53 protein-coding genes and 4 pseudogenes (1 of these 57 running past the window's edge) are annotated in these 56391 nt (G+C 59.6%); 10 read left to right on the top strand and 47 right to left on the bottom strand.

Annotation, left to right across the window (positions count from 1 at the left end):
• Window positions 1-1944, top strand: the 3' portion of a protein-coding gene (locus tag ACIP1G_RS12890; RefSeq protein ID WP_400737364.1) for an acetyl/propionyl/methylcrotonyl-CoA carboxylase subunit alpha. It extends 9 nt beyond the left edge of the window; only the last 1944 of its 1953 coding nucleotides appear in the window; the start codon falls outside the window, past its left edge; it ends in the stop codon at window positions 1942-1944.
• 566 nt (window positions 1945-2510) lie between these two features.
• Here the strand turns inward: ACIP1G_RS12890 and ACIP1G_RS12885 are convergent.
• The gene (locus tag ACIP1G_RS12885) at window positions 2511-3164 is read right to left on the bottom strand and encodes a LexA family protein (protein ID WP_400737362.1); all 654 of its coding nucleotides are present in this window, start codon (window positions 3162-3164) and stop codon (window positions 2511-2513) included.
• A 130-nt stretch (window positions 3165-3294) separates the two neighbouring features.
• On the opposite strand from ACIP1G_RS12885, the gene ACIP1G_RS12880 reads away from it, so the two are divergent.
• From ACIP1G_RS12880 to ACIP1G_RS12870, 3 genes and pseudogenes are all read left to right on the top strand, one after another.
• The gene (locus ACIP1G_RS12880; RefSeq protein ID WP_400737361.1) at window positions 3295-3606 is read left to right on the top strand and encodes a DUF6124 family protein; all 312 of its coding nucleotides are present in this window, start codon (window positions 3295-3297) and stop codon (window positions 3604-3606) included.
• Window positions 3607-4045: 439 nt separating this feature from the next.
• Entirely contained in the window at window positions 4046-4561 is a 516-nt protein-coding gene (locus ACIP1G_RS12875; protein ID WP_400737359.1) for a DUF4880 domain-containing protein, read from the top strand.
• Between the two features lie 104 nt (window positions 4562-4665).
• Window positions 4666-5013, top strand: a pseudogene (locus ACIP1G_RS12870) (transposase); the annotation flags it as partial.
• 299 nt (window positions 5014-5312) lie between these two features.
• Here ACIP1G_RS12870 and ACIP1G_RS12865 read toward each other — a convergent pair.
• Window positions 5313-6281: pseudogene (locus tag ACIP1G_RS12865) on the bottom strand (IS110 family transposase); the annotation flags it as partial.
• A 74-nt stretch (window positions 6282-6355) separates the two neighbouring features.
• Here ACIP1G_RS12865 and ACIP1G_RS12860 point away from each other — a divergent pair.
• Window positions 6356-6499: pseudogene (locus ACIP1G_RS12860) on the top strand (IS5/IS1182 family transposase); the annotation flags it as partial.
• A gap of 264 nt (window positions 6500-6763) precedes the next feature.
• Window positions 6764-8044 (top strand): hypothetical protein, encoded by a 1281-nt coding sequence (locus ACIP1G_RS12855; RefSeq protein WP_400737356.1) that lies wholly within the window; start codon window positions 6764-6766, stop codon window positions 8042-8044.
• A gap of 77 nt (window positions 8045-8121) precedes the next feature.
• On the opposite strand, the gene ACIP1G_RS12850 is transcribed toward ACIP1G_RS12855, so the two are convergent.
• From ACIP1G_RS12850 to ACIP1G_RS12705, 30 genes and pseudogenes are all read right to left on the bottom strand, one after another.
• Complete coding sequence (locus ACIP1G_RS12850; protein WP_400737354.1) at window positions 8122-9477, bottom strand: hypothetical protein; 1356 nt, start codon at window positions 9475-9477, stop codon at window positions 8122-8124.
• Between the two features lie 28 nt (window positions 9478-9505).
• The gene (locus ACIP1G_RS12845; RefSeq protein ID WP_400737352.1) at window positions 9506-9940 is read right to left on the bottom strand and encodes a hypothetical protein; all 435 of its coding nucleotides are present in this window, start codon (window positions 9938-9940) and stop codon (window positions 9506-9508) included.
• Between the two features lie 530 nt (window positions 9941-10470).
• Window positions 10471-10749: pseudogene (locus ACIP1G_RS12840) on the bottom strand (IS5/IS1182 family transposase); the annotation flags it as partial.
• Window positions 10750-10818: 69 nt separating this feature from the next.
• A complete protein-coding gene (locus ACIP1G_RS12835; RefSeq protein ID WP_400737349.1) occupies window positions 10819-11265 on the bottom strand; it encodes a hypothetical protein in 447 nt (148 codons plus the stop codon).
• A complete protein-coding gene (locus tag ACIP1G_RS12830) occupies window positions 11255-11974 on the bottom strand; it encodes an oxygen-regulated invasion protein OrgB (protein WP_400737347.1) in 720 nt (239 codons plus the stop codon). The genes ACIP1G_RS12835 and ACIP1G_RS12830 overlap by 11 nt, the downstream gene beginning before the upstream one ends.
• The gene (locus tag ACIP1G_RS12825; protein WP_400737344.1) at window positions 11946-12518 is read right to left on the bottom strand and encodes a hypothetical protein; all 573 of its coding nucleotides are present in this window, start codon (window positions 12516-12518) and stop codon (window positions 11946-11948) included. Before ACIP1G_RS12825 ends, ACIP1G_RS12830 begins: the two co-directional genes overlap by 29 nt.
• Window positions 12502-13224 carry an EscJ/YscJ/HrcJ family type III secretion inner membrane ring protein gene (locus ACIP1G_RS12820; protein ID WP_400737341.1) on the bottom strand — a complete coding sequence of 241 codons (723 nt, stop codon included), beginning with the start codon at window positions 13222-13224 and terminating at the stop codon, window positions 12502-12504. Before ACIP1G_RS12820 ends, ACIP1G_RS12825 begins: the two co-directional genes overlap by 17 nt.
• The gene (sctI, locus tag ACIP1G_RS12815; protein ID WP_400737339.1) at window positions 13221-13529 is read right to left on the bottom strand and encodes a type III secretion system inner rod subunit SctI; all 309 of its coding nucleotides are present in this window, start codon (window positions 13527-13529) and stop codon (window positions 13221-13223) included. The genes ACIP1G_RS12820 and sctI overlap by 4 nt, the downstream gene beginning before the upstream one ends.
• 66 nt (window positions 13530-13595) lie before the next feature.
• Window positions 13596-13856: an EscF/YscF/HrpA family type III secretion system needle major subunit gene (locus tag ACIP1G_RS12810; RefSeq protein WP_085621878.1), complete on the bottom strand. Its 261-nt coding sequence runs from the start codon at window positions 13854-13856 to the stop codon at window positions 13596-13598.
• A gap of 16 nt (window positions 13857-13872) precedes the next feature.
• Entirely contained in the window at window positions 13873-15039 is a 1167-nt protein-coding gene (locus ACIP1G_RS12805; protein WP_400737335.1) for a PrgH/EprH family type III secretion apparatus protein, read from the bottom strand.
• A gap of 167 nt (window positions 15040-15206) precedes the next feature.
• Window positions 15207-15977, bottom strand: a complete 771-nt coding sequence (locus ACIP1G_RS12800) for a winged helix-turn-helix domain-containing protein (protein ID WP_400737332.1) — start codon at window positions 15975-15977, stop codon at window positions 15207-15209.
• Between the two features lie 411 nt (window positions 15978-16388).
• Window positions 16389-16640 (bottom strand): acyl carrier protein, encoded by a 252-nt coding sequence (locus ACIP1G_RS12795; protein WP_400737329.1) that lies wholly within the window; start codon window positions 16638-16640, stop codon window positions 16389-16391.
• Complete coding sequence (locus ACIP1G_RS12790) at window positions 16637-17980, bottom strand: hypothetical protein (protein ID WP_400737326.1); 1344 nt, start codon at window positions 17978-17980, stop codon at window positions 16637-16639. Before ACIP1G_RS12790 ends, ACIP1G_RS12795 begins: the two co-directional genes overlap by 4 nt.
• A 116-nt stretch (window positions 17981-18096) precedes the next feature.
• On the bottom strand, window positions 18097-19212 hold the full coding sequence (locus ACIP1G_RS12785) for an IpaD/SipD/SspD family type III secretion system needle tip protein (protein WP_400737323.1): 1116 nt from the start codon (window positions 19210-19212) through the stop codon (window positions 18097-18099).
• Window positions 19213-19226: 14 nt separating this feature from the next.
• Window positions 19227-20360 carry an IpaC/SipC family type III secretion system effector gene (locus tag ACIP1G_RS12780; RefSeq protein WP_400737320.1) on the bottom strand — a complete coding sequence of 378 codons (1134 nt, stop codon included), beginning with the start codon at window positions 20358-20360 and terminating at the stop codon, window positions 19227-19229.
• Between the two features lie 24 nt (window positions 20361-20384).
• The gene (gene sctE, locus ACIP1G_RS12775; protein WP_400737318.1) at window positions 20385-22142 is read right to left on the bottom strand and encodes a type III secretion system translocon subunit SctE; all 1758 of its coding nucleotides are present in this window, start codon (window positions 22140-22142) and stop codon (window positions 20385-20387) included.
• 5 nt (window positions 22143-22147) lie between these two features.
• The gene (gene sicA, locus ACIP1G_RS12770) at window positions 22148-22639 is read right to left on the bottom strand and encodes a type III secretion system translocator chaperone SicA (protein WP_400737316.1); all 492 of its coding nucleotides are present in this window, start codon (window positions 22637-22639) and stop codon (window positions 22148-22150) included.
• A 139-nt stretch (window positions 22640-22778) separates the two neighbouring features.
• Entirely contained in the window at window positions 22779-23810 is a 1032-nt protein-coding gene (locus tag ACIP1G_RS12765; RefSeq protein WP_400737314.1) for an EscU/YscU/HrcU family type III secretion system export apparatus switch protein, read from the bottom strand.
• 1 nt (window position 23811) lies between these two features.
• A complete protein-coding gene (gene sctT, locus ACIP1G_RS12760) occupies window positions 23812-24591 on the bottom strand; it encodes a type III secretion system export apparatus subunit SctT (RefSeq protein ID WP_400737311.1) in 780 nt (259 codons plus the stop codon).
• A 6-nt stretch (window positions 24592-24597) separates the two neighbouring features.
• A complete protein-coding gene (locus tag ACIP1G_RS12755) occupies window positions 24598-24852 on the bottom strand; it encodes an EscS/YscS/HrcS family type III secretion system export apparatus protein (protein WP_400737308.1) in 255 nt (84 codons plus the stop codon).
• Between the two features lie 9 nt (window positions 24853-24861).
• Window positions 24862-25524: an EscR/YscR/HrcR family type III secretion system export apparatus protein gene (locus ACIP1G_RS12750; RefSeq protein ID WP_400737305.1), complete on the bottom strand. Its 663-nt coding sequence runs from the start codon at window positions 25522-25524 to the stop codon at window positions 24862-24864.
• Entirely contained in the window at window positions 25517-26425 is a 909-nt protein-coding gene (locus ACIP1G_RS12745) for a FliM/FliN family flagellar motor switch protein (RefSeq protein ID WP_400737302.1), read from the bottom strand. Before ACIP1G_RS12745 ends, ACIP1G_RS12750 begins: the two co-directional genes overlap by 8 nt.
• Window positions 26422-27351: a hypothetical protein gene (locus ACIP1G_RS12740; RefSeq protein WP_400737299.1), complete on the bottom strand. Its 930-nt coding sequence runs from the start codon at window positions 27349-27351 to the stop codon at window positions 26422-26424. The genes ACIP1G_RS12745 and ACIP1G_RS12740 overlap by 4 nt, the downstream gene beginning before the upstream one ends.
• Entirely contained in the window at window positions 27348-27803 is a 456-nt protein-coding gene (locus ACIP1G_RS12735) for a protein SpaM (protein ID WP_400737296.1), read from the bottom strand. Before ACIP1G_RS12735 ends, ACIP1G_RS12740 begins: the two co-directional genes overlap by 4 nt.
• Window positions 27787-29076 carry a type III secretion system ATPase SctN gene (sctN, locus tag ACIP1G_RS12730; RefSeq protein WP_400737294.1) on the bottom strand — a complete coding sequence of 430 codons (1290 nt, stop codon included), beginning with the start codon at window positions 29074-29076 and terminating at the stop codon, window positions 27787-27789. The genes ACIP1G_RS12735 and sctN overlap by 17 nt, the downstream gene beginning before the upstream one ends.
• Window positions 29073-29480 (bottom strand): Invasion protein B family, encoded by a 408-nt coding sequence (locus tag ACIP1G_RS12725; protein WP_400737291.1) that lies wholly within the window; start codon window positions 29478-29480, stop codon window positions 29073-29075. Before ACIP1G_RS12725 ends, sctN begins: the two co-directional genes overlap by 4 nt.
• Window positions 29481-29491: 11 nt before the next feature.
• Window positions 29492-31543 (bottom strand): EscV/YscV/HrcV family type III secretion system export apparatus protein, encoded by a 2052-nt coding sequence (locus tag ACIP1G_RS12720; RefSeq protein ID WP_400737288.1) that lies wholly within the window; start codon window positions 31541-31543, stop codon window positions 29492-29494.
• Between the two features lie 21 nt (window positions 31544-31564).
• On the bottom strand, window positions 31565-32668 hold the full coding sequence (gene sctW / locus ACIP1G_RS12715; RefSeq protein WP_400737285.1) for a type III secretion system gatekeeper subunit SctW: 1104 nt from the start codon (window positions 32666-32668) through the stop codon (window positions 31565-31567).
• Between the two features lies 1 nt (window position 32669).
• On the bottom strand, window positions 32670-34331 hold the full coding sequence (gene sctC / locus ACIP1G_RS12710) for a type III secretion system outer membrane ring subunit SctC (RefSeq protein WP_400737282.1): 1662 nt from the start codon (window positions 34329-34331) through the stop codon (window positions 32670-32672).
• A gap of 4 nt (window positions 34332-34335) precedes the next feature.
• Complete coding sequence (locus ACIP1G_RS12705; RefSeq protein ID WP_400737279.1) at window positions 34336-35211, bottom strand: helix-turn-helix domain-containing protein; 876 nt, start codon at window positions 35209-35211, stop codon at window positions 34336-34338.
• Window positions 35212-35248: 37 nt separating this feature from the next.
• On the opposite strand from ACIP1G_RS12705, the gene ACIP1G_RS12700 reads away from it, so the two are divergent.
• Window positions 35249-35398 carry a chaplin family protein gene (locus tag ACIP1G_RS12700; RefSeq protein ID WP_400737419.1) on the top strand — a complete coding sequence of 50 codons (150 nt, stop codon included), beginning with the start codon at window positions 35249-35251 and terminating at the stop codon, window positions 35396-35398.
• Between the two features lie 2 nt (window positions 35399-35400).
• Here ACIP1G_RS12700 and ACIP1G_RS12695 read toward each other — a convergent pair whose 3' ends face one another.
• The 3 genes from ACIP1G_RS12695 to gabT all read right to left on the bottom strand — a co-directional run bounded on the left by ACIP1G_RS12695 (window position 35401) and on the right by gabT (window position 37976).
• A complete protein-coding gene (locus ACIP1G_RS12695) occupies window positions 35401-35889 on the bottom strand; it encodes an Lrp/AsnC family transcriptional regulator (RefSeq protein WP_400737276.1) in 489 nt (162 codons plus the stop codon).
• Window positions 35890-35937: 48 nt separating this feature from the next.
• Window positions 35938-36594 (bottom strand): HAD family hydrolase, encoded by a 657-nt coding sequence (locus tag ACIP1G_RS12690; RefSeq protein WP_400737274.1) that lies wholly within the window; start codon window positions 36592-36594, stop codon window positions 35938-35940.
• Window positions 36595-36677: 83 nt separating this feature from the next.
• Window positions 36678-37976 carry a 4-aminobutyrate--2-oxoglutarate transaminase gene (gabT, locus tag ACIP1G_RS12685; RefSeq protein ID WP_400737271.1) on the bottom strand — a complete coding sequence of 433 codons (1299 nt, stop codon included), beginning with the start codon at window positions 37974-37976 and terminating at the stop codon, window positions 36678-36680.
• Window positions 37977-38263: 287 nt separating this feature from the next.
• On the opposite strand from gabT, the gene ACIP1G_RS12680 reads away from it, so the two are divergent.
• Window positions 38264-39190: a 2-hydroxyacid dehydrogenase gene (locus ACIP1G_RS12680; protein ID WP_400737269.1), complete on the top strand. Its 927-nt coding sequence runs from the start codon at window positions 38264-38266 to the stop codon at window positions 39188-39190.
• Window positions 39191-39246: 56 nt separating this feature from the next.
• Here ACIP1G_RS12680 and ACIP1G_RS12675 read toward each other — a convergent pair whose 3' ends face one another.
• The 12 genes from ACIP1G_RS12675 to ACIP1G_RS12620 all read right to left on the bottom strand — a co-directional run bounded on the left by ACIP1G_RS12675 (window position 39247) and on the right by ACIP1G_RS12620 (window position 54179).
• Window positions 39247-40704, bottom strand: a complete 1458-nt coding sequence (locus ACIP1G_RS12675) for an NAD-dependent succinate-semialdehyde dehydrogenase (RefSeq protein WP_400737266.1) — start codon at window positions 40702-40704, stop codon at window positions 39247-39249.
• 114 nt (window positions 40705-40818) lie between these two features.
• Window positions 40819-41976 carry an acetylornithine deacetylase gene (gene argE / locus ACIP1G_RS12670; protein WP_400737263.1) on the bottom strand — a complete coding sequence of 386 codons (1158 nt, stop codon included), beginning with the start codon at window positions 41974-41976 and terminating at the stop codon, window positions 40819-40821.
• Window positions 41973-43157 carry an NAD(P)/FAD-dependent oxidoreductase gene (locus ACIP1G_RS12665; RefSeq protein ID WP_400737260.1) on the bottom strand — a complete coding sequence of 395 codons (1185 nt, stop codon included), beginning with the start codon at window positions 43155-43157 and terminating at the stop codon, window positions 41973-41975. Before ACIP1G_RS12665 ends, argE begins: the two co-directional genes overlap by 4 nt.
• Complete coding sequence (locus ACIP1G_RS12660) at window positions 43154-44530, bottom strand: FAD-dependent oxidoreductase (protein ID WP_400737257.1); 1377 nt, start codon at window positions 44528-44530, stop codon at window positions 43154-43156. The genes ACIP1G_RS12665 and ACIP1G_RS12660 overlap by 4 nt, the downstream gene beginning before the upstream one ends.
• Window positions 44512-44820 carry a (2Fe-2S)-binding protein gene (locus ACIP1G_RS12655; RefSeq protein ID WP_400737255.1) on the bottom strand — a complete coding sequence of 103 codons (309 nt, stop codon included), beginning with the start codon at window positions 44818-44820 and terminating at the stop codon, window positions 44512-44514. Before ACIP1G_RS12655 ends, ACIP1G_RS12660 begins: the two co-directional genes overlap by 19 nt.
• Entirely contained in the window at window positions 44817-46658 is a 1842-nt protein-coding gene (locus ACIP1G_RS12650; protein WP_400737252.1) for an ABC transporter ATP-binding protein, read from the bottom strand. Before ACIP1G_RS12650 ends, ACIP1G_RS12655 begins: the two co-directional genes overlap by 4 nt.
• Before the next feature lies 1 nt (window position 46659).
• Entirely contained in the window at window positions 46660-47535 is an 876-nt protein-coding gene (locus ACIP1G_RS12645) for an ABC transporter permease (protein WP_400737249.1), read from the bottom strand.
• A complete protein-coding gene (locus ACIP1G_RS12640) occupies window positions 47532-48488 on the bottom strand; it encodes an ABC transporter permease (RefSeq protein WP_400737246.1) in 957 nt (318 codons plus the stop codon). Before ACIP1G_RS12640 ends, ACIP1G_RS12645 begins: the two co-directional genes overlap by 4 nt.
• Before the next feature lie 32 nt (window positions 48489-48520).
• Complete coding sequence (locus ACIP1G_RS12635) at window positions 48521-50158, bottom strand: ABC transporter substrate-binding protein (protein WP_400737243.1); 1638 nt, start codon at window positions 50156-50158, stop codon at window positions 48521-48523.
• A gap of 105 nt (window positions 50159-50263) precedes the next feature.
• A complete protein-coding gene (locus ACIP1G_RS12630) occupies window positions 50264-51538 on the bottom strand; it encodes an NAD(P)/FAD-dependent oxidoreductase (protein WP_400737240.1) in 1275 nt (424 codons plus the stop codon).
• A gap of 69 nt (window positions 51539-51607) precedes the next feature.
• Window positions 51608-52276 (bottom strand): haloacid dehalogenase type II, encoded by a 669-nt coding sequence (locus ACIP1G_RS12625; RefSeq protein ID WP_400737237.1) that lies wholly within the window; start codon window positions 52274-52276, stop codon window positions 51608-51610.
• Between the two features lie 430 nt (window positions 52277-52706).
• Window positions 52707-54179, bottom strand: coding sequence for an aldehyde dehydrogenase family protein (locus tag ACIP1G_RS12620; protein WP_400737234.1), 1473 nt, complete (start codon window positions 54177-54179; stop codon window positions 52707-52709).
• Window positions 54180-54408: 229 nt separating this feature from the next.
• On the opposite strand from ACIP1G_RS12620, the gene ACIP1G_RS12615 reads away from it, so the two are divergent.
• Together ACIP1G_RS12615 and ACIP1G_RS12610 are read left to right on the top strand one after the other, a co-directional pair.
• Window positions 54409-55266: a GNAT family N-acetyltransferase gene (locus ACIP1G_RS12615; RefSeq protein ID WP_400737231.1), complete on the top strand. Its 858-nt coding sequence runs from the start codon at window positions 54409-54411 to the stop codon at window positions 55264-55266.
• Between the two features lie 21 nt (window positions 55267-55287).
• A complete protein-coding gene (locus tag ACIP1G_RS12610; RefSeq protein WP_400737228.1) occupies window positions 55288-56001 on the top strand; it encodes a cupin domain-containing protein in 714 nt (237 codons plus the stop codon).
• The last annotated feature ends 390 nt before the right edge of the window (window positions 56002-56391 follow it).

Here is a 56391-nt window from a genome sequence, read left to right as displayed (position 1 = left end):
CCCGCTTTGACCACCCTGCTGGTCGCCAACCGCGGCGAAATCGCCTGCCGGGTGATGCGTACCGCCAAGGCCATGGGCCTGACCACCGTGGCCGTGCACAGCGCCCCCGACCGTGACGCCCGCCATAGCCGCGAAGCCGATATCCGCGTGGACCTGGGCGGTACCAAGGCCGCCGAAAGCTACCTGCTGGTCGACAAGCTGCTGGCTGCAGCCAAGGCCAGCGGCGCCCAGGCCATCCACCCGGGTTATGGCTTCCTGTCCGAGAACGCCGGCTTCGCCCGCGCCATCGAACAGGCCGGGCTGATCTTCCTTGGCCCACCGGCCAGCGCCATCGACGCCATGGGCAGCAAGTCGGCGGCCAAGGCGCTGATGGAAGCTGCCGGGGTGCCACTGGTGCCGGGCTACCACGGCGAAGCCCAGGACCTGGACACCTTCCGCGCCGCCGCCGAACGCATCGGCTACCCGGTGCTGCTCAAGGCCAGTGCCGGCGGCGGTGGCAAGGGCATGAAAGTGGTCGAGGAGGAAAGTCAGCTGGCCGACGCCCTGGCCTCGGCCCAGCGTGAGGCACAGTCATCGTTCGGCGATGCGCGCATGCTGGTGGAAAAGTACGTGCTCAAGCCGCGCCACGTGGAGATCCAGGTGTTTGCCGACCAGCACGGCAACTGCCTGTACCTCAACGAGCGTGATTGCTCGATCCAGCGCCGCCACCAGAAAGTGGTCGAAGAAGCCCCTGCCCCCGGCCTGTCGCCAGAACTGCGCCGGGCCATGGGCGAGGCGGCGGTGCGCGCGGCCCAGGCCATCGGCTATGTGGGCGCCGGCACCGTGGAATTCTTGCTCGACGCCCGTGGCGAATTCTTCTTCATGGAGATGAACACCCGCCTGCAGGTGGAGCACCCGGTTACCGAGGCCATCACCGGGCTCGATCTGGTGGCCTGGCAGATTCGCGTGGCCTGTGGTGAAGCGCTGCCGATCACTCAGGAACAGGTGCCGCTGATCGGCCATGCCATCGAGGTGCGCCTGTATGCCGAGGACCCGGCCAACGAATTCCTGCCTGCCACAGGCAAGCTGGCGCTGTACCGTGAGTCTGCGGCTGGCGAAGGCCGGCGGGTGGACAGCGGGGTTAGCGAAGGCGATGTGGTGTCGCCGTTCTACGACCCGATGCTGGGCAAGCTGATTGCCTGGGGCGAAGACCGCGAGCAGGCGCGCCTGCGCTTGCTGGCCATGCTCGATGAGTTCGCGATTGGCGGGTTGAAGACCAACATTGCGTTCCTGCGGCGCATTCTGGCGCACCCGGCGTTTGCGGCGGCTGAGCTGGATACCGGCTTCATACCACGTCATCAGGAGGTTTTGCTGCCTGCGCCACAGGCGTTGCCGGCCAGCTTCTGGGAAGCGGCGGCCGAAGCCTGGCTCCAGGGCCAGGCTGGGCATCAGCGCGAGGACGACCGCAGTTCGCCGTGGGGCGAGCGCAACGGCCTGCGCCTGGGTTTGCCCGCACGCGCCAGCCTGCATCTGGTGAGTGGTGGTCAAGACCAGGCGGTTGCCCTGGAGCGCAGCGCTACTTCTACCTGGCAGTTGCTTGGCGAGCAGTTGGTGCATGACCAGGATGGGGTGCGCACCCAGCACTTGGCAATTCGCCGGGGTGGCACGCTGTACTTGCACTGGGATGGCGAGATGCATGCCATCGAGGCCTTCGACCCGATTGCCGAGGCCGAGGCCAGCCACAGCCATCAGGGCGGGTTGGGTGCGCCCATGAACGGCAGCATCGTGCGCGTACTGGTGGAGCCGGGGCAAGAGGTGGAAGCAGGTACGGCGCTGGTGGTGCTGGAGGCCATGAAGATGGAGCACAGCATTCGCGCGCCGCATGCAGGGACGGTGAAGGTGTTGTTCTGCCAGGAAGGCGATATGGTCAGCGAAGGGACGGTGCTGGTCGAATTGGTGGAGTAAGCCTGTTGGCGCCGCTACGCGACCCTGTGGGAGCGGCTTTAGCCGCGAATACCGGCGCAGCCGGTGCCATGCACCGCGTAGGCTTCTTCGCGGGCAAGCCCGCTCCCACTGGGATAGCATCAGGGCTGACAGGTGTTGGCCACAAAATATGCAGCGCCTGTGAGATCGAGCGCCGCCCGCGCGGCGCTTCGCGGCGCAAGGCCGCTCCCACATCTGTTTCGGGCCAGTCAATCCTGTGAGCTCACCTCTGCCCGCCTTGTTTGTTCCATTCGATATCGGCTGCGCCAGTGCTCTTCATCAATCTCAAGCCATGCACCGAGGGTGCGCGCGCTAAAGGCACAGGAATAACTGGCCCGAAACAGATGTGGGAGCGGCCTTGCGCCGCGAAGCGCCGCGCGGGCGGCGCTCGATCTCACAGGCGCTGCAGATACCATGGCGAGCATTTGGCAACCCTGGTGCCACTGCCAGATACCATAGAATCTCCCACAGACACCGCGCAGGCTGGGAGTACCGCTTTACCTGTGGGGCCTTGTGTCGCGATAGGGCTGCGCAGCAGCCCCGGCAATCTAGAAGGCCCCGTGCACCCGCACGACCACGCCCAGAAACTCGCAACCCTCTTCACAGAGAACAGTCGGATAGCGCGTATTCAGCGGCTTGAGCATCTTGTCTCCACCCTCCTCGACCAACTGCCGCAACACTGGCGGCCGCCCCGGCTGCCTTGCAATGACCAGCCTGCCTGGCTCTGCCGGCAGACCGGCATCCACCAGCACACGCATGCCCTCAGGCACGCTCTTGCCACTGGCGGCGTTCATCGAATCGTTTTCCACCACCAGCCAGAATGCATTACCCGCGGGCATGTAGTCCGTCTGTTCGTGGGCCTTGGTTGTCTCTGGCAAAGGCCCCTGCAAATCCGCCCAACTCAGCACCGGGAAGCGAAAGCTGGCATAAAGCAGCGCTTCGCCCGAAACCGGCTGCTCAGCCGCATAGTGCCCTGGTGCTTCACGCACAATGTCGCGTTCCACCACCATGACTTGGGCCTCCAGAAACACCAGCCCAAGCTTTTCCAGCTTTTCGTTAATGGTTTCCAGCGTCGGCCGCCGGGTGCCGCGTAGCCAATGCCCCACGCCGCCCTGCGTCATGCCCAGGCGTTCGGCCAGCTTGAGTTGGCTGAGGTTATGTTCGCGCTTGTAGCGCTTTAGAAATGCGTTCCAGTTTTCCATAGGCGGCAACAATACGGACTGTATTATCCGCAGCAATACACAATCTGAATTATTTATTTGGCATTAAATAGTACAGACTGACCTATGCTGTGATTCCAGTGTGCTTGAAGGGAAATCAGCAGGTATTGCCATGAAACCATCGAAAAACGACGAAACAGATCTCGACAGCGAAGCCGCCCGCCGCGCCCTCGATTACTACCTCAACCCCAACCCGCCACGCCCCAGCCTGGACAACAAGATCTGGACCCTGCACGAAGGCGTAACCGGCGACCAGGCCCAGGAACACGCTATCGCCCTGCTGCGCTGCGCCGCCGCAACCGCACAGGAAACCGCCAGCCACCAGCACGGCAGCCAACGCGAACTGACCTTCGCCCTGATGCACATGATGGACATGGCCCGCGCACTGCTGGAGCACAAACACACCGGGAAACCGGGTTTGTAGGTAAAAAAGAAGGGAGAGAACGTGATGGCCTGGTAACGGCAAAGGCCCCGATTGCCGGGACAAGGAAGCGCGCCGGTAAAACTTTTTTACCGGATTAGCGAAAATTCATTTGACTGGCAAATGATAACGATTATTATTGCACTCAGCTGATCGCGAGATCTGCTGGATAACCTGAAAGCTTAGGTCGCTCTCAGATTATCTCCTCATCAGGCTAATCACGGTTTTTGACCCGGCTTTTTGCCGGGTCTTTTTTTTGGCTCTTCAGGCTAATGAAGATCGTGATGGCGCGCATGATAGCAAAGGTGTTTCAGGGCGTGAACGCTCGTTACAAAACTTTGCGGAATCAGCACTTGCGAATCATTCTCGTTTCACCTAGGCTGATCACGCATCAAGGAAGATGCCCCCACCCCTCCCCCCTTTGTAGAGCAAGGAGCTGTCCATGGCCCGTCTGCTGCTGCCCCTTGAGCACCCAACCCCTGTTGCCGAGCACGATGCCGACGATGCCCTGCTGTATGCCCTTAAGCGGCTGCCACGGCGCGTACTGCAAGTGTTCCTGCTCAACCGCCTCGACCAGCTGGACTTCGCCGCCATCGCTGCCCGCCTGGACCTGCCACTGGCCAGTGTCGAGCGCAACATGGACCAGGCGCTGCAGGTCGGCCGCTCGCGCCGGGATCTGCTGGCGAGTGTAGCCGGGCAATGGTATGTGCGCCTGCAGAGCCCACAGGTGACCGCGTGCGAGCGGATCGACTTCCGTCGCTGGCTGGATGCCGACCCGGCCAACTTACAGGCATTCCACGAGACGGAGCTGCGCTGGCGTAGCTTGCTGGCACCGGCGCGGCAGCTTGGCCATGATGGCTGGTACCGGCAAGGCCGGGCGGCGTTGTCGCTGGGCGGTTGTTCGGTTGCGGTCGGGCTGGGTGTGGCGGCGTTGGTGGTGTTTGGGTTGTGGGCCTGATCACCTCCATAGGTTCTATAAGAAATCCCGAGAGACTGAATCGACGTCCCTCGGAAGCTGAAATTCTGTAGGGTCCTCCGCCATCTACGGAAAGGAATTCTATGATGGCAAAGCGGTACGAACTCTCGGACGAGGCCTCGGATGTGGTCTCCGATCTCTTCATCGAAGCCTATGGTCGGGGGCGACCGCGCCTGAGCGACCGACTGATGCTCGATGGCGTGCTCTGAGTGCTCTGCTCGGGTGCTGCTTGGCGTGATATGCCGGATCGATTTGGCCCGTGGTCAACGGGGTATCAACGATTTCGGGGCTGGCGAAACCAGAGGACATTCGATCAGATGCTCAAACGCCTGCACCTGAGATTGAATGAGCAACGCTTGATCGATCTGCAAGCCGGGATGAACGACTCAACCGCAGTACGTGCAACCCGAACCTCATCTGGCGCCGGGAAAAAATCTATGGTCACCCCATTTTTTGCAATACTGATCATCGGATGAAATGGATGGCTTACCTAAATCTATCCGGCGTTTGTTTGGGATTGTATCCCGCTCCACGATGAGTATCCGCGCCCGGCGCCCCTAAGAAGGGGGGCGGCTTCAAGAGACCCAATTTTTCCCACAGGGTCGTCGCTAGGCAGGTCGGCCGTTTATTTCATCTATTGTCCAGCTATCACAAAACCTGATGGTGAAACACGGTGCTGCACCTGCGGGGTCAGGTGGTCACGGCGCTTGGCCCCGCGTAGTATCGAGTGTTGTCGTGTCGCAATAGCCCATGTGATACGGGCAAATTTGTTGGCGAGCGCGCAGGCCACCACATTGGAGTGGCGCCGCATCGACAACGACCGCACCCACTCAGCCAACGGGCCTTTTTGATGCTCCAGACGCATCAGGTAAACCCGAGCGCATAACACCAGCAAAGACCGAAGATCTTGTCGCCACGCTTGCTGATCCCCAGCAAGGCCTGCCTGCCACCCGTACTGTATTGCTTGGGTACCAAGCCCACGTATGCCGCGAAGTCGCGACTGCTGCCATATTGTTCTCCGTCGCCCGTCTCCACAACCAGGAGACTGGCGGTGATCGGCCCGACACACGGAATGCTCAGCAAACGACTTCCAAGATCATCGTCAGCCAGCTGGCTTTCCGCCTCTTTGTCTAACACCTTGATTTGGTCGTCCAAGTAGAGAAAAGTGGTCATGCAGCAGCGCGGTGAGCCGGACGGGTAGATCGTGTTCTTCCAAGACTGAGGCCAGGCGTTTGATGACTGCCAGCCCGACCGGCAAGCTGATGCCGAACTCAAGCAGAAAGCCATGCATCTGATTCACGGTCTTAGTACGGTCGCGGATCAACGATTCACGGATCCGGTGGGAAACGGACAGCGTTTGTTGATTAGGAGACTTGGGTGTCACGAAGCGCATGGATGGGCGAGAGGCGGCTTCGCATATTGCTTGGGCATCGACATAGTCGTTTTTGTTGCTTTTGACGAAAAGCATCACGAACTGAGGCGAAATCAGCTTGGCGTCATGGCCCATAGTCTTGAACTCTCAAGCTAGGTAATGCGCGCCGGCACAGGCCTCCATTACCACCCTACAAATGGGATGATTGACTAGGAATGCCATCATCTGCTGCCGTAAGCATTTCTTGCGCATGACCTCGGACTTGTCCTAGGCATGCAGATGAAAGTTATGTTTGCCGATATCGATGCCGATCAGTGTCACTGTGCTCATGATGACGATCTCCGCGGTAAAAGCACCCTGCGAAAGCGTGCTTTCGCAGGGGGGCGGGGTGACCATCTCATAAGGGGCCTGACGAGCCTACCGATCAAGCTCTAGATCGCAGTCGCGGCGGCCTGACAACCAAAATCCACATGCTCTGCGACGGCAGCGGAACACCGTTGCGCTTTCTCCCCTCTGGCGGTCAAGCCAGCAACATCAGCTACGCACAACCAAGTAAATCTTGCCAGCTGACGCTAGTTCAAGACACGTAATCAGCCCCCCTTACTCGAAATGACATCAACAATGAGCGAAAAATGATAGTCATCAGCCGTAATGCCAGTACATTGATCGGACAGGCCGCGCGCGCTCAAAAAAACGATAACTGCGCCTAAACACTTGACTATCGAAGCAATCTAGACATCTCACGACCAGCTCCCCTTAACTCACAGCCCTTCTAGACAACTCTATCCACACAATAATATTGGAGTCCACAATTGGAAAGCGTGCTCAATACAACGACCACTCAACGCTCTCCCTCACTCACAGAAGCGACAACAAGAAGCAAGACGCCTGTCAGCGCACTCGCTAATACCACAATGGTATCGGATCAAGAAAAAGCTCACCTGAATGATATCACCACCTTGCTTGTATTCGGAAAAAAAGGAGAGCTTAGCGAAAAAATAAAACACCACCACATCACTGAAAGTCGTCCAGCCTTCTATATTAACCACACGGTGGCAGACACCTTAATTCGCAAAAACATTTGCCCGCCTCCCCCAAAAAAATATCAAGGGTATGACCGTTTAAGCCAGGCATTGCGGCAAATATCGCTAGCCGTGAACACCGCAATGAACCTTAAACTAAACAGCAATCCGCTTGAAGTTCAGGCAAGTGTCTTTTGCAACCGATTGCATCTCTCATCCAATTTCCACGCAGACAAGATTCAAGAGGCTCTCCGCATTGCCTTGACAGACAGTGACATATTTAAATCTGTCCACGAACGCGTTCAGACTAATGAAAGAGAAAACTGGGAAAAAGTGATAAGCGCCAGGCGTTCCAGACACCACAGGAAACTCATTGAGACTTTTGCCTCGATCGACTCCGTGCTCACGACAATAAGTAAGGCTCATACGGAAATCATTCACAATCGAGGCATCCGACCTGACACCAATTTGAACAAATCAACCATCGCACTACAATGCAAAGCCGGCTTCTTGACAATTTTCAATGCCTTGGAAGACATTAAACGCTTCGGCACCTCCAACCACATTATGATTCATCCCCCTCCCCACAAAATGGAATCAAAGCCCTACCTGCCGGAAGGTGTAACCGAGACGATGCATGCAGAACAGAATATAGAAGAATACCTGGCCAAGTCTGCCGACATCATTTACGATCAAGCCATTGCTAAATTAGGCTTGCAAACGGGACAACACATAATTGTAAACATGGCGGGAAGATTTGTCCCCTGCGCCGTATGCAAGGAAGTTGAACACACCAGTACCAACGGTGGCGTTTTTGACCCAAAAAACAACAAATTTGTATTATGGCGTAGTTCCGACCGGATTGGGATGGCATTCAAAAACGAAGTACAACACTTGGCAATGCATGCCTTGCACAGTAACGACTCAGATGAAGCAATGGAAAAGGCAGTAAAAATCAGAGATGGCTTTATACTACACCAAGAATTGCTTCAGTCTTATGGAGCACCGGTAGTAACCTGCTTTTCGCTTGACACAGATAGCGAAAGCTCAGACGACCAAAGGAACGACTGAAATCTTCATCAGCAGAGAACAATCATATTTCATGTCGGGGCTGGCATGACTCCGGGCCATGCCAGTTGCCGCCTTAACTAGACGGCACGCCTTGAAACACTGGTTAAAATCTCACTACCGATAGACGTTGACTTCAGGTCATCGTAGTTTAATTTATTGCTATACCCAAGTGCCGCTTCACCATCAAAGACACCGACAGAAGCAAGCATGATTTCATGATAAGAGTGATGATTCTTCGGAGGGAGTAGATTACCCAGCATCACGAGCCGAGCCTCTTCAAGTGTTGGAAGCTGACTTGTATCAGTATTCTTGTCGTAGCTCAACATCTCACGACACATGGCGTAGTGATTCAAATATCGTAGGGTGTGCCCGCTAGGTCCAGAGATGACAGGTTTGCCGTGTGCGATTGCGTCAAGCACCCATTGGTTAACACTTTTGTCCTCACTATCAGACCATCTGACCACGTTGGACAACCCCCCCGTAGTATGTTGACGAAACTGACTTCCCAAGGGATTGCTGTCTCTGGAGTTGGCCTCATCATTCGTGAATAGCTCTGTACTCCAACTAATACTCATCGTTTCGAATAGCGCCTTGCGCGCGGACGGCTCCATGCCCTGTAAAATATGTAGAATCCCGTCACGATGATCAACAATTCCGAATGCGTCCCGGAAGTAGTTGGGGTCATCGCCTTTTCTGGAAATCAACTCATTCCATCTATCCGCTATCAAGTTGGCTACATCTGCCGGATACTGAATGGGATTATTGACCTTCCAGATTTCCAGATCAAATCGATGTGAATTCCAAGGAAAGATTGGATTATCCGGGGTTCGCACATGATTAAACATGCACTGTCGCCTTTCCATCCCTGGGACATTGTAGATCGCATCCTCAGCCTTTATAAGTGTCGCCAGCACGTGGGCGTCCAAATTGTCTTTATCGGCAATCAGCTCCTTTGCACCACCAATGTTCTTGCTTTCATGCCGAATCTTTTCTTGCTGCTCAGGTGTGAAATCTCCAAACCTCATAGGCGCACCAGTAGCCAACCTGATATTCCTGGCTATCGCGTTAAGTTTCTCACTGGTTGCCAATTCCTTACCAATGGCTACTTCAATAGCCCTATTTTTATTCGCCGTTGTTTTATAGGGGTCTTGGTCAAAAACGTTCGCCGCCACATCAACCTTACCACGCCCAACTATCTCCTCCATACTTTTAGACGGCAATATACTGACGAACGAAACAGGTTGTAAAAACTCCTGCCTTCCCTCACGAAGATTTGAAGTATGCAAATTCAACCTATCCACCACCTCACTCAATTCTTTGGCTTGGGCTGGTGTTAGCAAGGTGGAGTTCTTTAGAACACCCCTGTCTTCCGCCTCGAAACTTTTAGCGGATAGCGCACACAGAATAACTGCAGACCTGTTAATATAAGGCATAGACCTCACCTCGACTTCAATTCTAACTTTAGCGATGTTCAAGAGAAGAATTCAAACTTATATACCCCTTCAACAGGGCCATGAACACAACTTCCAGCAAACCACTACAAACATCTTTTAAACTCATGACCTTGTAATACACCAGAACATTATCCTCAACAGACAGCATATCACCATTTAAATTTATTTCGGAATAACACGGCAGCTCAACCAGCTCACTCAATTCATTATCAGTAAGAGGCACCGGCAATACTATCTTAAAAAAAAGCACCAGACTCTCTCGACCACACTCATATTTCAAACAAAAAAAATCCCCACTACCCAAGCGAAGAGCAACTTCACTGAGATCATCGAAATGAACATCGCTCAACTGATGTTGTTCTTTTAGCACGTCCAACAGCTTACTGATTTCGCACTCTACTTCAACCCGCACAGGGTTATACACAACATTTGAATGATGCATTATCCACCCACCATTGCGTTTATATTTACAAAAAGAACGAGCATCACCTCGCTGCACGATCCTGTTACTTCTTGCCAGTTATTCACATGTCCTTCCACCCCAAGCCACGTCAGTTAGCTAACGAGGACTTGCGACTAACTCAATTTCTTACATGACCAAAACAAATCGTTTAGACATCTCGTGTAAGCGTAGAATATGGAGCACAGATAATCCCCTCTTGCAAATTCAGCTCATTTTCTTGCCAAACCCTAGGCTCTGTGTGAAAAGCCTTGATACTCGGTGAAGCTGCGTTGAAAACAGCCTCGTAATGCTCATTTACAACCCGTAACCTCCGTTTCCTCGGCAGCTTTCGCTTTGCTTGACCTTCGTTTCAAGACTTTTCACACAGGGCCTAGTTTATTTCTACTAACCAAAAATAAAGCTGGGCGTTTTTGCCCATTTAGGGCAGAGTTCAAAATACGCCGAGGCGACCGCCTACACGACAGCAACAACAGAAATATAGGCTTAGCAAACAGGGCTTACTCACCGAGTATCGGCGAGCTCAGTGTCAGACGCGCGAACTGACGCATGGACGTAATTTCATAGAGCGCTTCTTCCATGGCCGGATCGCTCAGGGAAAACCGACTTTGCAGCATGGTCTCCAGTGGGTAAGGCTTTCTACCGCCACCGGCCTTAGGGTAGAAAGGTTCGATCAGCCCCAGCAGGCCTGTCCAGGGCACGACCTGATCTATCTCGGCAAGGAAGCGCTCGCGGCGGGTTTGCTTGCGCTTATCGGCGTACCCGAAGTCGGAAAAGCGCATCTGGCTTATGGGCGGCTCGGATCGGGTGGTCAACAGAACCTAAACGGCTTATCGCCCACTTAAAACACGAATATGCAATTACCAACTGATATTCTCGCGGCTCTCTTCGTCCTCAGAGGGCTTGAACACCTCCTGCATAAACTCCTTGACGAACATATTGGCCGATGAAACCGATACCAGCGCAACTCTTATCTCCTTATAAGCTTCACTCCCGTCCAAGCCTTGCTCTTTCATCCGCACCATCACCTGCGTCAACGCGTCCATTTGCTTCTGTGTCGTTTTATAGGGCAGTTCGCCCCCGGCATTCGCGTATTTTTTCAAGTAACCCTGAATCCTGCCCGGCGAGGGTGTCGTGGACGCTATCCACTTCATGAGCTCATCGTAGAACTGAGCAAACTCAGGATCCGGATCAGAACTGGTTTTCCCGCCCTGAAGCCCCATGCGCTGGTCCAGGGGCACAATCATCTCAGGGCTTTGTGGCACGGCTTGGCCGGGACCTGCGACCGAGTAGATCTCAATGGTCATCACTTTTACCCCATTCAAAAATGTGACTCGAACTTTCCCCCTCCTTGTTCAGTTCAGCGGCCCAACTGATAAACAAGCGCCTCGACGCTTCATCGAGCTGGCGCACACTATCCGGTAACTGCTTGAGCTGGGCGATCAAACGCGGCGACAGGCGCTCCTGAGTGGCGCCGATGTCGAGTTCGATCACCTGATCCGCCAGGCGAAACAAGTAACGTTCCTGGGCATGGAAGCGGATCTCCACACGCTCGACCCCCACATCCTTCAACTTGTTTTTCAGCGCCACCTGTTGGGCCTTGCACCGCAGCGGCAGAAGAATCTGCAGCGGCTCCCGGCCTTGCCCTACCCACCCGTCCTGCCAGCGTTGCAGCAGCGCATCGAGCAGTCGTTCATCCATCAGCAAATCCCCCAGCAAGGACCGGGTGGCCTGTGCCAGTTCAGCTTGCAGCGCGCTCGCCATCCGCCGCGATTGCAACAGAAGCCCGCTCACCTCGGCCGCGGCTTGTAGCACCCCCTGGGCATAGCCGTCCTGAAAGGCGGTCGCACGAACCATTTCTGCCTCTTGTTGCGCTTGTGCAACACATGACTTGGCTCGCTCGCGGGCTTGCTGCATCAACAACCGGCGATTACGCGCAGCCGTCCGCTCTTCATGCCGCAGCAGGAGCGCATCCGTCGCCGGAATATCAACAAGCGTTCTGATGGATTCGAGCATGCTGTACCGCCAGAATGAAAAGTGATGGGTTCGGCGCCAGTAGCGGCAACGTTTGCTGCAGCTCGACCACACGTGGCGAGAACTGCAAGTACAGACGCTGCATGAGCGCCTCCGGCATGTGTGGATGCCAGGCGGCCAAGGCAGCGAGCCCCTGGGCACAGAGCGACTGCTCAAGTCCATCCGCTTCGCTGACCTCGACCGTTGGCCGATTGCCCAGGTCAATACAGGCGAACGCTCTTGTCGGCACATTGAGCTCACGCATCCGCGCCCCGCGAGCTAGTTGCGGCCACATCAAGTGCGCCCCCATCAGGCGGGCGACTGCGGGCAAATGCTGCCAATGTGCGACCCAGCAGTCTGTCCACGAATTGCACTTGAGCTGCTGTGGATCGGGACAACTGAGTTGCAACCCCTTCAGCAACAACTGATTGAGCACCGCCCGGGCTGCCGGCTCGTCAAACAGCGCCGGCACAACAGCCCGGTGCGGGTGCAGATAGTCCAGCGGCTGCTGTAGGATCGCGCGCAGTGCTTCAGTTCTGAGGCGCATGTTCGATCTCTTTCGGCTGTCGATAAAGCATGACCCCGTAGGCTATCGCAGCCAGAATGCCTAAGCCGATCATCACAAAGAGCCAGGTAAATGCGAAAGCGCGAGGCTCCGGCATGGGGGCGGCATGCTGAATTGAAGCCCGCTTGGACAAGACCACCGAAATGTGGTCGTACTCCACGGCCGAAAAACTGTTCTTGAGAAAACGCTTGATATCGTTGACCAGCCGCTGAGGCTCGCTATCACGCTCATACACCGCCAACGCCGAGAGATGGATGGGCGCAACCTTGCGACCGCTTTCTCCGGTTTCCAGGTCGTAACTCACATGCACCCGCGCCGAAACCACACCCTCCAAGGTGTTCAACGACTGCTCCAGTCGCTGTTCCAACGCACTGTACAGCCGCGCTTTCTCGGCTCGCGGCGAAGCGACGAGGGAGTCGGCAGGAAACATCTGAGCGATTTCGATACGCGGCCTGGAGGGCAGTGAATACAAGGCCAACAAATCGACCGCCGCCGCGAAATCCGCTTGCGCGATGTGCACCGAGTATCCGGCCTTACCGCTATCCACCTTAGCCGCAGTAATGTTATTGCGCTGCAGCACCGAAATCACTTCATTGACCTGCTGCTGGTCAAGGCCCTCAAGTAAACTCGGCTGGCGACAGCCAACCAGCATCAGGCAAAGCAGCACAAGACAGCCATATAATTTCATGACGAACGTAACAAGGTTTCGGCCGTGGTCACCGTTTTACGGACCAGGACGTTGAGTAAGGAGACATCGATGTTGTACTGCGCAGTAAGCAACTGCAATTCGCTCAAGACTTCCGGGTTGGTGATATCCGGACGCCTCAGCATGGCATTGATCCTTGCATGATCACGCTCGGTAGCCACAGCGGAGCTGGCCAAACTCTCGATCAAACGCCCCTCTAGGGAAACCACCGAGCCAGGCTCGGGACGAGCCAATTCAACCATCCGAAGCGAACTCGGGCTCACTGAAGTCAAAGAAGAAACAGACATGGGAACACTCACAAAAGTACTCGGCAGGCGTACTGAACGACTAACAGCCGAGAGGAGCCACAGAACTTAACGCGCGGCGGAAACGATCGCTGTATCAATTTCCTTAAAGCCCTTGATCGTATTGGTCGCAACGTTACGGAAAACGTTGTAGGAAGAGAATGCAGCCTGATAGGCCGCCAAAAGCGTGGGGTCCGACGCATCTTTATGCAATGCGGCCAGTGCTTCATCGAGTTTGGTTTTGAGATCGGTAGCGCCGTCCTCGAAGCCCTGAGCCTGTCGGCCCAGGAAATCATCATGAAACTCAATGGGATTTGAAACACCACTCATATATCACCCGTCATTATCAAAGGGGTTTAGGAAAGTACCAGGATGACGGCGTCATCTTGATGTAGCCCTGCGGGCCATACTGGAATGACTTGCCCTTGAGCCGGTCATCTTTGAGCGCGATTGCGAAATGAACGTATCGCTCACCCCATTGCCGACCGAATTCCGCGACAAAGTCACCCAGGGCTTGCAACTCAGGGTCCTCAAGCGTGCCCTCGACTGTAAAGGTCACGCTGTCAGCATGCTTGTGCCGAGTAAAGAGCAGTGCCAAGCGTTGCAAGCCTTGCTCGGCCAGATGCAAGAGTTCGTCGTCGTCACTAAGTACGATCTTTATTTCGCGAGCGTAGGGCGCGATTGCGCCCAGAGCACGCTCCAGACGACGCTGCAACTCGGGTGTCAGCAGGCTGCGCTGGCGGCTGATCAACAAGCGCGGGACAAGCGGATCACTGAGATCCACACGGTGATAGGCAAGTTGCGGCGCAAGGCTGGACACCAGGCTCTCCAGGCGCCGACGCTCGTCGTATGTTGTCATCACCTGAGTCGCCGAGTACCCATTGCGCACCAGTACCTGCCTTCCCCACCCGGCATCGCGCTCGGAGTCGGCGAACACGTAAATGGCCTGGTCGCGCCCATGCACCACGACCATGCTGTTGTTGCCCCCGGCAATAAGCGCCTCGACATTCGAAACAGGCGTGGGGCGCGAAGCGTGCCAACCGAACATCGCCAAACCGACCATCATCGCCAATACGGCTCCAATAGCCACTCGCCGTGAGACGGTGCTTGGCACCCGAGCCGGCTCAGGCTCTGCAAGCACAGCCGGCCCTCGTACCAACAGCTCACTCTGCCACGCCTCATCGAACGGGCGCACGGCGATTAGCAACCCCGATAGATTTTCCAGTGACTGGAATGGAAGGGGGCGCTCAACCACACCTTCGTCGCCCAAGATACGCACTGCACACCCCGAACCGTCATTATCGCCAAGCAAGACCTCGAAATTGCCACCACCGCACTCCAGCGGAATGTAGATCGCATCTTCCGGAACACTCAGCGGATGCTCGATCGAGCAAAACCTTGCCTCGGAACCCACAACGAAAAGAGTACGCTGCTGCACCAGATCAAATTCGCAGCCCTGCAGCGGGCCATTGAACACCCTCAGGATGCATTGCGTTGCAGGGGAGTCCTGCATGCTGTTCACCACCCGGTCTATCTGTATGAAAAGCGCCTAACGCTTCGACGTGCAAGCAATGATAGGGAGTGACAGGCAAGCAATCCTGATCAAACTATGAGGAAAACCCGCTGCAAACGATCAGCGCCTGGCCTGTAGTGCTTGAGCCAAAGCCTTGTTGGGCGTCATCAGCCATTGAGACAGGACTGCGCCAGGGGGTAGGAGCCGCACTGCGATACCGTTGGACGCAAACCCTGCAGACGCTGCACTACCAGAGCAACCAGGCGCTGCAATGCTTCTTCCCGTCCATCGCTTGCCACCAGCGCTTCGCTGTGCAGCAGCGCATGATTGCGACCTCTAGCCAACTCGACCGACAACGCCCCGCACCCCGCGATACAACGAATACTGAGATAAAAATCAGGCGTCATTCGCTCAACTATCGACAGCCAATCTTCTGAAGCCTGCGCATTGGCTGTCAGCCCCGCCGGTATCACACAAAGGCTTTCACCGAACGCGGCGGCCAGTCGGCGAACCACCTCACACTGGATTTCCAGGCCACACGCCTGATCTTGCACCCACAACGGCAAGACCAATAACGAGGGCACCGATGAGAGCGAAGATGGCAAAGCGACTCGTTTTACGACCCCACCTGCAAAACGATACCCTTTGCCATAGACCGTCTTGATGTAGTCATTCTCACGCCCCAGCAACTTGCGCAGCGCATAGATGCAGCGGGTCAGGGACTCCTCGGCCACGTCGCAGTTGGGCCACACCTCGTCGAGCAGCCAGCCCTTGGGAACCAGCGAACCCGCCGCCCCCAACAGTAGCCGCAATACATGTAACTCCTTGGGTGGAAGATGTAGTCCGTTACCGTCATGCAGAAGCAGTCCATCTCCCTGCAAAATCCATTGGTCAAAAACAAATGACCGACTTGACGATTGATTAGTGCCCCATCCCATAACGCAATTTGCCCCTCCCCTGTGCGTCGGTTAGACCGTGGCATTGGCTAGGCTCTGTGTGAAAAGCCTTGATACTCGGTGATGCTGCGTTGAAAACAGCCTCGGAATGCTCATTTACAACCCGTAAACTCCGCTTCCTCGGCTGTTTTCGCCTTGCCTGACCTTCGTCTCAAGACTTTTCACACAGAGCCTAGGTGGACCCGCGCCCCGGTTTGAGTGATCAACTATAGGGAAAAAGATCCTTACGATATTTGGGATTTTTCCATAACATTCTAGAGACTAATCCGCATCACCCAAGGAAAATCTCTATTTACTACTGAGTAATTGACGCATGCCGTGCGGAGTCTATTCGAGATAGTTCACTGCGAAATAACTACGCGCCCTGATGGGCGCGCAGTTTCGAGAGCGGGATCAGACCGAGGCCCGAGCGATTGCCTGATGAACCAAGAGATGAAGATCGCCCACTCTGCGAACACAGGCCAAACCCTCTGGAGGCAGTTCAATATCCAGGATTTGGTTGATATCCAGAGCGATATCCAGAAAATTCAACGAATCCGCACCAAGGTCCTCCACCAAGCGGGCATTTGGGGTAACGGCATCGACGTCGACCACGAGTTTATCGGCGAGGATCGCGATGATGATGGCTTCTATTTCAAGATTCACCCTTTACCCCACCTCGAAGCCCCGCTCACATATGAACTGCTTCCGGCAGACAAGTACACCCTGGGAGCAGGTACGACTGAATACTTAACGCGATCAATGCTCACATCTTCTAAGACTAAATCAGCCTTACCGCCGTCTTCCGACTTATCGTCAGCCTCTGTATCAGAAGGAGAAGTCTCGACCTTATCCAATATTTCACTCGAAGCTGCACTCGATAACAAGTTATCGATTGCCACACCCTCTACTTGAGCGGTAATCGCTCGTTTCGGGCTCGTGTGGCTTCCCATGCCCAAGATCTGGCTGCCATGCGAGGACAGATCAGTACTCACGTGGTTTTGATTCGGGTTACTCACCCTCAGCAGTTCACGCTCGAGATCAACGACTCGATTTTGCAAGAACCGGCTTTGCTCGCCGATGATATCGAGCGCCTTAAGCAGCGCGCCTTCCCCTCCAGACGAAGCATCCGGCTTGACAATGATGTCGCCAACTCTGGCTCCGCCACCTCTCTGAGAGATATCGCGGGCCAAACGCCCGACATCGCCTCCCTCGCTTCGAGCCCTTGCAGTGGGTTCCTTCAATTGCTTCGAGCGATCTGCCACCGGATCACGCCCCAAGTCCAATTGGCTCAGCATGGCTTTGACAAATCTGGCCAGGCCAGTACCGCCTCCCTTTTGCATATGGCCGTCCAACTGCGACACCAGATGACTATTGGCTACTTCAGTAGCGTTTCCACAAAAGCTGCTATTGACCGCCGACTGCTCATTGAGACTCAAGCCCAAACTGAGCCCTTGCGCCTTCGCAAGCCCCTCACGCAGGTACATCTCATGCATCAGTCCCGCTGCGGTATCGAAAACGCCACGTTGCTCGTTGACAAGCTCATCAATCGCTTTCTCTATCTCGAAGTTGGCTTGATACGCAGAAGACGAACCCACGTTGCAGGTTGATGAGTACCCCTTCTCCCCGTAGTCACGATAAGACTCAACTGCACTGTTGAGTTGCTGGACCGCGTTTGTCAACGATCCGCCCTCACCGCTACCAACCTCATTCTTCAGCACAAGAAGATTGATCGCATGCTGTGTCAACCGAGCGCCATGGTTAGTTGTGTCCCGCAGTACAATATTCGCTTTGTCACCAAGAATTTCCCTGCACGCTTGCTTCGCAAGATCGCGATACGCTGCGTCCTGTGTATGCGGCGTGTCCTGATGGGAAACCTTGGCCAGGTTCACCTCGGCATTGTTCTTGCTTGACAGCAGCGCACCCGTAATACTCCTCTCATTACGAGTTCCCCCCTGGAGATTCATCACCGGAATTACACTTGAAGATATATTCAGCCCAGGCATTTAAAACCACCTTGCTGCGGCAACCACGACCAGAGGCATGCGCTGCCGCTCTTTAAGAACGGACGCCCATCATCCAAAAGCTAACCCACGTTTTTATCCGCAAAGAAATGACGACATCAGCCAATTCCGCTCGCGAGTGCCTTGAGCATTTCTGCATACTGACTCAATTGCGAAGAGAGAATCTTGTTGAAGTTTTCGTGGTACGAGTTGGCGTTACCGTACTTGGTAGTGAATAACTGCAACTGGTTCTTCAAATCACCTTCCTGGCTGTTGAAGCCGGTTTGCCAAGCTTGAAACTTCGCGGTATCCCACGTCGCGCCAAAGAGGGGAGCCGCTGCAATCATCGCGTCCAGCGGTGACAAGTCCATCATCACCCGGTAGCCACCCTTGCCGTCAGGCTGAACACATGAATCAGGCAGCCCCATGGCCTTGGCCCACTTCTGTGCATCTTCTTTAGTCGCAGATCCCTGATCAGAAATGGGATAGAGGACGCCATCCGGGGCTTGCGAGTACTTATTAAACAATGCGATTAAAGCAGTGCGCAATTCCCTGCTTACGTGGACTTCCTTACCATCCGACTTACCGGTTATCCAGTCTCCCATCTTTGCCATTATGGTTTCGTTGAATTCTTTGTAGAAGTCCGAGTATTTGGCCAGCAGCGCCTCGTAGATCGCCAGGTATTCTCCCTTGATAAAACCGATCATCGCCAGCAGTTGCTCAAAAAAATCGGCGTTACCACTAGACGCGTTCAAGACACTCCGCATAGCTTCTGACGCATGCGGTAAATCGCCTAGTTTCTTGAGCGTTTCATCCCTCCACTGTTTGATGTTGGGGCTAACAGGCTGGGCAAGGGCTGCCCACTTGCGTAATTCGGTTTCCAGTAAATGCCCCTGACTCTTACTGGTCTCTAGTGTTCCGAGCACCGTTCGTAAGGCGTGCTCCGTCTTGACGCTCTCTGCACGCCGCTCGTTGAAGTACTCACGCAAAACCTCCTCACCGGCCGCGGGATCAACTGGGCCGGCAACAGCGGGCAGACAAAATGCCTTCACTGCAATACTTGTATAATCGAGGCGGGCATTCAGGCCACCTAACCGGGACACTACCGACTGTGTCAAGCGTTCAGCCGTCGTCGGGCGCGGACGATGCTCGGGCTCATTACTGCCAACCTGCTCATTCGCCAGTTGATCAATACGCGGTGCAGTGGTGGGGTAGAAACTGGTAACAATCTTCATGACTGAACTCCTGATCACGCGCGCGCAGTGGCGATGTTGTTAATGGTGGACCCGCGGCCATCGACCAACTGCTGGATAGCGTCGAGCATCTTGCTGACCAGCGCTGTATCTTCATTGACACTCTGGTTGGCGTTATCACTGACCGCCTTGTTCTGACTCTGCTCGGACTGATGCAGCACTTCGCTCTGGCGCTGTGAATACTCTTGCAAACGGAGGATGGCGGACAACCCGGAGCTGGTCATCATCGCCATGGAACTGATGGCACCGCCAACCGTCAGGTTGCGCTCGTAGGTTTTCGCCTGCAGAGCACTTTTCATGCGCGCATCCTTGGCCTGGGCAACCGTCTCACGGATGTTCGACTCAAGGGCTGCCCGCTCGCTCGGGTCAAGCTTGCCGCTGCCGCCTTGCAGCTCCACCGTTGTGAGCTCGCCCTTGGCATTGGTACCCGTCACCTGTTTTGGACCCGACGCGGTCATGACAGCCGGCCGCGTTTTCAGGTCAACGCGCATCTGCTGGGCTTGCGCATCGAACTTCGCCGCATCCGTCTTGTTGGTCTTGATATCGGTGTGTTTCTGGCTCTGCCCACGCAAGGACAACGTGGCACCAGCGACAGACATGGTGGCGGCAACGACCGCGCCACTGACCGCGGCCCACATCGCGGCCTCGCCACCGGCCATGATCGCAACGCCTTGCGCAATGGCGGCTTCATAGGCCATCTGGGTGAACTTGCCGCTCAGTTCAGCACTGGATTTGCGTGCGATGTTGACCGCGACTATTGCCGCCACCAACACGCCAATATGCTTTTCCCACGCGCCGGGATCGAACGACATCAGGGCACTCACCGGATCTTTTTCCGCGCCTTCGGGCCCTTCTTTCTCCTGATGGACCACAGCCGCCAGAAACAAGGCCATCATCGCCTGGCTTTCAGTCTCGCTGAATCCTGAGGTGTCCAAGTACTGGTTCAACTGCTGAGGGGGCATCGCCTGGACAGCCTGCGCTTCCCGAGACATCAACACCTGTGCATCGAGGCGCCCACTGATACCACTGATCGACATCGGCTGCTTTTGTTCGACGATGACCTTGCCTGGCACCTCTGCGACCTGAGGTTTGATCCCCGATGCGGCGGGACTATTGATCGATAATCTCATGAGTTCCAACCCTGTTGAATTGAACTAAATGTTGCGTGCCATGCTCAGGCTGCTGCTGTTGATACTGTCCTGGATGCTGAAGGCTTTCTTGATGGCGTCATCCTTGGCCTTCATGGACTGATCGAAGAGCTGAACCATATCGCTCAGATAGTTTTTCAGCTCTTCGGAAATAACCTTGGCGAACTCGAGTTCGGCCAGGTGTTGCGCCGCGTTGCGCTGGTGAATGCCGGACTTGATCTCCATCGCAGACTGGGCAGCGATACCGCCCGCCTCTACGACCGCCACCGAGGCAGCCAGGCGTGATGCATACATACCCAGGGAGTTCGCATCCGACTTGAGACCGATGCTGGTACGGGCCTTGGTCATGACACTGGAAAAACCATTGCTGACCGCCCGTGCGGCCTGCTTGAGCATTTGTGGCGCCATCTTGTTGGCCAATTTGCCGAACATATTGCCCATCGCACTGGCGACCCGCCCCGCAGCTGACTTGCCAACGACCGCGACAACCACCAGTACCGCGACCATGGCCACGGCGCCCACGATCGCGCCCATGATCATCCCGGCCATCTCGGCCGAGGCCGCATCGACGCCGGCCTTTTTCAAAATGTCCGTAATCCCCTTACCGATGGCCTGAATCATCGGGCCGAGGATGTTGTCCATCAGAGGCTTCATGGCCTTTTCCATGAACGACACCCCCGTTAACTCCTTGACCAACATGTCCGCGGCCATCAGCCCCACACCGACAGCTGCCAGAGCCAGGCTGGCTCCGCCCGTGAAAGCAGCCCCTACGACACTGACCACGGTCAGCACCGCGCCCAGAACCTTACCGATACACCCCGCCGTCTTGCTGGCAGCTTCGGCTTTACGCACTTGCTCCAGGTACTCTTCAGACTTCTTCTCCATGTATTCCTGACGCGCCGCCTGCATACTGCGAAACAGCTCCTGCTCCGCTTCAATCTTGTTTTCCGCGCTTTCGCCCATCAACTCTGCAAAACGTGCCATCAGCAGCACCATGGTCGCAGCCGCGTTCAGCTGATTCTTGATGCCATCGAGCACCGGCTTGTCGCCCAGCCCCGAGTTTTCCACCAACCCGGCCAGAGCCTCAGCCTTTTTGCCAGCCTCACCCGCCACCTTGACTGCGGCCTGATATGCCACAGTGGCCTTGCTCAGTTGTTGTTGGGCACCGGCCAACTTGCCTTGCGCCAGATCGCGGGCCGCCAGGGCTTTGGCATGCTCGGGAGTACCCGGCTCGGTTCGCTCCAGTGCCGATTCAGCATCGGCCAGCGCCCTTTGCGCGCTGTCGACGTTGGCCTTGGCCTTTGCGAGCTCTTCCTCGGATTTGCTCGCAGAGGCTACAGCCGCTTCTAATTCCGCCACTGCCTTCAGATAATTGTCTGACAACGCCTTGTTGCCATCAGCGCTGGCCTTGGCTACCGACCTGAGGATTTCCATGCGCGCCTTGGTCGACTCCATGCTGACGTCACCCAACAAGTTGATGATCGAGGCCATCAACTTGGTGAAGGTGTCTTCAGAACCCTGTTTCGCACGCTCAGCACCTGGCGACGGCACAGCCAGAATCGGCCTGCCCAGGGCAGCAGCATTACCACCTTGCAACTGAGCGGCGTAGTTCACACCCTGCAGGTTGGCCAGTGCCGTATCGGCGGCGCGCTGATAGGCCTTGGTGTTGGCCGCTTTACTCGCAGCGTCCGCATAGTTTTCCTTGCCGGCCTGACGAGCCAGCGTTTCTGGGGATACGCGTGAATACAAGGCCCTGATATCCATTACAACTATTCCTCCGACTGGTCAGCGTCGATATTGTTTAACGCAGTCAGGTAAGCCTGGGCCTGCTCCCGCATACCCGGCTCCTGAACGCGCTCGATGACATACTCAAAACACAGCTTGGCCTTGCCGGCTTTTCCCAGCGCAAGCTGGCATTGGCCGGTATAAAGCATCGGGCGGTAATCATGCTTACCCTGGGCAAAAGCCACGGCATACAGATCAACTGCTTTCTGATAGTTCTGCTTGAGCTGATGCACCGCCGCCAAACCCATCCAGTACTGCGCGTTATAGAAGTCGTAGATACAGAGGAAATGAAAAAACTTTTCCGCATCGTCCAGACGCCCCTGCTCATAGAACTCATAGGCAAAGGCGTAGAGGCTATCCATCTGCTCGGTACTGACGCCGCGCAGATCTTTGAGCGATGCACCATCAAGTACGGCCTGCATCACCTGCTCGGAAATCCGGTCCTCTTGCTGCTCTGTGTGTTTTCGACGGCTCATGACTACTTACTCCTGAATGCTTCTTCAGCGGTGCTGACAAGGCTATTGAGCCAGCTGAAGGCAAGGGGCGCAGTCACAAAACGCTCATCGTGGTGTTCGTGAGTCGCTCATGCCTGCAAGCGGTTTCGTAGCGAGCCCATCAGGCCTGCTCGACCTGCTCGAGCCAGACCAGCAGTCGCAGAACGCTTTCGATTTCCTGCATCTGGATGAAGGTGTAGCGCTGATGGGTCTTGAAAATGCGTCTGGCCAGGGCAATGTCGCTGATCACCGGCACGCCTACTTCAGCCGCATACTTGCGCACGGCCAATGCCCGCTGGTTGGTTTCCATCAGTGAGATAAACGGCATCACCGTGACTTCCGGCCGGAAGTAAATCCCCACGGCGATGTGTGTGGGATTGGCGACAATCACTCGCGAACCACGAATGTCGGATTTGACCTGTTCGGATAACAGCTCCTGATGCAGCTCGCGCCGCCGCCCCTTGATCTCCGGGTTGCCTTCTTGCTCCTTGTGCTCGCGCTTGACCGACTGCTTGTCCATCTTCAGGTCCTTGATGTACAGCCAGTACTCACACAGTGCATCGAGCATGACGACCAGCAATATGCAGCCCAGAAATGCCAGCACCAGCACCAGCAGCAAATGGGCCCAGATCGGAAACAGGTCGATTGGTTGCGCATAGAGTTGCGCAAACAGTAAATGCCGCTGAGTCAGCCAGACCATCCAGAATGCGATCACGAAACTACCCAGGTACAACAGGGCTTTAACGGCATCCTTCAGTGTTCTGAGACTGAACAGCTTTTTGAAACCGTTTACCGGGTTCAATGCCCCGAAGTTCAGCTTCAGGGCCTCGCTGGCAATGGCCAGCCCGGTCTGCAACAACGTGGGCAAAGCGCTGGCGAGAAAGCACACGACAATCATCGGGGCCACGACCTTGAGCATCAGCACTCCGAGTTCGGCAGCATAACGCTGTTGATCGGCGGCGAAACCCAAGGCGATGATGCGTCGATAACTCTCCATCACCTCCAGCAAGCTACCGTTGCTCGTCAGGTAGATGATCGCGCATAGCATCAGGCAGGAACTGGAGAGGTCCTTGGCCTTGAAGGTCTGGCCCTTTTTCGCTGCGTCGCGACGCTTCTTGGCCGTGGGTTTTTCGGTTTTCGAGGCGCTGGACATATCAGCGGCCCTGCGCCGGTACGATCCAGTCCGCAAGCTGATCCGGCTTGGTGGCCATGCGCAATATTTCGTCCGGCAGGTGCGCACTGAAATACAGAATCAACACCAGTAACGCGATGGCGCCCTTGACCGTGAGCGACACCGAGAACGCGTTCATTTGCGGCGCAAAACGCGCCAGCAGGCCGAGCAGCGCCTCGGAGAGCAACAAAGTCGCCACCACCGGTGCGCTGATGATCAGCGTTTTGCTGATCAACGGATCAAGCAGCCCGAGCAACGGCTGGATGCGCAGTTCGCAGCCGAATACCGGCGAGCAGAGTTGGTAGCTGCGGCTCAAGGTTTCCACCAGCAACCTCATGCCCCCGCCCTCCAGGTAGATCACTGCCGCGAACAGCTGGAGAAAGTTGGCCAACTCCGAGGTGTCGTCACCGTTGGCCGGATCGACCGTGCTGCTGAGCATCGCGCCGCGCTGGTTATCGATCAGGTTGCCCATGGCATGCAACACCCAGAACGGCCAGGACAACAGGCAGCCCAGAATCACCCCCACTCCGGCCTCTCGCAGCAGCAACCCGTAGAAGCCAAGCGAGTCCAGACGAGGCAACGTGCCAGCGGTATAAGGCCACAGTGCCATGCCCACCAGCACGATCACGGCGTTTCGCGGTGCTCCGGTGAGCGCGCGACTGTTGAGAAACGGCAACATGAAAAACACCGGTGCCAGGCGAGCGAAGCAAATCATCGCCCCGGCCAGCCAGCCATGCAGGTCAAAAAAAAGGCTTACGTTCATCGCGATTCACTTCAGGGCCAGGCGCATGACTTCCAGGCTGAAACTCAACAACGTCTCGCCGTACCAGCCAGAAAGCAGAAACAGGCAGACCGACACCGCTAGCAGTTTGAAGCCAAAGGGCAAAGTTTGCTCCTGAAGCTGAGTCACGGTCTGAAACAGACCGATGAGCAACCCCACCAGTGTGGCGACGATGATCGGCCAGGCCACCAGGATCAATATCAGGTACAAGGTTTTGTTTCCGGCAAACACCAGGTCATTCATCGCGGCGTCTCATTGAGCCAGGGTCAGGTATTGCCCGACCAGTCCGGTAGAAAGCAGGGACCAGCCATCCAGCGCAACGAACAGCACCAGCTTGATAGGTACGGAGATGATCACTGGGCTCATCATCATCATGCCCAGGGCAAGCAAGATACTGGAGACCACCAGATCGACGATGACGAAAGGCAGATACAGGTAGAAACCGATCTTGAAGGCGGCTTTGATTTCGCTCAGTGCATAGGCTGGCAGCAACGCGAACAACGAGGGTTCCAGCTTTTCATCCAACTCGACATCGACGGCCCTCGGGTCCTCGCGCACAATCTGTGCCCGCTCGAAGAACTGTGCCAGATCCGGGTCGGTGTACTTGGCCAGGTATTCGCGATATCCGCCCAGACCGTTATCGACGAACTCCACCACCGCATCGATGCTGGTGAACGCCACACGGTTCTCCTTGTAATAGTCATAGCCTTGGTGCACTACGGGACTCATGACGAACATCGCCAGCAACAGCGCAACGGCGTTGAGGGCCATGTTCGATGGCACCTGCTGCAGGCCCAGCGCGTTACGCACGATAACGAAGACGATAGAGAACTTGATGTAACAGGTGCCCGCGGCAATCAGGAATGGCAGCAACGAAGCCACTGCCAACAGCCCGATCATTGAAATGTCATTCATTACCCATGCCCTGCCCCACCTCACGCAGTTCCACACCCAGGCGATCGCCCAGCTGGACCAGCTCACCCACTGCGATGCACTTGCCACCGACACGCACTTCGACGTTGCTCGCGACGGTAGCCTCCAGGGGCAGCACCTGGCCCTCGATGAACTCGTTGAGCGTAGCCATGCTCAGGGTGAGTTCGCCCAGCACGAATTCAAGTTTGACCGGCAGCTCCGACAGCACGCAGGGAGCGCTCGGCGACGGGTTATCCGGGGGAGTGAGTTGCATGTGCAGACCTTCCTTGACAAAGGTGAACTGGCCGATACACAGATCGGCCATAAAGAGTTGTCGGGTTTGCTCGGCGATGACCAGCACATCGCCCTTCGCCAGTTGCCGAGATGGCAATCGAGCCAGTTCGCTGTTGCCGAGCACGATTCGCAGGGCCTGCGGCACTGCCTGCAACCAGGCCTGTAGTGGGCGTGACGGCTCCTTGCGCTGGCTCGGGCCCTCCATGACCCACAAGTCGCTCTGGGGCGTTCCAATGCAGGGCAGACAAGCCTCTTGCAGCGCCTCCCCCTGAATGAGCCTGAACTCGAACAGGCGCTGATAGTCCAGCAGGTCGGGCGCGATTTCGATGGGCCGGCTCACCGCCGAGAACAGTTCCAGAATCTCCTGGTCCGCGCCCTCCTGATGCAGCCATTGCGACCATTGCGGCCCCACCGCTTGCAGCCACTCGCGAGCCCCGATCATGCCTTGCCAGCTACCGTGGCAACCTTGTGCCTGGAAGGCTATAAAACGTGCCTGGGGCGACGGTTGGCTCAACCGCACAGGGTGCCCCTCACGCTGCCAGCGGGCCACCGCCTGGCGCCGCTCATGATCAGGCAGCGCAACGCAGCGCAAGAACAGAGTGGATGTCACGCTTGCTGCTCTCCCCGCCCGCTTCTATCTCGAAGCGCTTGACGGCTCTGCTCATCCCCCTCCTCATCCGGTCGCTCCTGCTCGTGACCGTGACGGGACTCATGCCCCTGCTGATCATTCAAACGCCAGCGCGGATCCGGCGCCTGCGCCAGGCTTTCGCTCAAATAGCTGAAAACCAAGGCACTGCCTGGATTGAGCAGCAACTGCTCGGGGCGTTCGGCCCCTGCCTTGCTGACCGTGATCAGACCAACAGCATCACCTTTGCTGAAGGGCACCTGGAGGTAGTGCTTGGCACCCCTGGCAATGCTGACTTCAGGCGCCGATTTCGGTTCAGGGGTCGCTTTGGCAGGCACCGCTATACGCATTACGGGGTTCAAATACGATGATTTTTCCAGCAAAGGCAATGGTTGCGCCGGTAATGCTTGAGGGGTTTCCTGCTTGACCGGCCTATCGGCGACAGCTTGATCGGAGGCTAAATGTGCAAACGACAATGGCGCTTTCTGCTCGGCCGACGCATCGACGGCAGCCTGATCGAGTGTGGCGAGCGCACTGGCAACGGGCGCCTGAACAAGCACCTGTGCGGCGATTGGCAAGCGGTCAGCCAGCGCCAACCGAGCATTGACCAGTGCCGGCGCTGAAGGCACGAACGGCTGCTTCATCGGTAAATCCATCGTCTGAGCCACCGATACGTTGGCCAACCTGGCCTCAGTCCCAGTCCCCGAGCGCAGCGCTGCCAGCGATAACTTCAGCGGGAGTTCGTGCAGTGTTTGCAATTGCGCCAGCAACATCAGCGCACCCTGCGGCAACTCGTCCAGTGCACTACGGTCTTCAGTGACTTGCGGTTGGTCTTTGTGGCCAGGCTCATCGCTGGGTAAAAGATCCTTGACCGGACGGAGCGCCACTGCAGGAGGTCTCACTGTGCTCATTTGCAAATCACCAATAGTTCATCAATGTCATTTTCTTCATCGCGCCACCGACGTGAACGGCGCTCGCCCAGCAAACGTTGCTCTAGCCTCAGGTACTTCAAATGCTTCCTCTGCAGTGCCTTGCGATGCTGTTGCAAACGCTCGACCCCTTGAGCCACCTCCTGGCGCTGGTCCATTAGGCGGATGCGTTCCAGCGCCAGGTTACCGATCTGCCGCCGGATGACCGCCTGACGCCGCAACAGCGCCAGCAACTGCGCATGGCTCAACCGCTGATTCTCGGGACGCTGACTTATCAGGAGCTCATCGAGCCCATGAGTCTGCTGCTCGACCGCTTGCAGCTCACCCTCAAGCAGAACCAATGTGCGCAAGGCCTTATCAAGCCCTCGCTCACACTCACGCTGCCGGTGATCGCTGAACCCCAGCAGGCGGCGGATATCAGCCAAGGAGACCATGCAGGCTCTCCAGCGCGACCTGAGGCGCACATCCCTCACTCAAATCCTGGCAAAGCCACGCCATCAACGCTTCGCGACAGGCCATGGCCTGATCGTTAGCCGCATTTTCCCCGGCTCGGTATTCCCCAAGATCGAGCAATACCTGCAGCTCCTCGATGCGGGCCAACACCTTTCGGGTCCTGGCCGCCAGTTGCTGAACATCGTGTCCGGTGACCTGATGCGCCACCCGGCTGGCGCTACGGAGCACATCGATTGCCGGGAAATGACCGCTGGCGGCCAACTTGCGGCTCAGGTAGATATGCCCGTCGAGGATGGAACGAATCTCTTCGGCAATGGGGTCAGGTTCATCGTCGCTTTCCAGCAATACGGTGTAGAACGCGGTAATGCTGCCGTTGGCGGTCACGCCCGGGCGTTCCAGCAAACGCGGCAGGGAGTCAAACACCGAAGCGGGATACCCGCGCCGCGCCGGTGCTTCCCCCGCCGCCAGCGCGAGGTCGCGGCGGGCGCGGGCATAGCGGGTCATGGAGTCAAGCATCAGCACCACCTGCCCGCCTTGGTCACGGAAATACTCAGCGATTGCCGTTGCCTGTAACGCTGCATTGCAGCGGTCGATCGAGGAGAAGTCCGACGTCGCGTAGACCACCACGCACCGTGCGCATTTTTCCGAATGGCGCAACGTCTCGACAAACTCGGTGACCTCCCGCCCCCGCTCACCGATCAGCCCGATAACGAACACATCCGCTTCGCTGTGGGCGATCAGCATGTTCATCAATGAAGTCTTGCCTGATCCCGCCGCGGCAAAAATGCCGATGCGTTGGCCTATGCCGCACGTGAGCAGGCCATCGATCGCCCGTACGCCGGTGGCCATCGGCTGGCTCACCGGACGACGCTGGTTGTAAGCTGGGGGCGCAGCATCCACCGCACAGTCGCGACCATCGAATGCATCGCCGGGGGCTAAACGTTCGACTATCCGCCCCTGGGGGTCGATCACGCTACCGAGCATGGCAGCGCTGCAATGCAGGCTGAGCAAGGCACCGGTCGGTACGACCAGCGATTCACGGGACAACCCTCGCGCATCACCCAACAAGCTGAGCAATACCGCATCGGGGCTGAAGCCGATCACTTGCGCACGAGCGCTCACCGCGGCGTCCCGCCAATCGCCTCGCACCTCGCACACTTCGCCGATAGCCACATTGTGCAGTGCCGCTTCAAGCAGTGGACCATTCAAACGCAGCGGGTGGGCAGCACGGCGCACCAACAATTCTCGACTCATTGACGAACGAGATCGCAAAGCGTGGCCATTGCAGCCAGGTAAGCGTCCATCGTATCCGCCAACGACTCTGCGCTCGCATAAGACCAGTCGGCCAGCAGCACACGCACTTCCAGCATCCCGTTGGCCTCGACCAACTGCATCTGCTCGGTCCGGGCGAATGCACAACCGCGCATCAAGAAACGCAACAGGTCCTCGGATCGATGTGCCAGCAGCATGTTGCTGCTCTCTATCAGCCCACTCCAGAACCATAGGCCGTTATCGACGACACCAATGTTGATAGCGGGCAGATTGGCCAATTCCAGCTCAATCGTACTGTGCCCGTCAAAGTTACCCATCTGCTTATCGCTGCAGCCGCTGAGTGCCAGCACCTCCCTCAACAACGAGGCGATATCGATCTGTTGCATAACGCACTCTCCTAAAGGGTCTTGATCACTTTCACTGAAATGGCGTCGGAAATTTCGCCAAACGAAACCACCTCCAGCTCCCGAAAACGGCCCTCAATCAGTTTCTTGATGTAGCGCCGCACATCCACCGAGGCCAGGATGACCATGTCTTTCTGAGGGATGTGCAGGCTATCGAGCCCGACGGCCAGCCGGTCCATGAGGTCTTCGCCGGCCGAGGGTTCCAGGTTGAGGAAGCTGCCGGTAGAGGTCTGACGTATGCTCTTGCGCACCACGTCCTCGAACTCCGGCGAGAGCAGCAACACGCGCAGGTCGTTGCCGTTGGCAAATTTGTTACTGATGTAGCGCGCCAGGCCGCCGCGCACGTGCTCGACCAATGCAATCACGTCCTTCTCGCGCAAGGCCCAATGAGCCAGCGTTTCAAGAATCAGTTTCATGTTGCGCACCGAGATACGCTCGGCGACCAGGCGCTGCAGCAGCTCCGCGACTTTCTGCACCGAGGCATGGCGATAGACTTCCTTGACCAGGTCCGGGTAGCGCGCTTCCATTTCGTCGAGCAGGACCTTGCTTTCCTGCACGCCGAAAAACTCCGAAATATTGCGCGCCAGCAGGCTCACCAGGCAGCGATAGAATTCGTCGTAAGCCGGACGCAACTGATGCCCCAGGCTCTGCAGTTTTTCGCGCTCGGTGCTGCGCACCCATACGCTGGTTTGCCTATTGCTGTCGAAGCCCGTGGTCAGATCCAGCCCCAGATGCTCAAGCTCCGGCTTGTAATCGACAACACGTAGCAGATCGAAGTGGATATCGAACTGGTCTGCACGAACCTCGTTGATCAACACCGCAACTTGCCCCAACGGCAGTGAGTCGGCACCACGCAATCGCGGTTCGGGGATCCGGATGCCGTAATCGATAAAGAACTGACTACGAAAACGCTCGCATAATTGAGCCGCGCGCAGTTCCTCGACGCGGGCGCTTGGCACCAGCAGCATCAAGGCGACGGTTTCGGTGGCCATGTCGTCGACGTTCTCGATCAAGCCCAATTCACTGTCGGCATCTCCCTCTTCACTCGCCAAAGGCGTGACGGTGGCAGTACCCGAAGTTTTCTTCCCCAGCCGGTAGCGAAAGTACAGCAACCCCACCAGCGCACTGGCGATGATCAGAAACACCGCGGCCGGGAACCCTGGCAGCATTGCCACACCGACGGCCAGCAGGGCAGTAATACCCAGCACAAAAGGATGCCCCAGCAGTTGGGTCATCATGTTGCGCCCCAGGTTGGCCTCGTCTCCGTTGACACGGGTCACGATGAAACCCGCACCGATGGCGATCAACAGCGCGGGAATCTGCGCCACCAGGCCATCACCGATTGTCAGCAACGTGTAGGTCGACAGCGCCTCGGACATGTCCATTCCCAGCTGCCCGACACCGATTGCGATCCCGCCGAGAAAGTTGACGAAAATGATGATGATCCCGGCGATCGCGTCCCCCTTGATGAACTTCATGGCGCCATCGAAGGATCCATACAACTGGCTTTCGCGCTCTAGCGTGCTGCGCCGCTCACGCGCCTCCTTGGCATCGATGACACCAGCCTTGAGATCGCCATCGATACTCATTTGCTTGCCCGGCATGCCATCGAGGGAGAACCGCGCCGCCACTTCCGCAACGCGCTCGGAACCCTTGGTAATGACGATGAACTGCACGATGGTGACGATCGCGAAGATCACGAAGCCCACCACCAGGCTGTCGCCGATCACAAACTCACCAAAAGACGCGATGATCTCTCCGGCATCGGCCTGCACCAGGATAAGCCGGCTGGTACTGATCGATAACGCCAGGCGGAACAATGTGGTGATCAACAACAGTGCGGGAAAGGTGGAAAAACTCAGGATCCGTTCGATGTAGAACGAGCCCATGAAAACCAGGATCGCAATGACGATGTTCAGACCGATCAGAAAATCCACCAGCGGCGTCGGCAATGGAATGATCAGCATGGCGATGATCATCACCATCAGCGTCAGGATCAGCAGCTCGGGTCGAGAAATGACATTGCGCAAGAATTTATCGAGCATGATAAGTACAGGCCTTGAAAACTAGGGGGTGCAGCGGGCCACCAACGCGGCATGCCGGCCAATGGCTTCGTGGGCAAACACCAGGTCGGCCAGGTGCGTGAATTGCTCAGCGATCCGCGCTAATGCCTCGTCATCGCCAAACAGCTCCAGCGGCAACGCCAGGCACATCAGTCGCAACACTTGCAGCAGTTGCGCGCGCTCGTGGTGAGCAATCAGTAACAATCGCTGCGCAAAAAGACCTGACAGCAACTGGTCGAGCTCGTCGGGAAACTGCAACAGCCCCAACAAGAACACCAACCAGTCCGGCTCGTTGGCGTTATGCCGGCAAACCAGCTCGTCTGCGAGCAACCCCCGGATGAACACGACATCGACCGAACGCAGCCGCTTGATATCACCCAGTTTTTTTAGCAACTGCCCAAACTCGTCGCGCGAACAACTGGGGTCCTGGGCATCGATGTCTGTCAGTAACGCAGCCTCGATGAACTCCAGGACCGAGCCTCGATGCTGATAGCCGTAGATGGCCACCCAGTCCTCATAGGACTCCACCGGGCCGCCTTCAAACTCCAGGAACGAACGATAGGTGTCACGCAGCAAGGCCGCGCGCAACGCCAGCGCCTTGCCGAACATCTTGGCTTTGAGTGCCGAATTGATACCGGCCTTCAGACGCTTGGGCGGCGACTGAACGAGCACCTGTTGCAGTAACGCCTCCAGACGCAGGCGAGTCGCCTCAGCCATGCCTTTTTCACGCAACAGTTCGCGCAGTACCAGCACCAGATCGCTGTCATCGGGGAACAGTCCCCGGGCCTGCGCCAGCAACCATTCGATGCTGCGCTCGGCAAGCTTGGCCAGCGACTGGATCTGCCGAGCCTTGGGAATCACATCTTCATCCAGGACCCGCTCGAAGCTTTCCGCCAAGCCTTCGAACTTGCTGCCGAAATCGCCTCTACGGCGAAACTGCGAACGCAGAGCAGCGGCCATCTCATCGCTGTTCTCGACAAATCGCTGGACGCTGGCTGCCGGAGTAGCATCGTCTTCTGGCGCTTCAGCAACCTTTGCCTGGGGCTCGCTACCTTGATGCGGGCGCGACATCTGCATGCGCAACGGCACTTGGCCAATAGCGGCCATATCAGCGTTCCAGCACGCGAAGCACCGCGCGGTCGGCCGGATCACGGGCCACGTCGCCGATCACCTGCGCACCAATCTGCATAGCGCCGGGTTCCAACGGGCTATCGAGCTCTTTAGGTTGAATCAGGAACACCCGGACCGTATTGGATTGACGGGTCTGCCGATAGCTGAACACCCGCCCCAGATAAGGAATATGCCCCAGCACCGGGATACGCTTGATCACTTCCCCACTCTCGTCACGGGTGAAGCCTCCTACCAGCAGGCCTTTACCCCGCGGCACCCGAGCCACAGTACTGATGCGCGTTCGGCCAACCGTCGGCAGCGCGTCGGTCCCTGACGACTGATCGTTGGCCGACTCGACCACACTGCCGTCCTCGATGTTGAGTACCATCTCGACTTCTCCGGATGCTGAAATCCGTGGCAAGACGCTGACCAAGGTGCCGTAAGTGACGTGTTCAAGTTCAACACTGCGCTCACCGATCAGTCGCGCATAGAACGTACGGTTATTGTCGAAAATCGCCGGAACGTTTTCTTGAGTCAGCACGACCGGCCGCGATACCACCCGTGCGCGGTTGTCGGTTTCCAGCGCTGCAATGGCAGCCATGAACGAAGAGCTGTCCAGTGTGCTCAGCGAGCCGCCATTGAGCGATGCCGTCACCTTCGAGCCAACCTTGAATGACCCCTTCCAGTCGACCCCCAACTCATTGAGATCATCTTTATGCAGATCGATGATCCACAGGGAGAGCTCGACATGACGCTTTGGCTCATCGAGCGCAGCGACCAGGTTCTCAATGAAATGCACTTGCTCCGGGAGCCCCTTGACCAACAGGCTATTGGTATCGGGATAGGCCACTACGCGGATATTGCCTGCTGCCAGATCGCGAGCGATGATCCGCGGCGCCGTGTTGTCGGTAGATGACGACTCGGGGGCACCCAGCTCCTCCAGTGGAAAGCCCGGCATGCCACCCTGACGCCCCTCACCTCCCTTGTTGATCACCGCGTCGACACCACGGCTTTCACTCTTGAGCAAAGTCTCGATGGCCGTCGCAATGCCGGGTACCGTGATGCTTTGGTCGCGCAACTCGTACATGCGATCTGCAACGAAGGTATTGCGCAGATTGATAACGCCAATGCGCTGCTGGCCCAGTTGCAAGCCGGCACTTTGGTTGTCCATGAACTGCGCGGCCTGTGCCACCAGGTCGACATAGATTGGCGGGCCAGAAATGTAAAAGGTCCGCAAGCCATCGTGACGCAAAGGGTATCGGGCATCGCGCAAACCGGAGCTGCGCAGGAAGGCATCCAGCTTCTGGACAGTGATGGTATTCAGCGAGATAACGGCGCTCTTCGCCTCGGCCGCCTCATAGACATACAACGTCTGACCATCGCTGTACCAGATCAGCGCCATTTGCCGAACAACACGCTCCAGCGTCTGCTGCGGTGCGACCATCGAAAAATCGCCACTGATGGTGCGCCGAGCGGCTGCTTTGCTGAGAATGACCGGCTTGTCCAAAGACGCTGACAGTGCATCAAAGAACGTACGCAGGCCCTCCTGACGCGCCACATAGCCTTCTCCAGCACGTACAGCGGCAACCGATGAAGCCATCGGCAACACACAACAAAGCGCCAGCATGACCGCTCGCGGACAAATACTTTTAACCATCATGGGTTCATTCGCTCGAAAGGCGGGTTATATCAATCAAACTACTCGGCGCAACTCCGACCAGCTCCCGAATCTCTTTGGAAAAATGCGAGGAGGAGGCAAAACCAAACTCCAAGGCAACGTCTGTCAGGGACGCAGCACCTTCAGCCATGCTCAGAAGTGCTCGGGCCGTACGCCACCCACGCAACTCGGACTTGGCTGCACCACCCAGCGCTTGACGGCAAAGCCTTCGGAAGTGCGAGACCGATACGCCATACCGACCAGCAAGGTCCTGGAGCTTTTCGCTAGCCGAACCTTGCGCCAACAAAAAGCCGAGCAGGTGATAACTCTCACTACTGCGCAAATGACAGGCAAACGCTCGATAGGCCACATCACCTTGCAACGCAAGGGTGAGATACCAGGACTCCAGTCCTGGGGCCGCTCGCCCCTGACTACGACCTTCGCTCAGTACCGCCCAGGGCTCGCTTCGAGCAGGTCGCGCCCCAGCCACGCCCCCCTGATCGATAAAGAACTGCAATTTGAAAAGACTCATTTGCGACAAAGGGAGCACCCAGGCACTGCCACTGAGCACTTGCAACCCCGGACGCAAAACCATCAAGCCCTGCCACTCAGGCGCCAGACACAACAAGCCCGAATTCTCGCGATGCGCCAGGCACAAAATGTCAGGACCATTGCGAATACGAAGAACTTGCTCACCCGACTTCCCAAGGGCACACCAATGCCTCAGGGTTACCGCTGAGTCCGGTCTTTCGCCCGCTCCCACATCAGCCACCACCATCACAATCACCCGGAATACATTCCCGGCCACTATGAAGAAGACCCAACGAACAATCTTGATGAGAAACTGATCGCAATCGCCAATACGATGGGCATGAGCGCACAACAAAGAAGGTCGCCGCACGGGAAGCGTTGAATGCGGCCTGCGCCAGGATGAAGCGCCGGGCGTTGTGTCGGGAGGGGAATGCGCAGTGACGGTGCAGGCGTCAGTGAACGCCTGTGGGGGCCCTTTCGCGGTCGAGGTAGGAGCGGGCTTGCCCCGCGAAAGGGCCCACACTGGAACAGGAGGGTAAAATCAGTGGCGCAGGAGCTTGCGCAGTGGCACACCTTCTTTCATCACAGGCGACTTGATGACGATGTAGCTGAAGTACTTGGCAATGCCGATGTTACGGTCCAGCAATTCTTCGATCACCTCCTGGTAATGCTGGATGCTGCGGGTCATGAAGCGCACCAGGTAGTCATAGCCACCACTGATCAAGTGGCACTCGAGCACTTCATCCACCAGGCGGATATTGGACTCGAACTTGGCGAAGTCTTCACGCTTGTGGTCACTGAGCGAAACCTCGGTGAACACGCTCACCGACTCGGTGATCTTGGCCAGGTTCAGGTGGGCCTTGTAGCTGGAGATGAACCCGGCCGCCTCCAGCCGCTTGACCCGCTGCAAACAAGGGCTGGCCGACAGCCCCACAGCATCGGCCAGGCTGACGTTGGTCATGCGCCCGTCTTTCTGCAATTCCACCAGGATATTGATATCGATCCGGTCCAGCTTCAGCATTCCTTCCATGCCACGCCTCTTCGTTACTGCCAGGAGTAGAGCAATCTTCTAGCAAAATCAGCGCCGTAATGAGACCTGATGCTGGCGCACCAAGTCGGCCATGCTGCTGATGCAGACATCGGCGGTACATGGCTGGCGATGCTCCAGGCGGGCGCGGCGGATCAGGCACAGGCCGGCCGAGGCAGGTGCCTGGGCGGGCTCACGCGACAACAACAAGGCTTCACCAGGCTCGACGCCCAGATCGCGCAGCCAGTGCGCCTGGTCCAACGGGTGCGCCGCAGAAGACAGCAAGTCATCCGGCTCCAGCCCCAGGCGCTCGCACAACTGCCCCCGGTCCTCGACGTTGCGGTCGACCAGCACCAACAGGCGGTAGAACTTGCGCAGGTACAACATGGCCCCCGGCGCATCCTCGAACAGCGGCCAGTGCGGTACCGAGCGGGCGAACGTCAGGCTCTCCTCCCAACTGGCCTTGCACCCCAGCCGCTCGGCGATTTGCCGGTGGGCAAAACACAGCATGCCGCTGAAGCCCAGCTCATCGAAGCGCGGCCGCAAAGCACGCATCACCGCCTTGTAGTCGGCCAGCAATGCGGCACGCTCGGGCACCTGGCGACGGCCCTCGAACAATGGCTGCAAGGCCGCCCATACACCGGAGTCCCGGTCCACCAGCACCTCATCGCAATCGATCAGCAACACGCGGTAGTCAGTCAGGCCCATGACGATCGTAAACCTCCTGTGCAACGGTCATCGAAACAAGCGCCCCGTGCCGGCAATGCCAAGCGCGGCACAGGGCTCTCGGTTCATTTTTCGATCAAGACGCATGCCAACGCTGTGTCGAGAATGCCCAAGGCCTCGTCAACCTGTGCTTCGGTTGTAACCAAAGGTGCCAGGAAGCGCACTACATTGCGGTGCACGCCACATTTGATCACCAGCAAGCCGCCGGCACGGGCGCGGTCGATGACTTGCTGGGTAACCTCCGCATCGGGGCTGGCCTGTGCATCATCCTTGACCAGTTCCATGGCGACCATGAAGCCTGTGGCGCGCACATCACCGATCTGCGGGTAACGCGCCTGCAAGGCCAGCAGGCCATCACGCAAACGCTCGCCCAGCTGCTGCCCACGCTCTACCAGCCCGTCGCGGGCATAGGTGTCGATTACCGCCAACGCCGCGGCGCAGGCCAAGGCATTGCCGCCGTAGGTGCCACCCAGGCCGCCCGGCAGCGGCGCATCCATGATCTGCGCACGCCCCACCACGCCGGACAGCGGCAGGCCACCGGCAAGGCTCTTGGCCACAGTGACCAGGTCGGGCTGGATGCCGGAATGCTGGAAGCCGAACATCTTGCCAGTGCGGCCAAAGCCGGTCTGGATCTCGTCGCAGATCAGCACAATGCCGTGCTGCTCGGTGAGCGCACGCAAGGCTTGCATGAATTCGGCCGGCGCGGCGAGGAAGCCGCCATCGCCCTGCACCGGTTCGATGATGATGGCCGCCACCCGCTCTGCGGCAACTTGTGTGGCAAACAACTCGTGCAGCGCCGCCAGCGCCATTTCGGTGCTCACGCCACGGTAGGCATCAGGATAGGGCGTGTGGAACACTTCGGGTGCAAACGGCCCGAAGTTCTGTTTGTAGGGCTGGCTCATGCCGGTCAGGGTCGTACCCAGCAGGGTGCGACCATGAAAACCACCGCGAAACGCGATCACCGCCGAGCGCTTGGTGTGGGCGCGAGCGATCTTGATGGCGTTCTCGACAGCTTCGGCGCCGGAAGTAAAGAACACCGCCTTGTGCGCCTGCTCACCACCGATCAAGCTCGACAGGCGCTTGGCCAGCTCGATGTAAGGCTGGTAGGCCACCACCTGGAAGCACGCGTGGGAAATACGCGCCAGTTGCGCCTGCACGGCAGCGACCACGTCGGGGTGGTTGTGGCCGATGTTGAGCACACCGATACCCCCTACGAAATCCAGGTAGCGCCTGCCATCCACGTCCCACAGCTCGGCGCCCTGGGCTCGTTCGATCACCACCGGGTGCGCGGTCACGATACCGCGGGGCACGTACTGGTCACGTTGATGCAACAGATGCGGGGCTTCGTCTACTTTACTGTTCATGGCATTTCCCATAGAGGTGCCGAGCGATCGGCAAGTGGCTGCGATGCCATTCAGGTTAAAGGCTCGCCAAAGCCGACTTAGCCGAACTTGCCTGCCGAGAAACCCGGATCGACTGTTTTCACCCCTGCAAACGGCAGATTCCATCAGCACTTGATGGCGCCGCTGAATCTGCTGGCCACCCCGCGATTGCAAAGGGCCCGCACCACCTTGCGGGGTGCTTTCGACAGATCGTGCTTGCGCGCTCAGGCATGATGAACGCCACCCCTCAAGCCAATCAGGAGCGTTACATGGCCCTGCTCTACAAAGCCGACCCGGTGCGCGGCGAACACTGGAAAGCGCTGTTTGCCGAACACGCGCCGGACATCGAGTTCCGCGTCTGGCCCGACATCGGCAACCCCGAAGACATCGACTACCTCGCCGCCTGGCTGGCACCGGACGACCTCGAACAGACCTTGCCCAACCTCAAGGTGCTGTTCGCCCTGTCGGCCGGTGTCGATCAACTGGACCTGGGCCGCCTCCCCGCCTCACTGCCGGTGGTGCGCCTGCTTGACCCTGGCATCAGCCAGGGCATGAGCGAGTACGCCTGCTTTGCGGTCCTGGCGCTGCACCGCGACATGCTGCGCTACCGGCAGCAGCAACTGGCCGGGCAATGGCAGGCCCAGCGCCTGGTACCGGCGGCAAAACGGCGGATCGGGGTGATGGGGTTGGGGCGCCAGGCGCAGCAGATTCTGTCGAGCCTCAAACCCTTCGGTTTCGCCCTGTCCGGCTGGGCGCGCAGCCAGCACCGGATCGAAGGTGTCACCTGCCATGCCGGCACCGCGCAGTTGCCCGCCTTCCTCGCCCAGTGCGACATCCTGCTGTGTGCGCTGCCCCTGACCGAGCACACTAGCGGCATTCTGAACCGTGAACTGTTCGAGCACCTGCCCCCAGGGGCGGCGCTGATCAACATGGGCCGTGGCGGCCACCTGGTGGAGCAGGACCTGATCGACGCGCTGGACAGCGGCCAGCTCAGTGCCGCCGTGCTGGATGTGCTGCAACAGGAGCCGGCAAGCCCGCAGCACCCGTTCTGGAAACACCCGAACATTCTGCTGACCCCGCACATCGCCGCCATGACCCAGCCTGAAAGTGCCTTCCCCAGCCTGCTGGAGAACATCCGGCGCTTTGAGCGAGGCGAAGCGATGCAGGGGCAAGTCGACCTGCGCCAGGGCTATTGAGCCACGCCGGGCGACGCCTGGGCTGGCACGCCCGGCGTCGCCTGAAGCGCTGGGCGTCAGAGCCCGCCCACGTGGAACGCCTTGACCTCAAGGTATTCATCCAGCCCCAGGCTGGCCCCTTCGCGCCCCAGCCCAGACTGTTTGATACCCCCGAACGGCGCCACCTCCATGGAGATGATGCCGGTGTTCAAACCGACCATGCCAAACTCCAGCGCCTCACCAAAGCGCCAGGCGCGGCAGAGGTTCTGCGTGAAATAGTAGGCACCCAGCCCATAGGGCGTGGCATTGGCCAGGGCAAGGGCCTCGGCTTCATCACTGAAGCGCATCAATGGCGCGACCGGGCCAAAGGTTTCTTCATTGGCCAGCAACATACCGGCATGGGTGTCGCCCAACACCGTCGGCTGCACGAACTGCTGGTCGGCCTGCACGCTGCCACCGCACAACAAGGTCGCACCCTGGCTCAAGGCATCGTCGATGTGACGCGCGACTTTATCGACCGCCGCCGCGTTGATCAGCGGGCCAATGGTCACCCCGTCCTGCAGGCCATTGCCGACCTGGAGCTTGCCCACCTCCTCCACCAGGCGTTGGGCAAAACGCGGGTAGATGCCGTTCTGCACCAGAATGCGGTTCGCGCATACGCAGGTTTGCCCGGCATTGCGGAACTTGCTTTGCATCACCCCCGCCACCGCCTGCTCCAGGTCGGCATCATCAAACACGATGAACGGGGCGTTACCCCCCAGCTCCAGGCTCAGGCGCTTGATGTGCTCGGCGCTCTGGCGCATCAGCAGGCGGCCAACTGCCGTGGAGCCGGTAAAGGAAATTTTGCGCACGGCAGGGCTTTCGGTCAGCGCCTGGCCAATCCCGAGGGGCATGCCGGTCACCACGCTGAACACTCCGGGCGGGATGCCGACCCGCTCGGCCAGCACCGCCAGCGCCAGCGCCGACAACGGCGTGAGGTCGGATGGCTTGACGATGATCGGGCAGCCCGCCGCCAGTGCCGGTGCACACTTGCGGGTGATCATGGCGTTGGGGAAGTTCCACGGGGTGATCGCGGCGCACACACCCACAGGCTGCTTGATGGTCATCACCCGGCGGTCGTCGCTGGGGGCTGGCAGGGTCTGGCCGTAGGCGCGCCGGGCTTCCTCGGCAAACCATTTGACGAAACTGGCGCCGTAGCGCACTTCGCCCTTGGCTTCATGCAGCGGCTTGCCCTGCTCGCGGGTCATGATCAAGGCCAGGTCATCGAGGTTGTCGAGCATGGCCTGGTACCAACGCTCCAGCAGTAGCGCACGCTCCGCGGCCGGCAGCGCTCGCCAGGCCGGCCAGGCACGTTCGGCGCCAGCGATGGCGCGCTGGGTTTCGCTGGCCTGCAGGGCCGGGACATGGGCCAGGCATTCACCTGTGGCAGGGTCCAGAATCGCCAGGGTTGCGCCGTCGTCGGCGCTGATCCATTGGCCATCGACGTAGGCGCGCTGCACCAGCAGGCTAGGGTCTTTCAGTTGGGCTTTCAGCATGATCGAGTCCTGTTCCGAGACACTAGCCAGTCTATGCAGGTGCCCTGGAACAGGATGCTGAAAGCGCGATGGCAGCAGCCGCAGATGCTGAAATTCGCGCCCGCACGGCAGGCTCTACTGCCTCAGCGAGCCCAGCAGTTTTTGCAGAAACTGCTCACCGGCCTCCAGTTGGCTGACCTCGATGAACTCGTCCGGTTTGTGGGCCTGCTCGATCGAGCCGGGCCCACAGACCACCACCGGCACGTCCAGGCGGCTGGCGAACAACCCGCCTTCGGTACCGAACGATACCTTGATGTGCCGGGTGTCCGCCGGCGCAAAACTGTGCAGCAAGCGCACGGCTTCAACACTGGGGTGGGTATCCAGCCCTGGGTACTCGTTCATCACCTCGATATCGATCGCAGCCGCTGCCGAAAGCTGTTTCGCTTCGTGCACCAGCGCCTCGGCCCGCTCGCGCAACTCGCCCAGCAACTGCTCGGGGTCGTCAGCGGGCAGGTTGCGGAACTCGAACTCCAGGGTGCAGCGGTTGGGCACGATGTTCAGTGCCTTGCCGCCGTCGATACGGCCGATGTGCACGGTGCTGTAGGGCACGTCGTAATCGTCATCGCGCGCCCCATGCTGCTGGATACGCCGCTGGCTGTCGCGCAGCACCGACATGAAATCACTGGCCAGGTGAATGGCGTTGACCGCCTGCGGGGCCAGCGACGAATGGGCTTCCTGACCGTGACAACACACCTGGTACGAGCTTTTGCCCTTGTGGCCGACAGCAAACTGCATTTGCGTGGGCTCGCCCACCACGCACAGAAACGGGCGCAGCGGTGCCAGGTCGAGCACATCCAGCAAGCGTCGCACACCTACACAGCCAATTTCTTCATCATGTGACAACGCCAGTTGCAACGGGCGGGCCAAAGGCTGCTGCGCAGCCTCGATCAGGGCGTCAATCGCCAACGCGATAAAACCCTTCATGTCGCAGGTGCCGCGGCCGTACACGCGCCCGTCCCGCACCGTGGCCTCGAACGCTGGCAGCGTCCAGGCCTGCCCAGCGGCAGGCACCACGTCGGTGTGCCCGGACAACACCACCCCGGGCAAGTCACGGGGGCCGGTGCTGGCGAACAGGTTGGCCTTGCGACCGCTTTCGTCCTTGACGATCAACGACTCGATGCCATGGCTGGCCAGCAGATCACGCACGTAGTCGATCAGCGCCAGGTTCGATTCGCTGGACACCGTGTCGAAGGCCACCAGCCGCTTGAGAATATCCAGTACACGCATTTTCATCGGGCATTACTCCCCGTCTTGAGGACCATGGGCTCGCCCTGCTGCAACGCAGCGGGCGGCGCAAACCTGCGCACATCGAAGGGTGCCACGTGGGTGCTGGTTTGCCCGGTGCTCATCCACTCGGCCATCACCTCCCCTACCCCTGGGCCCAGCTGGAAGCCGTGCCCGCAGAAGCCAAAGGCATAGAACAGACCGTCCACCTTGCTGCTGGCGCTGATCACCGGCAGGGAGTCGGGGGTGTAGCTTTCGATGCCGCTCCACACCCGGATGATGTTCAGGTTCGCGGCGCCCGGCAGCAGGCGCTGCATCTGCTCGATCTGGTTGAGGGTGCTGCGCGGCTCGACCTGGACGCGCCGGGTGAGCATGTCCGGGCGGCTGCGGTAACCGCCGCCGATCACGATGTTGCCGCGGGCGATCTGGCGGAAGTAGATCACCTCTTCGGGAATTTTGGTGAACACGCCGATTACCGTCGGCAACGCATAGGGCACAGGCTCGGTGACCGCCATCTGCGGGCCGTGGGTTTCCAGCGGCACCGGCTCGCCAAACTGTTCGGACAGCTTCGAGCCCCAGGCACCCGCGGTGATCAGCAACTGTTCGGCGATGAACACCTGGCCGTCGACGGTGGTGACATGAAACTCGCCGCCAATCTTCTGCACATCACGCACCTCGGTGCGCTCCTCCACCCGCGCCCCAGCCCGCACCGCCGCACGGGCGAACGCGGGGGCGGCCAGGCGTGGGTTGGCATGGCCATCGTGCGGGGCGTAGGAGCCGGCCTTCACCTCGGGCCCCAGGAACGAAAAGCGCTGGTGCAGGGCCTTGCCGGTGATCACCTCAAGGTCCAGGGCACGGGCTTCGGGGGCCGCAGCATAGGCGCGCAGTTCATCGATATGCGCCTCGTCGTAGCACACCCGCATATGGCCGCTGGGCAGGAATTCCAGGTCTTCGCCAATCAGCGCTGGCAAGCGTTTCCACAAAGCCCAGGAGCGGTTGGCCAGGTCGAGCTGGCACAGCGCGCGCCCCTGCCGCCGAACATTGCCGAAGTTCACGCCGCTGGCATACTGGCCGATCTGGTCACGCTCCAGCAGCGTCACCGAGCGCCCCCGCTGGCGTAGGAAAAACGCGGACGCAGCACCCATGAAGCCCCCGCCCACGATCAACACATCGCTTTTGTGCGCCTTCATGAAGACACCTCGTGTTTATGCATCGACAAGGGTTTGACCGGTGCCTGGCCGCGCTGGCGGCCTACCGCCTGCACCGGCACCCCGGCCTCGGCAGCGATCACCTGCGCACCCGCCTGCGAGCAATAGCGGCCCTGGCAGCGGCCCATGCCGACGCGGCTGAACGCCTTGGCCCGGTTCACTTCGCAGGCGCCCTTCTCGCGCACCACCGCACGCAGCTCGCCGGCACTGATCATTTCGCAGCGGCAGACAATGGCCTCGTCCGGCAAGGCCTGGGCCTGGGCGGCCGGCCACGGAAACGCCTCGCACAGCCCCACGCGAAACTGCTCCATCATCGCCAGCGACTGCCGGCACACCTGCTGCTCATCGTTCGACACCGGTTGCTGCAAATCCTGCAGCAGCGCCAACGCCGCCAGCCGGCCGGCCTGCTCGGCGGCGTCGGCGCCGCGCACGCGGGCGCCATCGCCTGCGGCGTACACGCCCTGGACCGAAGTGCGGCCATCTTCATCAACCGCCAGCAGCCACTGCCCCGACACCTCATCGAACTGCATGCGGCAACCGGCCAGGTCGGCGAGTTGGGTTTCCGGACGCAGGTGATACCCCAAGGCAAGTGCATCACAAGCCATGTGTTGTGGCTTGCCATCGGCGCTGTTGAACCGCACGCCGCTGACGCCCTGCTGGCCATCCCCCAGAATTTCCAGCGGCTGAACCCCCAGGTGCACCGGCACCTTGGCCCGGTACAAGCGGGCCAGCAGCTTCATGCCTTCGAGCAATACGGCGGGCCGGGCAAGCAGTTTTGGCAGGGCCTTGATACGCTTGAGCAACGGCGAGGTGTCCAGCACCGCCGCCACCTGCGCGCCGGCCTTGAGGTACTGGCTGGCGACCAGGTACAACAACGGCCCGCTGCCCATGAACACCACATTGTGGCCAATCGACACCGACTGCGCCTTCAGGGCGATCTGTGCGCCACCCAGGCTGTAGGTGCCCGGCAGGTGCCAACCCAGCAGCGGCATCAGCCGGTCGGTGGCACCGGTGCACAGGATCAGCGCGTCATACTCGACCAGCGAATGCCGGCCTTGGCTGACGCAGTACAACTGCCCCGGGGTCAGGTTCCAGACCAAGGTGTCGGGGCGGTAGTCGATCTGCCCGCGCAGCCGGTCGAAGCACTGGTGCAGGGCTTTGGCCTTGTCGGCCTCGGTGCCATACAAGGCACGGTAGTCACGCCTGAAACCCTCCGGCTGGCGGCGGTAGATCTGCCCGCCATCCCGGCGGTTTTCGTCGATCACCACCGGCTTGATACCGGCATCGAGCAAGGTTTGTGCACAGCGTGTACCGGCTGGCCCCGCACCCACGATGACTACCCGCGCAGTGGCCATATTGCCTCCGGTTGTTGGGTGAGGATATCCAGCCCTTCGCGCACTTCGTTGGAGCAGGCGCGCAGTCGCTCGCCACTGCGGGTCCATACCCAGCAATCCTGGCAGGCGCCCATCAGGCAAAAGCCCGCGCGGCGCCCGGAATCGAACTCCGATTCGCGCAGCGACGCACCCTGCGTCAACAACGCGACCATCAGCGTGTCGCCCTGCAGCGCTTCGATGGGCGCGCCATCTACCATCAGCCGGACCGTGGCGCGCTCCCGCTCGCCCAACCTTGCAAACCGCGCTCTCATGCCAACGCCCTCACGCCCATAGCCTCCGGTTGCGTACGTGCCCCGCTCAGCTCGGCAACGTCGCGATGACAAAGCAATTCACTGCCGTCAGCCAGCGTGCGCGGGCTGGGGGCAGTCTTGTTGCACACGCCTTCTATGCGCTGCGGGCAACGGTTGAGGAAGCTGCACAGCTCGCCGGTGTTTTCCACCGGGCTGATGGCAGGCAGCTCGCCACACGTGATGCCGCAGTGCTCCAGCCAGCCCTGGCGCAATTCGGGCACCGAATGCACCAGCAAGTTGGTGTAGGGGTGCAGCGGCGCCGTACTGAACGCTTCACGGCTGCCTTGCTGGACCTTGTGGCCGCTGTACATCACCACGATGTCGTCGCACAGCGCCCGCACGGTAGAGATGTCATGGCTGATGAACAGGTACGACACCCCCAGCTCGCGGCGCAAGTCGCCCAGCAGTTCGAGGATCGCGGCGCCAACCACGGTGTCCAGCGCCGACGTCACTTCATCGCACAGGATCAGGTCCGGCTTGGCGGCCAGCGCCCGGGCCAGGTTGATCCGCTGCTTCTGCCCGCCGGACAACCCGCTGGGGCGGCGCTTGGCGATGCTGCGTGGCAGGCGTACCAGGTCGAGCAGTTCATCCACGCGCTGGTCCAGTTGCGCGCCTTTGAGGCCAAAGTACATTTTCAGCGGTCGAGACAGGATGGTGTGGATGCTGTGCATGGGGTTGAGCGCCGTGTCGGCGTTCTGGAACACCATCTGGATGCGCCGGAACTGGTCGGCACTGCGCTCGGCCAGGCTGCCTGGCAGCACGGCGTCGGCAAAGGTCAGGCTGCCGCGGGCTGGCGTCAGCAACCCGGCCACCACCCGCGCCAAGGTCGACTTGCCCGAACCTGACTCACCAATCACGCCAATGGCCTGGCCACGGCGCACGGTCAGGTCGATGTCTTCCAATACGCGGATCATCGGCATGCCGTTGAGGTTTTTCTTGCCGTAGCCGGCCGTCATACCTTTGATCGACAGCAACACGTCATCCTGGGCCACCTCACTGCTGGGCGCCAGGGTCTCATCCGGCCGCGCCGCGGCCAGCAAGCTGCGGGTATAGTCCTGCGAGGGGCCACTGAGCAATGCCCGGGTGCTGCTGTGCTCAACCACCTTGCCGCCATTGAGCACCACAATGTGATCGGCCATCTGCGCCACCACGGCCAGGTCGTGGGACACGTACACCGCCGTGGCGCCGCGTTCGTGCACCACGCGCTTGAAGGCGCGCAGCACGTCGATCTGGGTGGTCACGTCCAGGGCCGTAGTGGGTTCATCCAGCACCACCAGCAGCGGGTCGCTGATCAACGCCATCGCGGCCATGATCCGCTGCAACTGCCCGCCGGACACCTGGTGCGGGTAGCGCTCGCCAATGCTTTGCGGGTTGGGTAACGCCAGGTCGCGGAACAGCCCGATGGCTTTGGCCTGCAGCTCACTGCGCGAACCCAGGCCATGGATGAGCGCGCCCTCGATCACCTGGTCGATCAGTTTCTTGGCCGGGTTGAACGCTGCGGCAGCGCTCTGCGCCACATACGCCACGCGGTGCCCGCGCAGGCTTTGCAGGGCGTGCTCGCTCAACCCCGACATGTCATGCTCGCCCACCTGCACCACGCCACCGGCCAGGCGGCAGCCCTTGCGGGCATAGCCCAGCAAAGCCAAGGCGATGGTGGTCTTGCCCGAGCCCGATTCGCCGATCAGCGCCAGCACCTCGCCCTTGGCCAGGGAAAAACTCACGCCTTTGACGATCTCGACCTCACCGCTTTCACCATCGGCCACCACGCGCAGGTTCTCGACACGAATCAAATCAGCCATCTCAGTGCCCCCCGGAGCAGCGGTTGCGCCGTAGCGAAATACGGTCGATGAACAGGTTCACCCCGATAGTCAGCGAGCCGATGGCCAGCGCCGGGATCACCAGCGCCGCCGCCCCCTGGCTCAGGCCACCGATGTTTTCCCGCACCAGCGAGCCCAGGTCGGCGTCGGGTGGCTGCACGCCAAGGCCGAGGAAGCTCATGCCGCTGAGCAGCAGCACGATGAAGCCAAAGCGCAAACCCAGGTCGGTCAGCACCGGGTTGAGCATGTTCGGCAGGATTTCCACGCAGGCCACGTACAACCGGCCTTCGCCACGGGTGCGAGCCACTTGCACGTACTCCAGCGCCTCGATGTTCACCGCCAGGCTGCGCGCGATACGGAACGCCCCCGGGGTGAAGCTGAGTACTGCCGTGCAAATCAACAAGCTGACCGACGAGCCGAACGCCGACACCATGATCAGCGCCAGCATCTTGCTGGGGATCGAGATCAGCGCATCCATCAGGCGGCTTAGGGTTTCATCCAGCCACTTGGGCGCGACCACCGACAGCAGCGCACACAAGCAGCCCAAACCGCTGGCCAGTAACGCCGACACCAGGGCCAGGCCGACCGTGAAGCGTGCCCCCACCAGCACCCGGCTGAACATGTCGCGGCCCAGGTAGTCGGTGCCGAACGGGTGCGCCAGGCCGATCGCGTCGAAGATGCTGTCGGACACCACCTCCCCCACCGGGTGGGGCGCCAGCCAAGGCCCGAACAGTGCCACCAGCAACCACAGCAGGCACATCGTGCCACCCAGCCAGCCCAGCCAGGAGGACGCCCTGGCCCGCTTGCGCGCCGGGGCCACGGCAGTGACCGGCAGCGATTTCACACTGAGATCGTTCATTGGTTTCGCAGCCTCGGGTTGGAAAGAATCGCGCACAGGTCGGCGAGCAGCACCAGGCTCAGGTAAGCGGTGCAGAACAGCATGGTGCACGCCTGCACCAGCGCCATGTCGCGGTTGGTCACGGCATCGACCATCAGGCTGGCGATGCCGGGGTAGTTGAAGATGGTCTCGACGATCACTACGCCACCCAGCAAGTACGAAAGGCTCAAGGCAATGGCGTTGGCGATCGGGCCAATGGCATTGGGCAGCGCGTGGCGCAACACGATGCGCACCGGGCCCACGCCTTTGAGCCTGGCCATTTCCACGTACGGGCTGTCGAGCTGGTCGATCACGGCGGCGCGGGTCATGCGGGCCATCTGCGCAACGATCACGAAACACAGGGTCATCACCGGCAGCGCGTAGGTCCGCAAGAACTGCCAGGGCGAGCTGATTTCGCTGGCATAGGACAATGCCGAAAGCCACCCCAGGTTGACCGCAAACACCAGCACCGCCAGCGTCGCCACCAAAAACTCCGGCACCGCCACCAGTGCCAGGGTGATGAAGCTCAGGGCGCTGTCGATACGCCCGCCCCGCCCCATCGCCGAGCCGATGCCCAGCAACAGTGCCAGCGGCACCGACACCAGCGCCGTGACAGTAGCCAGCATCAGGGTGTTGGGTACACGCCCGGCCATCAGCTCGCTGACCGGCATGGCGCTGGACACCGACATCCCCAGATCGCCGCCCAGCAGGCTGGTCAACCAGTGCAGGTAACGCACCACACCCGGCTGGTCCAGCCCCATCTTCAGGCGCAGTGCAGCCACCTGCTCGGGCGTTGCGAACTGGCCCAGCGCCTGCTGGGCCGCGTCACCGGGAAGTACGGCCGTGATGGCGAACACCACCACGGACACGATCAACAACGTCACGACGGCAGCGCCCAGGCGCTTGCCAATCAGCCAAAGCGTGTTGCTATTCATGGTCTTGCTCCCGCATCAGTACACCACTGCAATCACGCGTCCAGCCAGACCTGCTCACTGAACATGTAACCCATGAAGCCACCCAGCGGGTTGCTGCTGTAGCCTTTGATGCGTTGGTCGACGCCGTCGATGTTGCTGATGAACACAGGGATGCCGATGCCACAGTTTTCACTGACCAGGGTTTGCATGTCGGCGTACATCTTGCCGCGCTTGGCATCATCGGTTTCGCCACGGGCCAGCATCAGCAGCTGGTCGAACTGGTCGTTTTTCCAGCTGGACTCGTTCCACGGCGCGCTGGACTGGAAGAACTGCGAGAAGATCACGTCGGCGTTGGGGCGCGGGTTGATGTTGCCGAAGCTCAAGGGGTGCTTCATCCAGTGGTTGGACCAGTAGCCGTCACTGGGCAAGCGATTGACGTTCAGGTTCAAGCCTGCCGCCTTGGCCGACTGCTGCAACAGCACCGCGATATCTGCCGAACCCGTGGCGGCCGGCGAGCACACCAGCGGCATCTTGATGTTTTCCATGCCGGCTTTTTTCAGCAGGAACCTGGCCTTTTCCGGGTCGTAGGCGCGTTGTGGCAGGTCGGCATTGTGATAACGCGAGCCCGGGGCAATCGGGTGGTCATTGCCGACTACCGCGTAACCGCGGAACACGGCAGATTTGACCTGCTCACGGTCCAGCAGGTACTTCATGGCCTCGGTGAAGTCGCGGTTCTGCCCCGGCATCTGGTCCTGGCGAATGATCAGGTCGGTGTAGTTGCCCGACGGTGCATCGACCACGCGGTGCCCGGCGCTGGCGGCAATGCGCTGGGTGGAGCGCGGGTTGACCTCGTTGATCAGGTGCACGTCGCCGGACAACAGCGCGTTGACCCGCGACGGCTCATCCGGGATGGCAATGAACTCGATCTCGTCCAGGTACGGCAGCCCAGGCTTCCAGTAGTTCGGGTTGCGCACACTGATCGAACGCACGCCCGGCTTGAATTCCTTGACCTTGAACGGCCCGGTGCCAATGCCAGCGTTGAAGTCGGTGGTACCGGCCGGCACGATCAGCAAGTGCGAAACCGCCAGGATCGACGGCAGCTCGGCATTCGGCGCACTCAGGGTGATCTGCACTTCGAGCGGGCCAGTGGCCTTGATATCGCTGACCTGCGCCATCAGCGGCATGACCTTGGAGCCGGTGGCCGGGTCTTTGTGACGGGTAAGCGAGAACACCACATCATCGGCGCTCAGGGACTTACCGTTGTGGAACGTGACATCCTTGCGCAGGGTGATGGTCCACACCGTGGCATCGCTGTTGTCGATGCGCTCGGCCAGCTCCAGTTGCGGCACCAGGTGGCGGTCGAAGCGGGTCAGGCCGTTGTAGAGCATGAAATGGCGTACGTAGTCGGTCGACAGTGCACCTTTGGCCGGGTCCAGGGTATCGGCGGTGGAGCTGGACATACCCGCCACGCGAATTCGCCCGCCGGGCTTGCCTTTGGCAGGCGTTGCCGATTCGTCGGCAAACACTTTGCCGGCCATACCAAACAGGCTACCGGCGCTGGCCGCAGCAACCCCGGCAACACCCAGCATGCGCAATGCATCGCGGCGCGACATGCCACGGTTGAGCCCTTCGAACACACGCAGGCTTTCCCCACCCGAGATCAGTTGCGGTTCGACTTTTTTGTCTGCCATATCGGTTCTACCTGTCGAAAATGAAATTGTCCGAGTTGCGCGGGTTCGGCCAGCGCATCCTTGAAACACAAACGACGACGGTGAAGCTAAAACGGGAGCCTGGCGTTACAGGCGTTGGTCCTGGTAGCGGTAATAGGCGCCTACCAGGGGCAGGAACCACGGTGTACCGAAGTGCCCAGGAACCGCTGGCCACTTGAGTGCCCGCCAGGGGTTGGCATGTGGCTGGCCATCCATGACATCGGCCATGACCTGGCCCATGTGCACCGACATCTGCACCCCATGGCCGCTGTAGCCCATGGAGTAGAAAATGCCGTCATGCTCACCTGCCCGTGGCAAGCGGTCCGAGGTCATGTCCACCAGACCGCCCCAGCAATAGTCGATGCGCACATTGGCGAGTTGCGGGAACAACTGGCCCATGGCGGCCTGCAGCACCTTGCCGCTTTTTGCATCCGAGCTGCTGTTGGACATGGCAAAACGTGCCCTGCCACCAAACAGCAAACGGTTGTCCGGGGTGACCCGGAAGTAGTTACCGATGACCCGGCTGGTGACATACGAGCGCTGCCGGGCGAACAGCTGCTCGATCAGCGCCTGCGGCAGCACCTCGGTGGTCACCACGAAACTGCCCACCGGCACGATGCGCCGGCGGTACCAGCCGGGCCCGCCGTGCTGGCAAGCGCCGGTTGCCAACAAGATCTGCCGCGCCTGAATCGTGCCTTTGGCAGTGTTGACCTGGTACCCGCCACGGCTGGCGCTCCAGCCCTTGACTGCAGCGCCCTCATACACGCGCGCGCCCTGGCGCACCGCCGCATCGGCCAGGCCGACACCAAAACGCCCCACATGCATCTGCACGCCATTGCGTTGCAGCAGGCCGCCATGAAACGCCGGGGAGTCCACTTCAGCCCGCACCTGGGCCGCACTCAGCAAATCGACGTCGGCATCCACCTCGCGCTGGATCAACTCGCAGGTACGGGCCATGCCTTCGTAGTGCTTTGCCTTGGCCGCCAGCTTGAGCTTGCCGTTGCGCACCAGGTCACAGGCGATGCCCTCGCGCTCTACCAGTGTCACCACACTCTGCACGGCGCTTTCATACGCCTTGTAGTACTCGCGGGCCTGCTCGACACCCAGGCTTGCGCGAAGCGCCGCGTAGTCCTGCGCCACACCGGTGTTGCACTGGCCACCATTGCGGCCAGAGGCCTCGCCAATCACCCTGCCGGCCTCCAGCACGACCACGTTGGCACCCTTCAGGGCCAATGAGCGCGCCGCCGACAGGCCGGTAAAACCACCGCCAACCACGACCACATCAGCGTTACCTTCGACAGCCCCCTGTTGTGCGCCAGTGAAGGCGGGAGCCGTGTCGAGCCAATAGGATTCACTGCGCATCTCATTCCCCGTTTGCCTGCTCATGCATGAGCCATTTGAAAGGTGCCAGCATCGGCGGCCCGGGTCGCCTTAAAGGCCGACCAGCCCGGCCAGGCCACCGATGTCCGGAATCTGCCGGTAGCCGAAGGAGTCGTTGGCCGGCACTTCATGGCCACGGGCGACGAAGGCTTTGTTCTTGATCTTCATGTCGTGGGCCGGGAACAGATCGTAGCGGAAGCTCGATGACACATGCAGGATGTCGTCCGGGCCACAGCCCAGGTTGTCGAGCATGAATTCGAAGGCGGCCAGGCGCGGCTTGTAGGCCTTGGCCTGCTCGGCGGTGAACACCTTGTGGAACGGTGCGCCCAGTTTGTCGACGTTGGACATGATCTGGCTGTCGCTGGCGTTGGAGAAAATCACCAGCGGGATCTTGTCGGCGATTTTCGACAGGCCTGCCGGTACATCGGCGTGCGGGCCCCAGGTCGGCACAGCGTCGTAGTAGAGCTGGCCTTCGCCACGGTACTCCACGTTCCAGCGCTTGCAGGTACGGGCCAGCGCGGTCTTGAGGATTTCGTCATAAGGCATCCAGTCGCCCTTCACCTGGTCCAAGCGATACGCCGAGAAATCCTTGACGAACTGGTCCATCTGTTCGGCCGGTACACGGTCGGCGAACAGCTCGCGCGTCATGGTGCCCATGTGGAAGTTGGTCAGCGTGCCGTAGCAGTCGAACGTAATGTATTTAGGTCGAAGAAAGCTCATGTTGTGCGGTCCTGAAGTTCGTTGAGGTCAAGGCATGACGAGCATTCGCTCCGGTCGGGAGCTGTGATTGCAACCCTGCAACACACATTCATTACACCACCGTGAAATCAGCAGATGGCGTTGAAAGCGCAGGCTGCTTGATAGAAACCACCGTTTTGCGGGGCGCTGTCAGCATTCTTTGCGGGGCGCTCCGAGGTTGGGCAAAGCCTTAAAACGTGCACGTTCATGGACCTTTTTCTTTCCCGTTGTCGCTGCCTGCGAGGCTTTGTGCCGCAGGGCCTGCTGGCAACCGCCGTAACGCAGCGCGGGCAACCCACATTCACCACACTCGGCGGCGAACGCGGCGTTGCCCGCGGTCTGTGCAGCTAGAATCTGCAAGATTTGCACCTCACTGGCCGTTGCCGGCCTGAAGGTGCAGCAGATTCTGCTTTTATGGCTGTATGTCGATCAGCACGCTCTTGAAGCGCAGGTTGGCCTCAAAGGCTTCACGCCCCAGGTCCTTGCCAATGCCTGAGCGTTTGTAGCCCCCGGTCGGCAGGATGTAGTCATTGCTGCGGCCGTAACGGTTGACCCAGACCGTGCCGGCTTCCAGGTTGCGCACCAGGCGCAGGGCGCGGTTGAGGTCGGCCGTGTGCACCCCGGCGGCCAGGCCATAGGTGTCGTGCCGGGCAAGTTCAAGGGCCTGGGCTTCGTCGTCGAATGCCTGCACCGTCAGCACGGGGCCGAAGATTTCTTCGCACACGGCCGGGCTCTGGCTATTGACGCCTGCCAGGATCGTCGGCTGGTAATACGCCCCGCCCATCCCTTCGAACAACCCGCCTCCGGCCAGTACCTCGGCGCCAGCGTCGCAGGCACGGCGCACGATGCCGTCGATTCGCCGGGCCTGCTGCTGGGAAATGATCGGCGCCAAGGTGGCGTGTGACGACCAGGTCGGGCCCGGCTGCAAGGCATTGAAATAGCCCTGCAGGTACTCAATGAACGGGGCCATGATCGAGCGCTGGATGATCAGCCGGGAGCCAGACACGCACACCTGGCCAGCATTGCCGGTGATGGCCAGGGCCACGGTGTGTGCGGTCTTGGCCAGGTCGGGTACATCGGCGAACACCAGTTGCGGGCTTTTGCCTCCCAGCTCCAGGGTCACGGGCTTGGGGCCGACCAGTGCACAGGTGGACATGATGCTAGCCCCCGTCGCCGTGGAGCCGGTAAAGGTGACTTTCGCCACCAGCGGGTGTCGGCACAAGGCATCGCCGGTTACCCGACCATCGCCCTGCACCACGTTGAAAATACCGGCCGGGATACCCGCCTGCACGGCCAGCTCGGCAAATCGCAGGCTGGAAAAAGGCGTGAGCTCGGATGGCTTGAGCACCACCGCGTTACCGGCCGCAAGGGCGGGGGCTACTTTCCACGAGGCCATGCTCAGTGGGAAATTCCAAGGGGCAACTGCAGCGACCACGCCATAAGGTTCGGCGATTTGCATGCCCAGGCGGTCGGTCTGGGTGGCCGCCACTTCCCCACCATGTTTGTCGGCCAGCTCAGCGAAGAAGCGGATGCCTTCCGCGACATAAGGAATGTCCCAGGCCAGCACATCCTTGTGCGGCCGCGTCGACCCCACCGCCTCTAGCGGCCCCAGCACCGCGCCGTCGGCTTCCACCAGGTCGGCCCAGCGGCGCATCGCCCGCGCCCGCTCACGCGGTGGCCGGCTGGCCCAGTCGCTGGTCTTGAACGCCTGCCAGGCATTGCTGACGGCTTCATCCACCCGCGCGGCATCGGCCAGTGGCAACGGGGCGTAAACCTGGCCATCGGAGGGGCGGCAAACCTCCATGCCTGGCTGCGCATCACGGTAAAGCCCGCCAATGAAGTGGGCGCTGCGCACAGCGATGAGACGGGGATCGAAGCTATCCATCAAGGACTCCAGGCGTATGGAAACAAGGCCTTCATGCTAGAAAAAAACGCCAAGCATTTGCTGCCGACGTTGCCCCGTGTTTAAGCAGTTACTGTGGCCTTGCCCCCCTGCCGCTTGTGCTTTCTACCGAATCGCGTCGCCCCCCTTGTCAGCCCGTTGCGTGGATGGGATACAGCGTGCAGAACCTCTGTGTTTCACCCTTCATCACAGGCCCTACGGGAGTGCTGCCATGCCGGTTTCATCACCTACTTCTTACGCCTATCGCCCGATGACTGCCGACGATGTGGCCAATGCCCATGCGTTGTCGCAAGCCCTGAAGTGGCCGCACCGCCTGGAAGACTGGGCCATGCTGCAACGGGTCGCGCAAGGCTTCGTGGCGCTGGACAACGGCAAGCTGATCGGCAGCGCCTTTGCCTGCCACCAGGGCGCTTTCAGCACCATCGGCCTGGTGATCGTCAGCGACGACTATCAAGGTAAAGGGATTGGCCGCAAGCTGATGGAGCTGGCGGTGGAGTGTGTGCCGCCGCGCACGGCCATCCTCAATGCCACGCCGGCTGGCGAGCCGTTGTACGCCAAGATGGGGTTCAAGACCTTCGGCACCGTCGAACAGCGCCAGGGCATCGTCCTGCCCGGCGAAGCACTTCCGGCAAACAGTGGTGAGCATTGCCGCGACCTGAACCAGGCCGATTCACCCCGGCTGGTTGCCCTGGCCACTGCGGGCAGCGCCCTGGAGCGCGGCGCCCTGCTCGACGACCTGCTGCCGGGCATCGAACGTGGCGTAGGCATAGAGCGTGACGGGCAGCTACAAGGGTTTGCCCTGCTGCGCCGCTTCGGCCGTGGCCTGTGCATTGGTCCCGTCATCGCCCAGGACAGCGCGCAAGCCCGGCAGTTGATTGCCACCCTGCTCAGTGACGTACCCGGCGCGTTCGTGCGCATCGACATTCCGACCACCTCGGGCTTGTCCACCTGGCTGGAAAGCGTGGGGCTGGCCAAGGTCGACAGCGTGACCCAGATGTCCCTCGGGCCCATTCCCCAAGCCTGCGGCGGCGTCAGCCAGTTCGCCCTGATTACCCAAGCCGTTGGCTGATTCATCTACAGGAGATCCCCCATGCCCCACAACACCGTGCTGCTGCTTGCGCGCGCCGACAATGGTCCCGTGCCCACCGCCTTCCAGCCAGGCCGCCTGAACAGCAGCGACCCATTCGGCGAAGGCCGCCACATTGCCGTCATGCACGATGACGGCATCGCGGCGGGTACGTTGCAGTTGCGCGGCACGCTGACCGTCGAGCAATACCCCTTCACCGAGATGCTGGTTGTGCACCGCGGCGTGGTTACCCTGCAAGGTGCAGCCGAGCCCGTCGAAGTGCACCCTGGCCAGGCGGTGGTGATCGGCCGCGGCACGGCGCTGCGTATCACTGCCAGTCCCGACAGCCTTTGCGCATTCTGCACGGCCACCCTCGCAGGCGGCGAAAACAAACCCGGCATTTTCCCGATTGACGCCCGCGCGGTGCTTGCCCCGTCCGCGTCACTGGAGGCTGCCGTGCTGATCGGCCCAGCCCCGCAATGCCGCGCGAACAACCTGTTCGAAGACAGCGCCAGCCCGCTGCGCATAGGCGTTTGGGACTCCACCCCGTATAACCGCATTGCACGGGCGCACAAGGTGCACGAACTGATGCATGTGCTGGAGGGCACGGTCGAGTTGACCGATGCTGATGGCAGCGGGTTGACACTGAAGCCGGGCGATAGCGTGTTTGTGGCGAAGGGGACGGTTTGTGCCTGGACCAGCAAGGTGTATGTGAGGAAGTTTTATAGCGTCGCGTAAGGAGGCGCGATGCGCCCAATCGTTGAAGAAGCTGCGCGTTTCTATCTGCGATTTGGATATGAGATTTGCGGGCTCACGCTGTACCTATGCAGGAGCGGCTTTAGCCGCGAACACCGGCACAGCCGGTGCCATCCACCGCGCTGGATTCTTCGCGGGTGAACCCGCTCCTACACAAGCAAAGCGCAGGTTTCGGGCTCACGCTGTACTGTGTAGGAGCGGCTTTAGCCGCAAACACCGGCACAGCCGGTGCCATCCCCCGCGCTGGATTCTTCGCGGGTGAACCCGCTCCTACACAGGTACTGCGAAGGTTTCGGGCTCACGCTGTACCTGTGTAGGAGCGGCTTTAGCCGCGAACACCGGCGCAGCCGGTGCCAGCCACCGCGCTGGATT

The organism is Pseudomonas sp. NPDC089392, assembly GCF_044749595.1.
Classification (GTDB): domain Bacteria; phylum Pseudomonadota; class Gammaproteobacteria; order Pseudomonadales; family Pseudomonadaceae; genus Aquipseudomonas.
The sequence above is the reverse complement of the archived record's forward strand: the minus strand, read 5'-3'. Positions and strand labels throughout refer to the sequence as shown.

Excerpts from the sequence above, each read along its gene's own strand:
- sctE (WP_400737318.1), bottom strand. The coding sequence starts at position 22,142 with ATGGATATCAGGGCCTTGTATTCACGCGTATCCCCAGAAACGCTGGCT.
- ACIP1G_RS12625 (WP_400737237.1), bottom strand. The coding sequence starts at position 52,276 with ATGAGCTTTCTTCGACCTAAATACATTACGTTCGACTGCTACGGCACG.
- ACIP1G_RS12765 (WP_400737314.1), bottom strand. The coding sequence starts at position 23,810 with ATGTCCAGCGCCTCGAAAACCGAAAAACCCACGGCCAAGAAGCGTCGC.
- ACIP1G_RS12680 (WP_400737269.1), top strand. The coding sequence starts at position 38,264 with ATGGCCCTGCTCTACAAAGCCGACCCGGTGCGCGGCGAACACTGGAAA.
- ACIP1G_RS12845 (WP_400737352.1), bottom strand. The coding sequence starts at position 9,940 with ATGCATCATTCAAATGTTGTGTATAACCCTGTGCGGGTTGAAGTAGAG.
- sctW (WP_400737285.1), bottom strand. The coding sequence starts at position 32,668 with ATGGCCGCTATTGGCCAAGTGCCGTTGCGCATGCAGATGTCGCGCCCG.
- ACIP1G_RS12880 (WP_400737361.1), top strand. The coding sequence starts at position 3,295 with ATGAAACCATCGAAAAACGACGAAACAGATCTCGACAGCGAAGCCGCC.
- ACIP1G_RS12650 (WP_400737252.1), bottom strand. The coding sequence starts at position 46,658 with ATGGCTGATTTGATTCGTGTCGAGAACCTGCGCGTGGTGGCCGATGGT.
- ACIP1G_RS12630 (WP_400737240.1), bottom strand. The coding sequence starts at position 51,538 with ATGCGCAGTGAATCCTATTGGCTCGACACGGCTCCCGCCTTCACTGGC.
- argE (WP_400737263.1), bottom strand. The coding sequence starts at position 41,976 with ATGAAAATGCGTGTACTGGATATTCTCAAGCGGCTGGTGGCCTTCGAC.
- ACIP1G_RS12740 (WP_400737299.1), bottom strand. The coding sequence starts at position 27,351 with ATGAGCACAGTGAGACCTCCTGCAGTGGCGCTCCGTCCGGTCAAGGAT.
- ACIP1G_RS12645 (WP_400737249.1), bottom strand. The coding sequence starts at position 47,535 with ATGAACGATCTCAGTGTGAAATCGCTGCCGGTCACTGCCGTGGCCCCG.
- sctC (WP_400737282.1), bottom strand. The coding sequence starts at position 34,331 with ATGATGGTTAAAAGTATTTGTCCGCGAGCGGTCATGCTGGCGCTTTGT.
- ACIP1G_RS12835 (WP_400737349.1), bottom strand. The coding sequence starts at position 11,265 with ATGACCATTGAGATCTACTCGGTCGCAGGTCCCGGCCAAGCCGTGCCA.
- ACIP1G_RS12885 (WP_400737362.1), bottom strand. The coding sequence starts at position 3,164 with ATGGAAAACTGGAACGCATTTCTAAAGCGCTACAAGCGCGAACATAAC.
- ACIP1G_RS12850 (WP_400737354.1), bottom strand. The coding sequence starts at position 9,477 with ATGCCTTATATTAACAGGTCTGCAGTTATTCTGTGTGCGCTATCCGCT.
- gabT (WP_400737271.1), bottom strand. The coding sequence starts at position 37,976 with ATGAACAGTAAAGTAGACGAAGCCCCGCATCTGTTGCATCAACGTGAC.
- ACIP1G_RS12620 (WP_400737234.1), bottom strand. The coding sequence starts at position 54,179 with ATGGATAGCTTCGATCCCCGTCTCATCGCTGTGCGCAGCGCCCACTTC.
- ACIP1G_RS12675 (WP_400737266.1), bottom strand. The coding sequence starts at position 40,704 with ATGCTGAAAGCCCAACTGAAAGACCCTAGCCTGCTGGTGCAGCGCGCC.
- ACIP1G_RS12695 (WP_400737276.1), bottom strand. The coding sequence starts at position 35,889 with ATGGAAGGAATGCTGAAGCTGGACCGGATCGATATCAATATCCTGGTG.
- sctI (WP_400737339.1), bottom strand. The coding sequence starts at position 13,529 with ATGTCTGTTTCTTCTTTGACTTCAGTGAGCCCGAGTTCGCTTCGGATG.
- ACIP1G_RS12720 (WP_400737288.1), bottom strand. The coding sequence starts at position 31,543 with ATGCTCGATAAATTCTTGCGCAATGTCATTTCTCGACCCGAGCTGCTG.
- ACIP1G_RS12875 (WP_400737359.1), top strand. The coding sequence starts at position 4,046 with ATGGCCCGTCTGCTGCTGCCCCTTGAGCACCCAACCCCTGTTGCCGAG.
- ACIP1G_RS12810 (WP_085621878.1), bottom strand. The coding sequence starts at position 13,856 with ATGAGTGGTGTTTCAAATCCCATTGAGTTTCATGATGATTTCCTGGGC.
- sicA (WP_400737316.1), bottom strand. The coding sequence starts at position 22,639 with ATGAGCCGTCGAAAACACACAGAGCAGCAAGAGGACCGGATTTCCGAG.
- ACIP1G_RS12780 (WP_400737320.1), bottom strand. The coding sequence starts at position 20,360 with ATGAGATTATCGATCAATAGTCCCGCCGCATCGGGGATCAAACCTCAG.
- sctT (WP_400737311.1), bottom strand. The coding sequence starts at position 24,591 with ATGAACGTAAGCCTTTTTTTTGACCTGCATGGCTGGCTGGCCGGGGCG.
- ACIP1G_RS12830 (WP_400737347.1), bottom strand. The coding sequence starts at position 11,974 with ATGCTCGAATCCATCAGAACGCTTGTTGATATTCCGGCGACGGATGCG.
- ACIP1G_RS12735 (WP_400737296.1), bottom strand. The coding sequence starts at position 27,803 with ATGGTCTCCTTGGCTGATATCCGCCGCCTGCTGGGGTTCAGCGATCAC.
- ACIP1G_RS12785 (WP_400737323.1), bottom strand. The coding sequence starts at position 19,212 with ATGAAGATTGTTACCAGTTTCTACCCCACCACTGCACCGCGTATTGAT.
- ACIP1G_RS12725 (WP_400737291.1), bottom strand. The coding sequence starts at position 29,480 with ATGCAACAGATCGATATCGCCTCGTTGTTGAGGGAGGTGCTGGCACTC.
- ACIP1G_RS12615 (WP_400737231.1), top strand. The coding sequence starts at position 54,409 with ATGCCGGTTTCATCACCTACTTCTTACGCCTATCGCCCGATGACTGCC.
- ACIP1G_RS12665 (WP_400737260.1), bottom strand. The coding sequence starts at position 43,157 with ATGAAGGCGCACAAAAGCGATGTGTTGATCGTGGGCGGGGGCTTCATG.
- ACIP1G_RS12640 (WP_400737246.1), bottom strand. The coding sequence starts at position 48,488 with ATGAATAGCAACACGCTTTGGCTGATTGGCAAGCGCCTGGGCGCTGCC.
- ACIP1G_RS12755 (WP_400737308.1), bottom strand. The coding sequence starts at position 24,852 with ATGAATGACCTGGTGTTTGCCGGAAACAAAACCTTGTACCTGATATTG.
- ACIP1G_RS12790 (WP_400737326.1), bottom strand. The coding sequence starts at position 17,980 with ATGCCTGGGCTGAATATATCTTCAAGTGTAATTCCGGTGATGAATCTC.
- ACIP1G_RS12690 (WP_400737274.1), bottom strand. The coding sequence starts at position 36,594 with ATGGGCCTGACTGACTACCGCGTGTTGCTGATCGATTGCGATGAGGTG.
- sctN (WP_400737294.1), bottom strand. The coding sequence starts at position 29,076 with ATGAGTCGAGAATTGTTGGTGCGCCGTGCTGCCCACCCGCTGCGTTTG.
- ACIP1G_RS12800 (WP_400737332.1), bottom strand. The coding sequence starts at position 15,977 with ATGGGATGGGGCACTAATCAATCGTCAAGTCGGTCATTTGTTTTTGAC.
- ACIP1G_RS12610 (WP_400737228.1), top strand. The coding sequence starts at position 55,288 with ATGCCCCACAACACCGTGCTGCTGCTTGCGCGCGCCGACAATGGTCCC.
- ACIP1G_RS12750 (WP_400737305.1), bottom strand. The coding sequence starts at position 25,524 with ATGAATGACATTTCAATGATCGGGCTGTTGGCAGTGGCTTCGTTGCTG.
- ACIP1G_RS12655 (WP_400737255.1), bottom strand. The coding sequence starts at position 44,820 with ATGAGAGCGCGGTTTGCAAGGTTGGGCGAGCGGGAGCGCGCCACGGTC.
- ACIP1G_RS12660 (WP_400737257.1), bottom strand. The coding sequence starts at position 44,530 with ATGGCCACTGCGCGGGTAGTCATCGTGGGTGCGGGGCCAGCCGGTACA.
- ACIP1G_RS12820 (WP_400737341.1), bottom strand. The coding sequence starts at position 13,224 with ATGAAATTATATGGCTGTCTTGTGCTGCTTTGCCTGATGCTGGTTGGC.
- ACIP1G_RS12805 (WP_400737335.1), bottom strand. The coding sequence starts at position 15,039 with ATGCAGGACTCCCCTGCAACGCAATGCATCCTGAGGGTGTTCAATGGC.
- ACIP1G_RS12825 (WP_400737344.1), bottom strand. The coding sequence starts at position 12,518 with ATGCGCCTCAGAACTGAAGCACTGCGCGCGATCCTACAGCAGCCGCTG.
- ACIP1G_RS12635 (WP_400737243.1), bottom strand. The coding sequence starts at position 50,158 with ATGGCAGACAAAAAAGTCGAACCGCAACTGATCTCGGGTGGGGAAAGC.